Raw genomic sequence first — 44610 nt, forward strand, 5'->3', positions numbered from 1 at the left:
GATCAGGACACCGACCGGACCGCCGCCGACCACGACGACCCGCTCGCCGTCGCGCACCCCGGCCCGCCCCACGTCGTGCACCGCGACCGCCGTGGGCTCGACCAGCGCGGCCCGGTCCAGGGGAACGGAGCCGGGCAGCCGTACCAGCGTCGAGGCGGGCACGGTCCAGCGCTGCTGCATCGCGCCCGGCGAGTCGATACCGATGAAGTCCAGGTGCTGGCAGATGTGCTGATGACCTTTGCGGCAGGCCGGGCACGAGCCGTCCCAGCGCAGCGGCATCACCGTCACCGCGTCGCCCGGCTGCCAGCCCTCCACGCCCGGGCCGACCCGGACGACACGGCCGGACATCTCATGCCCCAGGACGGCGGGCGCGGCCACCCGGGCATCCATGTCGCCGTGGAAGATGTGCAGGTCGGTACCGCAGATACCGACATACGCGGGGGCCAGCTCCACCTCACCGGCTCCCGGCGGCGCGCTGAGCGCGGGGGCGGTGTCCAGGGTGCGGGCGGACAGGTAGCGGGCGGCGAGTGTCATCGTGTGGTCAGGGTCCCTTCAGCGCGGACGCCGATGGTCAGCAGCAGGTTGGCGTAGGTGCGGGTGTCGGCGGTGACGACGGCCAGGGCCAGGTCGGGCGAGCGGGCGGCGTCGTAGAACTCGAAGCGGCCGAGCGTCTCGACGGCGACGGGGAGTCGGGAGCGGTATTCGGCGATGGCGGGCGGCTCCGGTTGGCCCTCGGGCGGCACCATCACGTGGGCCGCCTCGACGGGGATCGAGCTCAGCAGGACGTCCAGGACGCTGGTGACGTCCAGCAGGCCCGGTGCCAGGTTGAGGTGCACGGTCCGCGCGCGCTCGCCGACGGCCGTGCTGGCGGGATAGTGGCCGTCGGCGAGCAGCACCCGGGCGCCGTGTCCGGCACCGGCCAGCGCTGCGAGGATGCCGGGGTGCAGGAGTTCGGTCAGGAGCACGGCGTCCCCTCCTTGAGGTGGTAGAAGTCGGTCGCGGCGCCGGCGAGAACCGCCTCGGTCTCGTCGGCGGAGCAGCCGTCCAGGAGCTCCTCGACGGCGGCCGCCCAGCGGTTCCAGCCGCCGGCGAGGACGCACACGGGCCAGTCCGAGCCGAACATCAGCCGGTCCGGGCCGAAGGCGGTCAGCAGGGCGTCCCACACCGGGCGGAGGTCGGCGACCGTCCATTTCCCGTGGTCGGCCTCCGTGATCAGGCCGGACACCTTGCAGTGCACCTGGGGATGCCCGGCGAGGCGCTTCAACTGCCTTTCCCAGTCATCCAGTTCGCCGTTCCGGACGGGCGGCTTGCCCGCGTGGTCCAGCACCAGTGGCAGCTCCGGGAAGCGTTCGGCCAGCCGTATCGCCTGCGGGAACTGGTGGCTGCGGATGAGGACGTCGTAGGCGAGCCCGCGCTCGGCCACCGCACGCAACCCCCGCTCCACGGACGGCTGTTGCAGCCACTCCGGGTCCGACTCGCCCTGGACCAGGTGCCGTACGGCCCGCAGGTACCGGCCGCCGGTCCCGGACCGCAGTTCGTCGAGTACGTCCCCGGTCCCGGCCGAGGTGAGATCCGCCCAGCCGACCACCGCACCGATCAGCGGGTCCTTCTCGGCCAGGGCCAGGAGCTCGCGTGTCTCGGGTGTGGAGGTCACGCACTGCACGACGACCGTGCTGGTCAGCCGCCGCCCGGCCAGTGGCCGGGTCGCGACTGCGCGCAGGTCGTCCGGGCCGTGGTTGCGGCGGATCGGCTCGTGGCCCGGCTCATCCAGCCAGGGCTGGGGACGGTGGTCGAGATTCCACACATGATGGTGGGAATCCACGAGTCCGAGGCGGTCAGACACGGGCGGACCAGACGGGGCCGTCGGGGTAGGCGTACTCCTTGAGGGACGCCGGGTGCATCTGCGCGCTCAACCCGGGGAGTGCCGGGGCGAGGTAGTGGCCCTCGGCGATGCGGACCGGGTCGACGAAGTGTTCGTGCAGGTGGTCGACGTACTCGATGACCCGGTCCTCGGTGGTGCCGGCGACGGCGATGTAGTCGAACATCGACAGGTGCTGCACCATCTCGCACAGGCCGACGCCGCCGGCGTGCGGGCAGACCGGCACGCCGAACTTGGCGGCGAGCAGCAGGATGGCGATGTTCTCGTTGATGCCGCCGACCCGGGCGGAGTCGATCTGGACGATGTCGACCGCGCCGGCCTGGAGGAGCTGTTTGAAGACGACCCGGTTGGCGATGTGTTCGCCGGTGGCGACCTTGATGGGGCTGACGGCCTTGCGGACGGCCGCGTGGCCGAGGATGTCGTCGGGGGAGGTGGGTTCCTCGATCCAGTACGGGTCGTAGGGGGCCAGGTCCCGCATCCAGTCGATGGCGGGCTGGACGTCCCATCTCTGGTTGGCGTCGACGGCGATGCGGATGTCCGGGCCGACGGTCTCGCGGGCGACGCGCATGCGCCGTATGTCGTCTTCACGGTCCGCGCCGACCTTCAGCTTGATCTGGGTGAAGCCGTCGGCGACGGCCTCGCGGGCCAGGCGGGCCAGCTTCTCGTCGGAGTAGCCGAGCCAGCCGGGGGTCGTGGTGTAGGCGGGGTAGCCCCGGTCGAGCAGGTGGCCGATGCGCTGTGCGCGGCCGGGCTCGGCGCGGCGCAGGATCTCCAGGGCCTCCTCGGGGGTGAGCGCGTCGGAGAGCCAGCGGAAGTCGACTTGCGCGACCAGTTCCTCCGGCGTCATTTCGCCGAGGAAGCGCCAGACGGGCTTGCCGGCCCGCTTGGCGGCCAGGTCCCAGGCGGCGTTGACGACCGCGCCGGTGGCCATGTGGATGGCGCCCTTCTCCGGCCCGAGCCAGCGCAGTTGCGGGTCGTGGACGAGGGAGCGGGAGAAGACGCCGAGGTCGGCGCAGACTTCATCGACCGAGAGGCCGACCACATGGGGGGCGAGGGCCGCGATGGCGGCGGCCTGAACGTCGTTGCCGCGGCCCGTGGTGAAGGCCAGGGCGTGGCCCTCCAGTCCGTCGGAGGCGTCGGTGCGCAGGACCACGTAGGCGGCGGAGTAGTCGGGTTCGGGGTTCATCGCGTCCGACCCGTCCAGGTGCTCGGACGTCGGGAAACGCACGTCCAGTACGTCCAGGGCGGTGATGCGGGCAGAGGCCGGTGAAGCGGACGGGGCGGATGACATGGCGGCAACTCCTGTGAGGGCAGGGGCGATACGGCCCCGTGCGACGAGATGGCGGTGCGGCGGAGGGTGCCGGCGGCCGGGCATGGCCGCCCGGGTCACTCCTGGACCTTGCCGCCCGTGATGCGGGAGATGGCGAGGGCGACCAGGATGATCAGGCCGTTGAGGGCGCCGATCCACTGGGCGGGGACACCGGCCAGCGTGAGCACGTTCTGGATCATGAAGAGCAGCAGGATGCCGCAGAACGCGCCGAACATGGTGCCTTTGCCGCCGTTGAGGCTGATCCCGCCGATGACTGCGGCGGCGAAGACGGTGAAGATGTATCCGTTGCCCTGCGCGGAGGCGACCGAGGCCAGGCGTCCGGAGAGCATCAGCCCGGCGAGGGCGGCGAGCAGGCTGCCGGTGACGATGACGATCCACAGCACCCGGTCGGTGCGGATGCCGGCGGCCTTCGCGGCGTCGACGTTGCCGCCGATCGCGTACAGGGAACGGCCGAAGCTCGTCCAGCCGAGCACCACGATCGCGACGGCGAACAGGGCCAGGCAGATCCAGATCGAGGCGGGCATCCCGAACCATTCGGCGGTGCCGATGTAGAGCATGGAGGGCGGCAGCTGGAAGAACGTCTGGCCGCCGGAGATACCCGTGAGGATGCCGCGCAGGACGATCAGCATGCCGAGCGTGACGATGAAGCCGTTGAGGCCGAAGCGGATGATCAGCAGCGAGTTGATCACGCCGACGAGCGCGCCCACCGCGAGGGTGAGGGGGATCGACCAGGCGCCGGGCAGCAGGCCCAGGCCGTGTCCGGCGCCGGCCGGGACGACCAGCCAGGCAGCGACACCGGGCGCAAGACCCATGGTGGACTCAAGCGACAGGTCCATCTTCTTGACGATCAGGATCATCGCCTGGGCGAGGACCAGCAGCGCCATCTCGGACATGGTCTGCAGGACGTTGATGAGGTTGTCGGCCTGCAGGAAGACCGGGTTGACGATCTGGCCGACGATCGCGATGACCACGATCGCGGGGACGAGCGCCAGGTCGCGCAGCCGGGCCAGCGGGATCCGCCCGCCGAGCAGCGCGGTGCGCTTGGGCTTGTCTTCCACGGCCTTGGCGGCGGCGTCCGCGAGGACGGTTTCAGGCATCGAGGTCCACTCCTTCCATCGCGGCCACGAGGTCGTGGTCGTGCCAGCCGCGGGGTATCTCGGTCGTCACTCGGCCCTGGAACATCACCAGGATCCGGTCGCACATGCGCAGGTCGTCGAGTTCGTCGGAGGCGATGAGCACTCCGGTGCCGGACTCGGCGGTCTCCTCGACCTTGCCGAGGAGGAACTCCTTGGAGCGCACGTCCACGCCCGCGGTCGGGTTGATCAGGACCAGCAGCCTGGGGTCGTCGGCCAGGGCGCGGGCCATGACGACCTTCTGCTGGTTGCCTCCGGACAGCGCGGAGACGGGCAGGTCAGGGCCGGGGGTCTTGATCGCCAGGTTCTCGATCATGCCCTCGGCGAGCCGGTCCCGGCGGGTGCGGCTGAGGAAGCCGTTCGGACCGAGCCGCTTCGGCACGGACAGCGTGGCGTTGTCGGCGATCGACATGTCGGGAACGAAGCCCTGGTGGTGCCGGTCCTGCGGGACGAACCCGGCGCCTGCGGCGAGCGCGGCGGGCACGCTGCCCGGCCGGGGCCGCCTCCCGGCGATCTCCACCTCCCCCGCCGCTGCCGCCCGCAGCCCTACGACCGTTTCGGCGACTTCGGTGCGACCGCTGCCGGCGGCCCCCGCGAGGCCGACGATCTCGCCGGCCCCGATCTGGAAGCTGACGTCGTCGTACCCGTCCCCCTGCAGCGCGCGGATGTTCAGTGCGGCGGTGGCGCCGGGGTCGAGGGCAGCGGCCCGTTCCTCGCGCCGGCCGACCGCTGCCTCGCCGGTCATGGCAGCGACGAGGTCGGCGCGGGGAAGCTCCGCGACCGGGGCGGTGACGATGTGCCGGGCGTCGCGGAACACGGTCACCATGTCGCAGATCTCGTAGACCTCCTGGAGGTGGTGGCTGATGAACAGAAAGGTGACGCCCTGGCGCTGCAGGTCGCGGATGCGGTCGAAGAGCCGGTTGATGGCCGCCCCGTCGAGCTGGGCGGTCGGCTCGTCGAGGATGATGAACCGGGCCCCGAAGGACAGCGCGCGGGCGATCTCCACGAACTGCCGCTGCTCGACGCTCAGTTCCCCGGCCGGGGTCTGCGGGTCGACGTCCACCGACCATGCCGACAGGAGCTCCTGCGCGCGGCGGCGGGTGGCCTGCCAGCTGATGAGACGGCTCGGTCCGCGGTCGTGCCGGTTCAGGAAGAGGTTCTCGGCGACGGTCAGCGTGGGGATGATCGTCGACTTCTGGTAGACGCAGGCCACGCGCCGGCGCCAGGCGTCGCGGTCGCCGAGCTTGGGGGCCGGCTCTCCGCCGAAGGCCACCGTTCCCTCGTCGGGGGCCTGAAGGCCGGTGAGGACGGACACCAGCGTCGATTTGCCGGCTCCGTTGCGGCCGACGAGCGCGTGGGTCTCGCCGGGCCTGATGGTGATCCGGGCGCCGTTCAGGGCCACCGTCGGACCGAATCGTTTGACCATGCCCGTCGCCTCGACGACGGGCGGGGCTGCGGGGGCCCGCCCGTCGTCCGCCGGGGCAGGCGCGGGGGTGACTGCTCGCTCCCCGTCGCTCATCTCAACCGCCTTGCTCTCGTGGGCCGTTGTGTTCCGGAGGAGGGATCAGCCGAGGTTGTTGCCCCACAGCGACTTGTCATCGCTCTTGACGCTGGGCACGCCGCCGTAGGTGGCGCCGTCGGCGGTGACGAGCGGGGCGGAGAGCTGGTCCTCCAGCACGCCCTCGCGGACCTGGATGATGGTGCTGTCGTGGTCGGTCTTGCCGGGCTTGAACGTCTTCCCGTCGATCGCCGCCTTCAGGTAGTACAGGGCGTACTTGGCGTAGAGATCGGCCGGCTGGGAGACGGTGGCGTCGATCTTGCCCTCAGCGATGGACTTGAGCTCCTCGGGGATGCCGTCGTTGGACACGATGAAGACGTGCTTCTTGTCCTTCGGGTCCACCAACAAGCCCTTCTGCTTGAGCACCTGGAGCGTGCCGGACAGGGCGAAGCTGGACTCCATGTAGACACCCTTGATGTCCGGGTTGGCGGTCAGGTCGGTCTGGAGCTTCTGCGCGGCGGTCGCGCCGTCCCAGTTGGTGGCCTCACCGAGCACCTTGATGCCGGGGTAGTTCTTCTTCATGCAGTCGTTGAACGCCTCAGTGCGGTCACGGCCGTTGATGGAGTCCAGGCCGCCCTCGAGCATGACGACCTTGCCCTTGCCGCCGAGCTTGGTGCCGAGGTACTGGCAGGCCTTCTCGCCGTAGGCGCGGTTGTCCGCTCGCACCACCATGAACACCTTGCCCGTGTCGGGGCGGGTGTCGACGGTGACGACGGGGATCTTCTTCGCCTCCAGCTGCGCGAGGGTGGGCGCGATGGCAGCGGTGTCCTGCGGGGCCATCGCGATGCCCTTGACGCCCTGGCTGATGAACGTCTGTGCGTTGGAGGTGAGTTTGGCGACGTCGTTCTGCGAGTTGGTGGTCTTCAGGTCCAGCCCCAGCTCCTTGGCGTACTGGGGCGTGTACTTGATGTACGAGTTCCAGAAGTCGGTGTCGGAGCGCGGGTAGTCGACGCCGACCAGCGGCTTGCCGCCCGACGACGCCGAGGTGGTGGAACCGCTGCTGCACGCACTGAGGAGAGCCAGTGCGGACAGGGCGGAGACGGCTGAACAGAGGGCGGTTCTGAGTCTCATCGATGCTTCCTCGCGCTCGTCCCTGGGCGGGAGATGTTTCGCCTCGACGACACCTGCGTATCGCCGCGCGGTAGAGATGGGATGTTTATAGACGTGCTTTCGCTGCCCTGTCCAGCCCCTCGTTTAACCTTTCGCAAAAGGCCAGGCCGAGGACACCTGAAGGCGGGAAGCGGCTACCCAAGACGGGAAGATCCATCCCATCAATTACTGAGCCTCGATGGCTCGCATGGGTCATGAGACAACGCCAGACATGCCATGTTTAATCGGTCGCAAGTCACACCAAAACTGACGCAACTCGACCATATTCACTACCTGTACGACGCTTTTCATCCCTGCGAACCCGTTGACATCTCGGGGAGACATGGTCGACCTTCATGCGTAACAAGCGCCGCTCCACATTCCCCTGCCCCCTTCTGCACCAGGGATGTTCCATGTCAAGTTCGCTCAGCAGACGCCACTTCCTGGCCGGCGCCACCTGCGTGGCCGCTGCCGCCGTCGCCGGGGGTGTGTTCGGTGCCGGCACAGCCCAGGCGGCGCCCAGCACGTACACACCGGACTGGAACTCGGTCGACCAGCACCCGCCGGCCCCGGAGTGGTTCCAGGACGCGAAGTTCGGGATCTACTTCCACTGGGGCGTCTTCAGCGTCCCCGCGTACGACAGCGAGTGGTACCCGCGCAACATGTACCAGGCGGGCAGCAACGCCAACCAGCACCACGTCGCGACCTACGGTCAGCCCTCGGCATGGCCGTACCACAACTTCATCAACGGAGCGCAGGACGTCGCAGGCAACTTCGTGAAGTTCGCGCCGAAGCTGAAGTCGGCCGGCGGGAACTTCGACCCCAACGAGTGGGCGCAGCTGTTCGTGGACGCGGGTGCCAGGTTCGCCGGCCCCGTCGCCGAGCACCATGACGGCTTCTCGATGTGGGACAGCCAGGTCAACGAGTGGAACTCGGTGAACAAGGGCCCGGGTCTGAACCTGCTGCAGCTCTTCTCCACGGCCATCCGCGCCAAGGGCCTCAAGCTGCTGGTGGCCATGCACCACGCGTACAACTTCAACGGCTACTACGAGTACGCCCCCGCCCAGACGGACCCGAGCCTGAAGAAGCTCTACGGACAGCTGGGTTCGGCCGCGGAGAACCAGCTCTGGTACGACAAGCTCAAAGAGGTCATCGACCGCGCCCAGCCCGACATCCTGTGGCAGGACTTCAAGCTGGACGCCATCGACGAGACCCAGCGCCTGAACTTCCTGTCGTACTACTACAACCAGGCCAACAGCTGGGGCCGTGAGGTCGTCGCGACCTACAAGGACGGCCTGAACAGCAAGGGCGAGGTCTTTGACTACGAGCGCGGCGGCCCCGCCGACATCACCAACCCGTACTGGCTGACCGACGACAGCATCTCAAGCTCCAGCTGGTGCTACACCCAGGGCATCGGCTACTACAGCATCCAGCAGATGCTGCACTCGTTCATCGACCGGGTCAGCAAGAACGGCAACATGCTGCTGAACATCGCGCCGATGGCCGACGGCACCATCCCCCAGGCGCAGAAGGACGTCCTGCTCGGCATCGGCGACCATCTGAAGCGCTTCGGCGAGTCGATCTACTCGACCCGCGCCTGGAGCGTGTACGGCGAGGGCCCGACGAAGATGGGCGGCGGCGCCTTCACCAATCCGACGGCCGGCACGGCGCAGGACATCCGCTTCACCCGCAACAAGAACAACAACGTCCTCTACGCCACGGTCCTGGGCTGGCCGGGCAGCTCGCTGACGATCAAGACGCTCAGCTCGGACCGGATCAACCTGTCCTCGCTGACCTCGGTGAAGCTCCTCGGCTCCACCGCCGGCACCTACATCGACCTGCCGACGCCGACCCAGAACTCCTCCGGCCTCACGGTCACCCTGCCCTCCTCCGCGCCGTACAGTGCGGGCGCCTACGTCCTGAAGCTCTCTTTCTCCGGCACCATCCCGGCCATGAGGCCGCTCGCCGGGGCCGCCGCCTTCGCGGACGTCAACTACACCGGCGACTCCGCCACGTTCGCACTCGGCGACTACACCGCGGCCGACCTGACCGCGGCGGGATTGGGCGCGCGCAGCATCTCCTCCCTGCGCCCGGCCCCCGGCTACCAGGTGATCGGCTACTCGGCAGACAACTTCACCGGAACCGCCTGGACGTTCACCGCCGACAACCCCGACCTCAGGGCCACCGGCAACAACGACCAGATCACCTCGCTGAGGGTCCAGTTCAACCCGTCGACGTACTTCCGGCTCACCAACGCCACCGACGGTCTCGCTCTGGACAGCGGCGGCAACGTCGCCTCCGGATCGAACCTCAAGCAGTGGACCTGGGACGGCAGCCCCAACCTCCAGTGGCAGGCGGTCGATGTGGGCGGCGGCTACTACAAGCTGGTGAACCGTACCAACGGCATGGTCGCCGACGGCTGGGGCGCCACCGCCGACGGCTCCGCTGCCCAGCAGGCGCCGTGGAACGGCGGCCCGAACCAACAGTGGAAGATCACTCCCCGGGGCGGCAACAGCTACTCGATAGCCAACCGCACCACCGGCCTGGTCCTCGACGGCGGCGGCAACGTCGCCTCGGGCTCCGTCACCAAGCAGTGGACGTACGGCAGCAGCACCAACCTGCTGTGGACCTTCACGGCCGTCTGATCCCCGGGACGCGCGAGCGGCCGCGGTGGCGTACTTCTCGTGCGCTGCCGCAGCCGCCGTCCGGCTGGGAAGACCGCAACCGCGAGCGACAGGCCGAGAAGAACGTCGGCAACCTTTCGCAGCCTGCGGCAACTGAGCTGCACCATCGGCTCGATCTTCCGAACGGACACGTGTGAGGACAGCGAGGCAGGCCGCGCGGCCGCGCAAGTACACAGCCGCCGACTCCCGCTGGCACCACCTTGGCACTGACCGCCGCAGGCGTTCTCGCCCACCTGGTCATGGGAGCGTTCCCCGGCGGCAGGACGAACGGGTGCAGCGTCCGCCGCGGGCACGCCCGCCACCACCCAGGTGAGAGCCGGCGCCTCGACCGAGGCGCGCGCCGCGGCCACGTCGGCGTCCCCGACCACGACCGGCACGTCGACGCCGACGGCCGCTGCGACCACACCTTCGGCTCGGCGGTGGCGCCCCAGCCTCGGCGACCATGCCGGTGTCGCCCGCGGTCCCGGCCCCGTCGGCCTGAGCCGTCTGCTGGGTGTCGGCCGCCCTGGAACTATCGGCGCTGGAGTCGGAACCGCCGCCGCACCCGACCAGGGGCGCATCCGCCCGGACCGCGCCTGCCCGGCCTGTGCCCGTGACGCCACCGGCGGTCTACGCACCAAAGAGCGCGCTGACGCCCGTCCGGGTGCCGAGGTAGACATGGTCGCCGGAGAGCACGGGCGAGGCGAAGTTCGGCAGGTCGCCCACCGCCAGGTGCTGCCGGACCCGGCCGGTGTCCGGGTCGAGGGCATACAGCGTGCCTGCCGCGAAGTCGGTGACCCACACCGCGCCGCCGCCGATCACGGGCGAGCCCGCTCTCCGCAGCGCCATCCGCCAGCCCGTGGTCATCGTGCCGTCGGCCCGGACCGTCAGCCGCAGCAGCCCGTCGGAGCACGGCACATAGACGGTACCGCCGGTGAAGGCCGCCGCTCCGTACGCCGGGCAGGCGTCGGTCTGCGCGAGCTGCCCGCCGATGCCGCCGAGGTGGCCGGCGGCCAGCAGGTAGGCGGTGCCGCTCTTGCCGACCATCACGACGAAGTGGCCGATCCGCACCGGGGTGAGCGAGCCCAGGTCGGCGTCGGCCGCGTTGTCCCGCCTCCAGCCGGAGGGGGCGAAGTAGTCGGTGCGGTGCAGACCGGCGGAGAGCGCCAGGACGGAGTCCGTTCCGTCGTAACTCCCGTCGGTGGACTCGCCGTTGCCGACGGACACCAGGAGCCTTCCGCCGTCGACCACTGGTCCGCCCGGCGCCCAGATGCCGCCCATGCGGTGGGTGGGCAGGGTGTACGAGGCGACGGGACCCGAGCCGGTCACCGGTACCGAGACCACCGAGCCCCGGTAGGACCCGCAGTCGCCGTACAGCCCGCCGTACGCGATGTACACGCGGCCTGCCAGCAGGGCCAGCGCAGCACGCTGCTGATGGGCCGATCGGTCGCCGGCCGGGGGCTCCACCTCGCGGTCCACCTTCTCACCGCCCGTGGCCAGGTCCAGCCCCACCAGGCGGTGGCGTCCGCCGGTGGTCTCGGCGACCGCGAAGACCAGTCCGGTGGACGCGTCGTACACGGGCGTGCCCGTGATGCCCAGCGGGTCGATGTTCCCGCAGCCCAGGCCCGATCGCGGTTGCGGTGTGCCCAGGTGGCGGTGCCACAGGACGCGGCCGGTGGCCGGCGCGAGGGCGTAGACGGTGTCGTTCTCGGTGGCGGCGACCACCTTGCCGCGCACCACGAGGGGCTGGCCGTACACGGCGCCGTCGAGCCGCGCCGTCCAGGCCGGCCGGAGCGTACCGAGCGCCGGCGTGCCAGGGGCGTACCCGCTGCGCAGTCCGTCGCGGTGGTACGTCGTCCAGTCCCCGTGCCCGGCCGGTGCCGCCGACCTGCTCCCTGGGACCAGTGAACGCGGGGCCGGTACGGGGTCGTCGTGCCCCGCCGAACACCCGGCGGCCAGCAGCCCGCCGCACAGCACCGCCGCAGCGAGCCGCCGCATCATCACCGTCGCCCTTTCCGCCGCCGACGAGACCGAGACGTGTCTCCCGTCCTCCACTGTGCACGGCGCGCGTTCGTGGTGCCCGCCGGTTCCCCGCGCGCAGGGCCCGGGTCATTCATTCACCCTTTCAGCCCTACAGGATGTAGGGTTCTCTCGCCCCGCAGTGCAAGTGGCGCGGCGGAACGGTAAGCGCGCGGAAAAAATATGGACAAAATACCGACAGAATACGGTGGGACAACGATGACCACCCGTCCATGCCGGGATGCCGAGGGGCAGCGCTCCGAACGCGAACCGGAGAGCGAGCTCCTTGCCACCCAAAGAGCCCCGGACCGGGCGCTCACCCCGGCCGAGATCCAGGCCGAGACCGGCGATCAGCCAGGAAAGACCGTGTTCAGCGCGCTTGACCACCTCAAGGCGCAGGGCCTCGTGGAGCCCGGCTCCCGGTCCTTCGCCCCTGCACGCCAGTGAGGCATCTCGCCGAGGCGACTGCACGTATCATCCGGCAGGGCCTCGGCCATCAGCCGCCCGTGGCGCCCCGATGCACCACGTACGGGGAACCATTCGCGCCCGGGACACCTCTAAGCCTGCGACTGGCGCTCGTTCGCACCACGCGGTAGAAGAGGTCCGGCACGTGACGGTCCTTCCTGTGCCCCGTCCCCACCTGCACCGCTCCCACCGTCCATCCCCCAAGGTGACCTCCAATCATGACCGCCCAGCAGCAGTCGGCCCTGATCCCCCGCCGACGCACCGCCCCCGAACAGGCGACCGCCCCCTCCCGGCTGCGGGCGCGCGCAGCCGCGTTCACCGTCTGGTACCTGCGGCTGATCGCCCTGCTCAACATCGCGGCGGTCGTGTCCGTGCCGTTCCGGCGCGAGGTCGACGAGCACAACACCGGCCGGATCTACGCGTCGCACAGCTCCCACCGGTTCCACGCGCACCACGCGGGCGAGTACTTCACGCCGTACCTGGCCACCGCCGGCCTGGTCTCGGCCGCGCTCGCGATCTTCCTTTCGATGGTGATGCGGCGCGGGAAGCGGGCCGCCTGGATGGTCAACATGGCCCTCGCCGGGCCGCTGTTCGCGCTGTACGCCCTCGCGCTCACCCAGAACCCGTTTCGCGCGCACGTCTTCAACTGGGCGTCGGCCCTGCTCACCGGCCTGTTCGTGGCAGCGCTGCTGATCGGGCGCCGGGAGTTCAACGCGGTCGGGGACCGATCGAACCCGAAGCTGGCGCTCGCCGTCGGCGCGGGCGGCATGCTCATCACCGGTGCGATCGGCACGCTGCTGGTCGGCGCGACCAACAAACTGCACGGCGCCACCCTCTTCGACAAGGTCGCCTACACGCTGTTGCGGGGCATCAGCGTCGGCCCGCTCGCGGACCGCGTGCATGCCGTGCAGGCGCCCCGCTGGGTGGACGTCATCGTCAACATCATGGTCGCGGCGGGCTTCTGCCTCGTCCTCTACGTCTGCTTCCGCTCGCCCCGCGGCCGGGACCTGCTCGGCGCGGAGGACGAGGAGCGGCTGCGCGCGCTGCTCGACCGGCACGGTGAGCGCGACTCCCTCGGTTACTTCGTGCTCCGCCGCGACAAGGCGGTCATCTGGTCGCCGACCGGGAAGGCCGCCGTCGCCTACCGCGTGGTCGGCGGCGTCAGCCTCGCCTCCGGCGATCCGATCGGCGACCCGGAGGCGTGGCCCGGCGCCATCGACGCCTGGCTCGCCGAGGCCCGCCGCCACGCCTGGACACCCGCCGTGATGGGCGCGAGCGAGGAGGCCGGAACGATCTACGCACGGCACGGCCTGGACGCCCTCGAACTCGGCGACGAGGCCATCGTGGACCTCGCCGACTTCACCCTCGACGGCCGCGCCATGCGGGTCGTACGTCAGGCGCACAACCGGGTGCGCCGGGCCGGCTACACCGTACGCATCCGCCGGCACGCCGACATCCCCGACACCGAGATGGCCACGCTGGTCGAACGCGCCGACCACTGGCGCGACGGCGCGACCGAACGCGGCTTCTCCATGGCGCTCGGCCGGCTCGGCGACGCGGGCGACGGATCCTGCGTGATGCTGGAGTGCCTGAACGCCGAAGGCGAGTTGCGGGCGCTGCTGAGCTTCGTGCCCTGGGGCGAGCACGGGCTGTCGCTGGACCTGATGCGCCGCGACCGGGACTGCGAGAACGGCCTGATGGAGTTCATGGTCGTCGAACTGCTGGTGCGCGCCCAGGAGTTGGGGGTACGACGGGTGTCGCTGAACTTCGCCATGTTCCGCGCCGTCTTCGAGCGCGGCGCACGTCTCGGCGCCGGACCGGTGCTGCGGCTGTGGCGCTCGATCCTCACCTTCTTCTCCCGCTGGTGGCAGATCGAGTCCCTCTACCGCGCCAACGCCAAGTACCGGCCGGTCTGGGAGCCCCGCTTCCTGCTGTTCGAGAAGACCGCTGACCTGCCGCGCATCGGCTACGCCAGCGCCTGTGCGGAGGGTTTCCTCACCCCGCCGCGCCTGCCCCAGCGCCGCAGGAGCCAACCCGACGGAGCGGTGAAACCCCAGGCGCCACAAGGCGGTCGCACGACAGCCTGACCTCACCCCAGTCAGCCCCGGCAACGGGAAGGCTCCCGCAGGCACCGGGCCTGCGGGAGCCTTCCTTTGTGCCGCCTGCCGCGTGAGGGTGAGAAGACGATCACGAGCAGGACATCTGTGTCACCGCCGCCGCAACGGCATCACGGGGCCGGCAGCAGGCTGTCGCCGCGCTCCTTGGCGGCGGCGTAACGCCTGGCCACGTCCTGCCAGTTGACGACGGCCCACATGGCGTCGATGAAGTCGACCTTCTGGTTCTTGTACTGCAGGTAGAAGGCGTGCTCGTGGGCGAGGACGTCCCAGCCGGAGCCCTGCGTGGTGGCGGCGGCCTTGGTGAGCTGGGACTTGAAGCCGGCGAAGGAGCCGAAGGACTCGGTGATCGCGGCGCGAGTTCGCCCACGCCGTCGCCTGCCAGGGGATCGCCCCCGCCGTCCTTCGGGCCGGTCATGGTCTGCCAGTGGATCCAGGGAGTCGTTGGCGCCCTTGACGTAGGCCGCGTGGTGCCTGTCGTGGTGCAGCTCGATGATCTCGGGGCTGGTGACCGGAGCGAGCGCCGAGTAGTCGTACGGAAGCTCCGGGAGCGTGTACACCGGCATTTCCGACGCCCTCCGACTTAATTGCGAACCATATGCAGTTGCAGGTTATCAGCAACAACTGCGGTTCAGGCCGCCGGCGCGACGGGTTCCGCGGCTTCCTCCAGCAGGTCCATCAGACTCGCCCGGGCGCGGGCCACGCGGGAGCGGACCGTGCCGATCGGGCAGTCGCCGACCTCGGCGGCCTCCGCGTAGGGGAGACCGACCAGCTGCGTGAGGATGAATGCCTCCCGACGCTCGTCGGGGAGCGCCGCAATGAGGTCCAGCAGGGCGATGCCGTCGTCGAAGCCGGGCAGATCGCACGGCTGGGACAGCTCGATGGCCAGCTGCCAGTCCGGTACGTCGGACAGGCGCGGGCGGGCGGCGGCGTACCGGTAGCTGTCGATGACGGCCCGGCGGGCTATCGACAGCAGCCACGCACGCGCCGAGGAGCGGCCCTCGAAGCGGTGCAGGCTGCCGAGTGCGCGCAGGAACGTGTCCTGCGCGAGATCGTCCACGGCCTGCGGGTCGGCGCAGAGATGGGCGACGTAGCGCTGGACGTCCCGCTGCAGGGCGCGCACGAACTGGTCGACCGCGTGGGCGTCGCCGCCCCGGGCGGCGAGCGCCCAGGCCGTGATCGACTCGTCGAGGGCTCCTGATCTGTCGTCTTTCGCGCTTTGGGCGCGCGAGGTGGGCAGGGCAGAGGTGATCACCTGGTGTCCTTCTCGGGATCCGTGGTCCGGACCGGGGCGCGCGAGGGCGCGGGCGGTCCGGTGAGTGGGGAGACGGCCTGCGGCGCAAGGGCGCTACGGCGCCTGCGCGGCCGTTCGGCCGTGGCCCGAGGCGCGCACGGGCAGCCTCGGGAAGCCGGCTGTCGTCAGACGACAGCCGTCTCCGCGGGAGGCCCCCGATACGTGATCGCGTGGACGAGCAGGAGGAGACGCGGCGCCCGGTCCGAGTGACGACGTCCGATGTGCGGGTGCGGGCGCTCCGGGGTGGCCGGGAGCGCGAGCAGCAACCGCAGCGGCGCCGCCAGCCAACCGGCGAGGGCGCGCAGGATGCGGAAGGCGGCCTTCTCGCCGTACGCCAGCCACAGGCCGCACAGCAGTGCGGCCAGCAGGTGGGCGGCGAGCATGGCAGCCGACGGCGAAGTGCCGGCCGCGGCATGACCCATGTGATCCACGTGACCCATGTCCATGGAGTCCATGTGCATCGAGCCCATGCCGCTCATGCTCATGGATGCCGACGAACCGGTTGGCTCAATTGCCGACTGAGCGAACGAGAACGCCTCGTGCAGCACCGTCTGGGCAGCGACCACGATCGCCACGATCAACGGCAGCCCACGCTCCCGCCCCGCCAGGCACCAGCCCGCCACACCCGTCGCCACCGCTCCGGCGGCCAGCGCCCAGGCGGGCACGTCGCTCCCGGACATCAGGGTGTGACCCAGGGCGGCGAGCAGCACACAGACGGCCGCGAACACCGCGGCCCGTACCGTGCGAGAACACCACCCTGCTGTCATGGCGCCTCATCCTTGCATCCGGGCATCGCTCGTCAGGTGGGGGTACGGAATTCCACAGGCGCCCCTACTCAATTCACAGCGTGTGATCCAGGCCACGGTAATGGGTGGGAACTCAGCGGGACTTCGGCCCGACGTCTCTTCGGGAAGGGGTGTGCGCGGGAGCCGCCGTGCGCGACGTGCGGATGGTCGCGCGCGGCCACAGCGTCAGGGCGAACAGCACCAGCGGAGGGCCGGTACCTGGGTCGGTGGCGTGGCCGGTGAGGAGTCCGCCGAGGTCCTGGCCCAGGAGGCCGGTGGCGACCGCCAGCCCGATGCCGGCCGCCAGCGCCGGACGTCGCATGCGAGGGGCCAGGACACCCACGCCGACGGCGACCTGGAGCAGCCCGAGGACGACGACGAACGCGGCAGCCCACCCGCTGACCAGCCCGCCGGCCGCGTGGTTGACGGCGGCGACCACGGCCGGCTCGCCCTCGCCGGTGTTGGCGAGCTGGGCGGCGGGCACATGGGCGGCGGACTCCAGCTCCAGTGCCGCCGTGCCGACCCATACGACCAGCCACGCCCAGCGGGTCACCGCACCACCCGGCACCCCGCCGTCCGCGATGCTCGGCCCGGCGCGGTCGGGGCGCGGCCACAACGCAAGGGCGACGAGTGCATAGAGCAGGGCAGCGCCCGGAGCGCCGGTCAGCAGGTCGGTGCCGCTCATGAAAAGGCCGCCGAAGCCCTCGCCGACGGTCCACACCCCCAGCGCCCACAGAACGGAGAGGGCCAGGGCCGGGCGGGCGGTGCGCCGCCACAGCAGGCCCACGCCGAGCGCGACCTGGAGCGTGGCGAACAGCGCGTTCCACAGCGCGGGGCGGGCGGCGAGCATGCTCGTCAGGTCGTACTCCACCGTCGCCACCGGTCCGGGCAGGCCCATGTTGGCCATGCCCAGCGTATCCACGAAGAAGCCCCGGGTGAACATGGCCGGCTGGAACTGCAGCGCCCCGTCCACCAGCCACAACGCCCCCAGCCCGATCTCCACTCCGCGCCGCGTCACCACCCGTGGCGTGCTGCCCGGATGCCGAAGGGTGGAGTCCTGGATCTGCCGGTCATCGACGGTCATGAGCCGGCACCTCCGCTCGCTGGTCCCACCCATGTATACGAGCGTGCGGTGCCGGACACTCACTTTTGTGCGGATCGCACGGGCCCGGTGATCAGGAGGCCCCTCGGAAAGAGGGCTCAGGCGAGCACGATGTCAGACGAGCACGATGTCCGGCCGGTACATGTCCAGCCACACCGCCAGGTCCAGCGCGCGTTCCAGACCGCGCCGTTCGGACTGTGTGTTCACGGGTGTGGCGCGGTGGGCGACGCGGTGGAGGCGGTCCCGGTCGACGAGGTCGAAGACGGGGTGGGCGGGCTGGGCCAGGAGCTCCTTGGCCTGGTCCTGGAGCGCGGTGGCGTACTTGGGGTCCTGGGTGGACGGATAGGGGCTCTTGACCCTGTCGTACACCGACTTCGGGAGCAGATCGGCGGTCGCCTCGCGCAGCAGGCTCTTCTCCCTGCCGTCGAAGGACTTCAGCGCCCAGGGCGTGTTGTAGACGTACTCCACCAGCCGGTGGTCGCAGAACGGGACCCGGACCTCGAGGCCGACGGCCATGCTCGCGCGGTCCTTGCGGTCGAGCAGGACGCGGACGAAGCGGCTGAGGTGGAGGTGGCAGATCTGCCGCATCCGGTACTCGAAGTCGCTCTCGCCGTCGAGTCGGCGGATACCGCTGACGGCGGTGCGGTATCCGTCGGCGACGTATCCGTCCAGGTCGAGGGAGGCAAGCAGATCCGGGCGCAGGACCTCGGCGTCCTCGCCGAAGTGGCGGCGGAAGTTCGCCAGCCACGGGAAGGTGCCGCCACGGCGGGCCTCCTCGTCGAAGAACTGCAGATAGCCGCCGAAGACCTCGTCGGCGGACTCGCCGGACAGGGCGACGGTCGACTGGTCCCGGATGGCCCGGAACAGCAGATACAGCGAGGCGTCCATGTCGCCGAGTCCGGCGGGCAGGTCGCGGGCCCGGATCACCTTCGCGCGGATGTCGGGATCGGCGAGTGCCTGTGCGTCGAGCACGATGTCCTGGTGTTCGGTGTGGGCGGTGCGGGCCACGTCGTGGACGAACGGGGTGTCGGGCGTGCCGCGGAGTTCGTCGGCGACGAAGTGGTCGCTCTGGCCGACGAAGTCGACGGCGAAGCTGCGTACCTTCTCGCCGTGTTCACCGAGTTGGCGTGCGGCGATCGCGGTCATCGCGGAGGAGTCGAGGCCGCCGGAGAGCAGGGTGCAGCGGGGCACGTCGGCGACGAGCTGGCGGCGCACGATGTCGTCGAGAAGGGAGCGGACGGTGGCGATGGTGGTGTCGCGGTCGTCCGTGTGGGGCCTGGTTTCCAGCTGCCAGTAGGCGCGGTGTCGCACTCCCGTGCGGTCGACGGTGACGACGGTGCCCGGTTCGACCTCGGCCATCCCGTCCCACACGGCGTGCCCCGGCGTCTTGACCATCGTGAACAGTTCGCGCAGGCCGTCCAGTGCGACGCGGGCGGGGGCCAGGGGGTTGGCGAGGATCGCCTTGGGTTCGGAGCCGAACAGGACGCCGTCGGGTGTCGGGTAGTAGTAGAAGGGCTTGATGCCCATGCGGTCGCGGATCATCACCAGCTTGTCCTGGCGGCCGTCCCACAAGGCGAACGCGTACATGCCGTTGAGCCGTTCCGCGACCTGCTCACCCCATTCGAGGTAGCCGTGCAGGACCACCTCGGTGTCGGAGTCGGTGGTGAAACGGTGGCCCCGGCCGGTGAGTTCGCGGCGCAGTTCGGTGAAGTTGTACGTCTCCCCGGAGTAGACGAGTGCCACGGACCCGTGCGGGGTGTCGACGCTCATCGGCTGCCGGCCCCCGGGCAGATCGATGATCGCGAGCCTGCGGTGCCCGAGGGCCGCGGGACCCTGCACCCAGGTGCCGCGGTCGTCGGGGCCACGGCAGGCCATCGTCTCGGTCATTGCATCCAGTACGGCTGCCTCGGTGCGCAGGTCGCGGTCGAAGGAGATCCAGCCGGTGATGCCGCACATGCGGTGCCTCCTGCTCCAGGTCTGCCCGCGACGCCGTCTTCACCTGCGGTTTCCTGCACGCTACGACGACTCACGGACAGAGAAGATGTAACTGCCACGCATATTCGAGGGTGCGCCGCACCAACCGAGTGGTCAACATGGCCGTAACATCAGCGACCCCTCGATCAGCCCTTTTCAGCCCCACTTTGCATCGGCGAAACCCGCGGAGCCGCGTGCCCCCGGGCCATCTGCACCGGGAATCGGCCACGGGCAAAAACTTCCCCACCACAGAGCCATCGGGGTGCGCCCCCCTGCAGCGGCGGCCTGGAGGGAGGAGCGGCGGGTGGCGTACCTGCCGTCGTCATCGGGGGTGGTGTCGGTGGCCCAGGTGCGTGAAGTACTCCTGGAGCCGCAGCTTCCACCGGCGGGGGCTCAGGAGGCGGTCAGCCGCCCGTCGACTCCCGGATCACCAGGGAGAAGCCGCCGACGACGTCCTGGTGCCGGGTCGGGGGCTCGGTCTGCTCGATGCGCCCGATCAGAAGGTCGACTGCCCGCTCTGCCATACCGTCGTGGTCCGGATCGACGCTGGAGAGCGACGGGATGAGGAACTCGCTCTCCGGCACGTTGTCGAAGCCGATCACCTTCACCTGGTCGGGTACGCGCGCCCCGACGTCGGCCAGGCCCCGCAGCACGCCCATGGCCAGCGAGTCGGTCACGCAGAACACGCCGTCGAAGTCGAGCCCTCCGTTCGCCATCTCCCGCGCCCGCTCGGCACCTTCGCGCATGCCGAGCCGGTCCACCTGCTGTACCAGGGCGCGGTCAGCGGGCAGGCCCGCGTCCTCCAACGCCTTCCGGTAGCCCGCGATGCGCAGGCTGGAGGTGTCCACTTCCTCGACCGTCCCGCACACGATCGCGATACGCCGGCACCCCCGCTCGATCAGATGCCGGGTGGCTGCGCGGGAGGCGTCGAAGTTGGGCATGGCGACATGGCCCACGGGGCCGCCGAAGATCCGGTCGCCGAGGATGACCACCGGGTGGTCCACTCTGAGCCGCTCGGCATCACTCTGCCCCATGCCCGCGGCACTGAGGATGAGCCCGTCGTACAGCCGGTTGCGGGAAAGGGACAGCGCGTCCAGCTCGTTGTCCCGAGAGGCGGTCTGTTCGATGCTCACCCTGAGGCCGCGCCGTTCGGCCGCGGCGATGACGGTGGCGGCCAGCAGCCCGTAGTAGGCGCTGTCCACCTCCGGAACGGCGAGGCCGATGGTTCCGGTACGGCCCTTGCGCAGATTGCGGGCCGCGACGTTGACCCGGTAGTCGAGCCGGGTCATGGCCTCGAGCACCTTCTCACGCGTCGCGGGGCGGACGTTCGGATGGTCGTTGATGACGTTCGAGACGGTCATCGGTGAGACTCCGGCCGCCTTCGCCACGTCCTGGATCGTTGCCACCCGCACCCCCGGTCTGCCGTCTCGTCACCCACTCGCATGCTAAGCCGCACCCCTGATGCGCAGGACCCTGAAGGACTTCGGCCGGATCCCGCGCACCGCTCCCGTCGGACGGCCGGCGGCAGGGGCCGCGGGCACGGCCCCGGCCGACTGCCGACCTCCGGGAGAGGGTCCCAGTCGCCCCCGCAAGGCGCGCACCCGCCGTCCCGCTCCAGCACTTCCCAGGCGGCGAGGGCGCGGCCGGCGTCGGCGAACGCGGTCGGGTCGTGTCAGGCGAGCGGAGCGCTGACCGTGACGAACGAGTGCGGCGGCAGCGTGAGAGTGAGCCCCTGGTCGGTGGGCTTGAGGCCGTCGAACGGGCGCGGGGCCACCGTCTCCGGTGTGCCGGGCGCGTTGTGGTCCTGGAGCCGGCCGGCCGTCAGGATGCGGGCGCTCGGCTCGCCGACGGAGCGGCCACGCAGGTCGAGCGTCACCTCGGCCGCCTCCTCGGCGTCCAGGTTGGACAGCGAGATCAGCACCGCCCCGTCCTTGACGCTGGCCGAGGCGGACAGGATCTCCAGCTCCGTGTCGCCGACCGTGCGCCGCAGGGCGTCGCCGCGCAGATGGACGGCGAGTGAAGTGGCGTCCTGGTGGGCCTTGTTCATCTCGAAGACGTGGTAGGTGGGGGTGAGCACCAGGCTGTCGCCGTCGGTGAGGAGCATGGCCTGCAGGACGTTGACGGTCTGCGCGATGTTGGCCATGTGCAGGCGGGCCGCGTGCCGGTGGAAGATGTCGAAGTGGGTGGAGGCCACCAGCGCGTCGCGCAGGGTGTTCTGCTGGAACAGGAAGCCCGGGTTGGTGCCCGGCTCGACGTCCCACCAGGTGCCCCACTCGTCCAGGACCAGCCCGACCGTGCGGCCCGGGTCGTAGACGTCCATGACGGTGGAGTGACCGGTCAGGATGCGGTCGAGGCGGCGGGCCGCGGCCACGGTGCGGTAGTAGTCGTCGGTGTCGAAGACGGTCGCGCTGCCCTTCGCCTCCCAGGGGCCGGCCAGTGTGTAGTAGTGCACCGACAGGCCCTGGAAGAAGTTCTTCGGGGTGGCCTCACAGCCGAAGCAGCTGATCTGCTGCATCAGCGTCTCGGTCCACTTGTAGTCGGCGTCCGAGGCGCCCGACGCGATGCGGTAGAGCTTGTTGTCGCCGTGGTCGCGGCAGTAGGTGGCGTACTGGCGGGCCAGGTCGGCGGAGTACTCGGCGCGCATGTTGCCGCCGCAGCCCCAGGTCTCGTTGCCGATGCCCCAGAACTTCACCCGCCAGGGCTCCTCGCGGCCGTTGGCCCGGCGCAGCCGCACCATCGGACTGTCGCCGTCACGGGTGAGGTACTCCACCCACTCGCTCATCTCCCGCACGGTGCCGGAGCCGACGTTTCCGCTGATGTACGGCTCGGCGCCGAGGAGCTCGCACAGCGCCATGAACTCGTGGGTGCCGAAGTGGTTGTTCTCCTCGACGTCGCCCCAGTGCGTGTTCACCATGCTCGGCCGCTGCTCGCGCGGTCCGATGCCGTCACGCCAGTGGTACTCGTCGGCGAAACAGCCGCCGGGCCAGCGCAGGTTGGGGATGTCCAGGGCGCGCAGGGCCTCGACGACGTCGAGGCGGATACCGCCCTCGTTGGGTATCGGCGAGTCCTCCCCGACCCAGAAGCCGCCGTAGATACAGCGGCCGAGATGCTCGGCGAAGTGACCGTAGAGATGACGGTTGATCCTCGGGCCCTCGATGTCGAGGTTGATGACCGCGGTGGCGTTGGGCACGACTTACTCCTGTGTCGGGTCGAGGACATGGGTGAGGGGCGGGCGCTGCACGGCAATCGCTTTCTTGTAGCGATACAAACGTACTCGCTGCAGCCTTGCGTTCGCCACGTCCGCAGCGATCAGGACCGCGTGACATTCCGGCCGTGGTCGACTGCGTACGCGGTGAAGACCTCCGTCGTTGTTCCGCCCGTGTGCAGAAAGCGCTGGTCGAGGATGGTGGCGAGGTCGTCCAGCGCGCCGACGAGCAGGTCCCCGGTCAGCCGTACGTCCGGCCGTCGAGCCACCTGCCCCTGCCGGCCAAGGGCGACGGCGTAGCCGAGGATGGCTGCCAGGGAGGAGTGGTCCTCGCCGTCGTGGAAGTAGTAGGCCTCGGCGTACTGGGTGAAGTCGATGCGGACTCGTACGACCTCGGTGGCGAGGCCGTCCAGCAGAGCGGCTCCGGCGACGGTGTCGATGTGCTCGGTCGCCGGAGCCGAGCGGTGCAGCAGCGCCAACCGGATGGCCAGGACCCGTCGGCGAGTCAGCGCGGGATAGATCTCCAGCACCCAGGACACCGTGGCCGTGAGGAGGGCGAAGCCGACGAGGGCCTCCAACGGCGAGACCAGGCGAAGCCACCCTTCGCCGGGCGTGATGTCCCCCAGGCCGAGGGTGGCGACGGTGACCAGGGACAGGTAGACCGAGTCGAGCAGTGCGGGCTCCTGTGCCGCCCTGGAACCGGGGGTGAGCGTGAACGCGCCCGGCATGTGGGGCCAGTAGATGATCGCCCAGCCGAGGATGATGCTGACGGCCCAGAGTCCCACCACCGTCACCATGGCCAGCGGCCCGACGAGGCCGACCACCCGCCGACGCACCCGGGAGTGCCGGGCCAGTCTCCACATCGTCGTCATGACGAGCCGGCTCACACTTCCATGGCGGGTGGGGTGCCAGAGCGTGTGGAACAGATCCCGCAGGACAGCCAGGACCAGTCCGACGCCGACCAGCGAGACCAACCACTCCATCCACGTCTCCTACGGGCCGCTCCGTGAAGCGCCTGGACGGCCCCGGACAGCGTGGCGCCTCGCACCTCCTGCCCGATTTTGCCCTGGTTTCATTTGCTGTGCCAAGGGTGGCGGCGGCCAGTGCATCCGCCTCGGTGCATGTCGGTGTGCCGGGCGTGCTCATGGCATGGGCCGTCGCGGCCGGGGTCCGCGCCCCCGGCTTCACCGCCGTACGGACGAAGTGCACGCAGACCGGCGTCTCACCGGAGCCGGATATCACGATGAGCCCGCCACCCGCCCTGCCCTTTGCCGTGTCCGCCGCTGCGGACCTTCCGGCCTGACCTCGGCTCCACCTCGTAGTTCGCCAGGCCGTTGGAGCAGTGATGACGGCACCCTTCCGCGGGGGTCGAGGACGCGTCGACCGACGTTGCCGGCGTGACGGCGACGCTCCGGGTCGCGACCGTCATGAACAGACTGGTGTGGCGGACCGAGCGGAGCTTGTAGCAGCCGTCGGTCGGTGGAACGAGGGTCCACCGCTTGACTGCTGCTCCGGGGTCGACCCACTGAGCGAGCTTCTGCCCGGCGGTCGTGCCGCCGGTCCAGATCGCGGCCGAGCGTCCACCCGACTTGTCGGGAAGGATCACGTGCCCGCCACTGGTCCGGCGACACACTCACCAGGCGGCTGGGGGTGCGCAGGACGTCCGAAAGCCATTCGGCGGCCGTGTCGCCCTGGTCGATGCCCTGGTAGGCGGTCCCGAACAGGTCCACCGGTCGGCGGGCGTCCGACGTGTCCACCGGGAGGTCCAGCCGGTCGGCGTGCGGCGCGCGCAGGCCGAGTCGTTGGCCGTCGTCGCTGATGGCGGGCCGGATCAGGGCCAGTCGGGTCCCTGCGCTGGGTGCGGTGCACGCCCGCCTCGCTGACGACCCTGAGCCTCCGGTCGTGCGCGAGACCGGCGGGCGTCAGCAGCGCCTCGCGGGCCGGCACCGCGGCACAGCCCTTGACGGTAGTACGACAACTCGACCACGCGGGCTATGCGGTTGCCCCCCGTCCTGCTAGGCGGTGACAAGGGCGAGGCAGAAGCCGTCGTAGCCCTTGGCGCCGACGGTCTGGAGGGTGGTGGCGGTGAGCCGGGGGTGCTCCGCGATCAGCTCGGTGAAGCGACGGACGCCCTGGACGCGCGGGTCGGTGTCGGCCGGGTCGGTGACCGCGCCTTCACGGACGACGTTGTCGCCGACGATGACGCTGCCTGGCCGGGTGAGCCTGAGCGCCCACTCCAGGTAGGCGGGGTTGGAGGGCTTGTCGGCGTCGATGAAGACCAGGTCGAACGGGCCTGCCCCCTCGTCCGCCAGCAGGGGCAGTGCGTCCAGGGCCGTCCCGACGCGCAGGTCGACGATGTCGTCGAGTCCGGCGCGGGAGACGTTGGCGGCGGCTACGGCGGCGTGGTGCTCGTCGGCCTCCAGCGTGACCAGGCGGCCGTCCGCCGGCAGGGCACGGGCGAGCCAGATCGTGCTGTAGCCGCCGAGGGTGCCGATCTCCAGGATCGAGCGGGCACCCTGGATCGTCGCCAGCAGGTTCAGCAGCTTGCCCTGGTTGGGGGCGACCTGGTGCGGCGGCAGCCCCGCCCTCTCACTGCCCGTGGCGGCCGCGAGCAGGGCTTCGTCCTCCTCGACCAGCAGGCCGTTGAAGTAGTCGTCGACGGCGGTCCAGGTCTGCTGGGACACGGCGGGTTCCTCCTCGACAGCACTAAGTTCCTGAAGGGAACCTACTAGGGGCTCCGATGGTCTGCCAAAGGTTTTCAGCTTGTGAGGACGACGAGTTGCTGCGTCGCCCGGGTCATGGCGACATACCGGTCGACCGCTCCTTCGACGCCCGTGCCGAACCCCTCCGGGTCGACGAGGACGACCAGGTCGAACTCGAGCCCCTTCGACAGCTCCGGGGTCAGCGATCGGACCCGGGACGTCGCCGGGAACGCGGGATCGCCGATGACACAGGCGATCCCCTCGGCATGCGCGGCGAGCCAGGTGTCGAGGATCGAGTCCAGCTCCGCGACGGATCCGTGGACGACGGGAAGGCCGCTGCTGCGGATGGAGGTCGGCACGTTGGCGTCCGGGAGAACGGCCCGGATGACCGGCGCGGCATCCGTCATGACCTCTTGCGGCGTGCGGTAGTTGATGCTCAGGGAGGCCACGCCGACCCGGTCCAGTCCGATCCGTTCGAGCCGTTCCTGCCACGTCTCCGTGAACCCGTGCCTGGCCTGCGCGCGGTCACCGACGATGGTGAAGCTCCGCGACGGGCAGCGCAGCAGCAGCATCTGCCACTCCGCGTCGGTGAGTTCCTGGGCCTCGTCCACGACGATGTGCGCGAACGGGCCGGCGAGCAGATCCGGTTCGGCGACGGTCAGTTCGGCCTCGTCGACCAGGCTGACCTTGGCGTCCTGGCCGCGCAACATCCTCACCAGGCCTTCGCCGTCGTCACCGTCGGCGCCGGAGTCGGCCACCGCGTCGATGAGGTTGTCCACGACCTGCGCCATGCGCTCGCGCTGGGCGGCGATGTCGGCCGCGTGCCGGCGCTTGCGCAGGGCCGTCGCCGGGTCGCCGAGCCGCTGCCGGGCGGCGTCCAGGAGCGGCAGATCGGACACCGTCCAGGCCTGGGCATCCGCCCGCTGCAGCTTGCTGACGTCGTCGCGAGTCAGCCAGGGCGCGCACATCCGCAGATAGGCCGGCACCGACCACAGGTCCCCGACCAGGTCGGCCGCTTCGAGCATCGGCCATGCCCGGTTGAGGGCCCCGACCAGTTCCCGGTCCTGCCGCAGCGCCCTGCGGAACTGCTTCGGCGGCAGGTCGTCGCCGTCGTATCGGTCCCCCAGGATCGTGACCAGCTTCTCCCAGATCTGCTCACGCGCCTCGTTGTGCGGGGTGCCGGGTTCCGGCGCTTCGAACGCCTCGGCCCAGTCGTCGGCACTCAGCCGGATGTCGGTCCAGGCGACGGTGACCGTCATGCCCTCGGTGGGCGGTTCCTCGTAGAAGCGGACGGCCTTCTCGATCGCCTTCACCATCTCCGCCGACGACTTCAGACGGGCCACGTCGGGGTCGGTCTCGACGCTCGCGTCGGCTCCTTCGCCGACGAGGTCCCGCAGGATGCAGGTCTGCACACCCTCCTCGCCGAGGCTCGGCAGGACGTCGGCGACGTAGTCCAGGTAGGGGCGGTGCGGACCGACGAACAGTACGCCGCCACGACGGTGACCGAGGCGGGGGTCGGCGTAGAGCAGGTGGGCGGAGCGGTGCAGCGCGACGACGGTCTTGCCGGTGCCCGGACCGCCGTCGACGACGAGAGCGCCCCGGGACCCGGCCCGGATGATGGCGTCCTGGTCGGCCTGGATGGTGGCGAGCACGTCCCGCATCCGGGCCGAACGGTTGCTGCCCAGGCTGGCGATGAACGCGGACTGGTCGTCGAGCGCGGCGCGCCCTTCGAGCCCGTCGGCGGTGAACACCTCGTCCCAGTAGTCGCTGATACGGCCTCGGGTCCAGCGGTACCTACGGCGGCTCGCCAGGCCCATCGGATGGGCGTGGGTCGCCGCGAAGAACGGCTCGGCGGCGGGTGAGCGCCAGTCGAGCAGCAGGCGCCGGCCCGTGCTGTCCGTCAGGCCGAGGCGTCCGATGTAGACGGGCTCGGGGTCGTCCGCGCCGACGATGTGTCCGAGACACAGGTCCAGGCCGAAACGGCGCAGTGCGCGCAGCCGGCCGGTCAGCCGGTGGACCTCGATGTCCCGGTCCATCGCCTGCCGGCCGATGCCGCCGGGACTCTTGAGCTCGGTGTCCAGCTGGGCGGACAGTTCGGCGATCGTCTGCGCGAGGCTCTCCGCGATGGCCGCGAAGTGCTGCTCGTCGCCGGCGATCAGCGCCGGGTCGGCCTTGGGGGCGAGTCGGTCGGGAAGGTCGAACGCACTGGTGGTCCGGGGGGTCATGTCACCAGACAGAACATGCACTTCGTGAGTCTCCCATTTCCGCAGCTTGTGGCCTCGACGTGCGATTGTGCGGCACGACCGGGTCCTTGCCGCAAGCCCCCCACTGCGCTATAAGTTGAAAGTGGCAAGGAGTGCGTGACCTCCTTGCCTTGGTTTTTTCTGCCGTCGGAGAATGGCGGCCATGGGACTGTCCACGGCGTTCACGGAACTGTTCGGTGTGCAGCATCCGATCGCTCTCGCCCCGATGGGCGGGTCCGCCGGGGGCGCCCTGACGGCGGCGGTCTCGCGCGGCGGCGGGCTCGGGCTGCTGGGCAGTGGGAACGGGGATCAGGAGTGGCTGGCCCGTGAACTGCCTCTGGCGGCCGACGGAGTGGCCGGGAAGCCCTGGGGTATCGGCTTTCAGGCGTGGGCGATCGACGTCGATGTGGTCGTGCGGGCACTGGAACACCGTCCGGCGGCGGTGATGTTGTCCTTCGGCGACCCGGGCCCCTTCGCGGAACGCATCCGCGAAGCGGGCACCACGCTGATCATTCAGGTCACCGACCTGGAGGAGGCCCGCAGGGCTTTGGACCTGGGCGCCGATGTGATCGTGGCACAAGGCACCGAAGCGGGCGGGCACGGCGCCCGGCACGGTCGGTCCACGCTGCCGTTCGTGCCGGTCGTGGTGGACCTGGCGGCGCCGGTTCCGGTGCTGGCGGCCGGCGGGATCGCCGACGGCCGCGGCGTGGCGGCCGCCCTGGCCCTGGGGGTCGACGGGGCGCTGATCGGCACCCGCTTCCAGGCCACCGCCGAGGCCCTGGTCGCCCCCGCGACCGCCAGGGCGATCGTCGAGGGGCGGGGGGAGGACACCGAGCGCAACCGGGTGCTGGACATCGCCCGCGCCTCGCGATGGCCGGCGAGGTACTCCGCGCGTACCCTCGGCCACCCCTTCCTCGACAGCTGGCGGGGCCGGGAGGACGAACTCGCTGCCACGCCCGAGGCACGGCAGGAGTATCAGGACGCCCTGGCACGCGGCACGATCCCCGCATTGCCGCACTGGGCCGGCGAGGCCGTCGACCTCATCCACGACCTGCCGTCCGCGGCCGACCTGGTCGGCGCCCTGACCGCCCAGGCCGAGGACGCACTGGCCCGAGCCGGCAGGCGCTGACCTGGTGACACGGGAAGAGCGAGGCGCTCAGGCCGGTTCGCCGCGCAGGATGCTGTAGCGCACGCCGTCACGCCACTGCCCGTCGCGGAAGGCGACGCTGCGCAGGACGCCCTCTCGGGTGAACCCGACCTTTTCCAGCGCGCGTTGTTCGGGGAAGTTGTCCGCTTCGGTGTCCGCCTCGATGCGTACGGCCGTGGTGTTCGCGAACAGGTAGTGGACCAACTGCCGTTGCGCCTCGGTCCCGACGCCCCGTCCGCGGGCCTCCGGCAGCAGATTGATGCCCATGTTCCAGTAGGTGGTGGTCCGGGTGGGCCTGACCTGCCGCCAGGCGACGAACCCCAGCCGCTCCGCGCCGCGCACCACCATCAGATGCCCTCCGTCGTCCCCGAGCAGTGCGTTCTCCGCCCACTGGCGCCGCCAGCGCCCGGTGTCCGACCAGCCCCACCACTGGAAGGGCACGACGGTCTCCGGGTCGATGAGGAACCGTTCCATGACAGGCAGGTCGGCCTCGGCCACCGGACGCAGCGCGACATCGTCGATGCTCATGTGCGCCACCCTACGGCGCGGCCCGGCGATTGCCAGTGGCCCCTGGACAGGATCAACTCCCTTGCCGTGCCCAGCCGGTGGCGGCCACCACCTCGCGCGCGATGTCCCCGACGGTGCGGCCGTCCGTCACGACACGGACCGCCTCCGCCGGAGCCCGCCGGTCCAGGATCCGGGCCTTGCGGGCGCTGCCCTCCAGCTCCTTCTCCAGCTCCGAGCCGAGTTCCCGGCGTACCAGCCGCTCTCGGGCGGTGGCGTCGGAGGCGGTGAGCAGGACCCGTACGGCCCGTACGTCGACCCCCATGGCGCGCTCGAACATGCCGGCCGCCTCAGGGAGCACACTCACCGTGTTCGTGTAGATCAGGCGGCGGTAACCGAGCCGGGCGAAGTTCGCCCATACCGCGGTCAGGTTGCTCTCGGTGATCGCCGTACGCCGCGGGTCGCCTTCCGGGGCCGGGTGCACCTGGCCCATGAAGTCACCGTCGATGATCGCGTGAGCGACCGCGGCGGCCCGCAGCAGCGCCGACACCTCCCACCCGACCGTCGTCTTTCCGACTCCGGCCCGTCCTCCGATGAGCAGCAACTCCGCGCGGTCCATGGGGCGCAGCGTGCCAGTTCGCAGCCGTCCGACGCGATCCGATATCGGTCGGTCCTCTGACTCGGTGTTCGCTCGGCACTCACTCGGTCAGATCCAGCCCCGTCATGAGTTCGGCGAAGGCGTGGGCCGCGGCGGGTGAGGTGAGGAGGCGATCGAGGCGGGCGCGGGCGAGGTTGCGGTGGAAGGGGCCGGATTCGGCGGCGTCGCCGGCGTCGTGGAGCGTGCGGGTGAGCCAGTGGGAGAACTCCTGGTCGTTCCAGACGCGGCGCAGGCAGCGCTGCGAGTAGCTGCGCAGGGCGGTGTCGTCGTCGTCGCGGACGGCGTCCCGGACGGCTCGGGCGAAGACGTCGGCGTCGTGGAGGGCGAGGTTCATGCCCTTGCCGCCCATGGGCGAGACGATGTGAGCGGCGTCGCCGACGAGATGGAGGCGGCCGTACTGCATGGGGTCGTGGACGAGGCTGCGGAGCCGGAAGGTCTCGCGGTCGGTGATCGGGCCGACCGGGAGGGCGGGGTCGGCGAGCCGGGTGCGCAGGGCGTCCCAGATGCGGGCGTCGGGCCAGGCGTCCGGGTGGTCGTCGGGCGGGCACTGGAGGTAGTAGCGGCTGGCCTGCGGGCCGCGGGGGAAGTGGGCGGCGAAGCCGTGCGGGCTGACGGCGAGGAGCGGGTGGGCCGGGGGCGGGGCGTCGGCGAGGACGGTGAGCCAGCCGATGCCGTGGTCCTGGGCGTACGCGGTGAGCGCGCCGTCGGGGACGGCGGTGCGGCTGATGCCGTGGTCACCGTCGCAGCCGGCCACGAAGGCGCAGCTGACGGTGCGGAGGGCGCCGTCGGCGGTGCGGTAGCGGACGGTCGGGCGGTCGCCGGTCAGGTCGTGCAGGGAGACGTCGGCGGCCTCGAAGCGCAGATCGCCGCCGTCGGCGAGGTATACGGCGGTCAGCTTCTGGACCAGTACCTGCTGGGGGCAGAGGCGGGCCCGGGGGCCTTCGGAGCCGTCGTTGTCGGACACCAGGTGGCTCTCGCCGTCCACCCGGAGCTCCAGGATGCCGTCGTACGGGATCCCGCCCAGGACGCGGTCGGCCAGCCCCCAGGAGTCGAACATCCGCACGGCGCGGGTTTCGACGATGCCGGCCCGCTGGCGCTGCGCCACGTACTCACGGCTGCGGCGCTCCAGGACGACGCAGTCGATACCGCTGCGTCGCAGCAGGTTGGCGACGGTCAGACCCGCCGGGCCCGCGCCGATCACGACGACGGTCGTGGATTCCGGTGAATCCGTCAACTCCCCTGTTTTTTCTGCCACTTGACCACCTCCGCTGCCAGACTAGCCCAGCCCCTGCGCCGCGCGGGCAAGCGGCGGGCGGCCGGCTGCCCGCCCCGGGCGCGAGCAACAAGTGAGGCGAACGGGCGGCGGGGCCGGCTCACGCACGGCCCCGTCCGCGGACGGGTCACCGGCCGCGCAGCGCCGTCAGCGCGGCGGCGAGGTCGGCCGGGCGGGGGCGGTTGTGCGGGAGCCTGCCGAGCAGGGCCGCCATGCCGCAGGTGTCGGTGAGGGCGGAGAAGACCAGGCCGCCCGCGATGGCCGCCGAGACGAGCTGGAAGGCCGGGTGCACGAGGAGGCCGAGTGCTAGGCCCACGAGCACCATCGTGCCCGCGGTGAACCGCACCTGGCGCTCCATGCCCCAGGCAGTCCGCGGCTTGTGGGCCGCCGGCCGGTGCAGGTCGTGTCCCGCGGCGGCCCAGGCACCGGTGCCGCCGGCCAGCGTCGCGGCCGGGACGCCCTGGTCGGCCAGGAGCTTGCAGGCGTTCTCCGAGCGGGCCCCGGAGGCACACACGACGAGGATCTCGCCGCGTTCGGCGGCGTGCCGGATGTCCGGCAGGGCGCGACGGACCTGATCGAGGGGGATGTTGAGCGCACCGGGCAGATGGCCGGAGGCGTACTCGCCGGGCGTGCGCACGTCGATGACGGTCAGCCGGTGGAGCAGGCCATGGACCTGGTCGGTGGCGAGGGCGGAGGGAACGGGGGAAGCAGTCACGGCAGTTGTGATCCTTGTTCGTGTGTGTTCGACACCGTCCCGAACCGGGACGTACAGTACCCCTAGGGGTATACGTTGACGGAGGAGTCGTCGTGGACATGGAGCTCGCGGGTGCGGAACTGAAGGCAGTGCTCAACCGGCTGCGTCGCGCTCAGGGCCAGATCGCCGGGGTGATCCGGATGATCGAGGAGGGGCGTGACTGCGAGGACGTCATCACTCAGCTCGCCGCCGCCTCCCGGGCCCTGGACCGGGCGGGTTTCGCCATCATCGCCACCGGTCTGCAGCAGTGCCTGACCGACGTCGGGTCCGGCCGCAGGAACGGCGAGGACGTCGAGCAGATGCGCGCCCGGCTGGAGAAGCTGTTCCTGTCACTGGCGTGACACGGCCCGCACGCGCCGGCGGCCGTCACACCGCCGGGCCGAACAGCATGAGCCCGGCCACACCCAGCAGTACCAGGGCGAAGATCCGCTGAAGCGCCTGCCCCGACACCTTCGTGGCGAGGCGCTTGCCGTCCCAGGCTCCGAGGACCGCGGCCCCGGCGAACGGTCCGATCACGGCCCAGTCCAGCCCGTCGGCCGTACCCGCGCGCAGCGCCAGGGCGGCGACCGAGTTGAGGGTGATGACCAGCAGGCTCGTCCCCACCGCCGCCCGCATGCGCAGCCCGAGGACACCCACCAGGGCCGGTACGGCGAGGAAACCGCCGCCCACCCCGAGGACTCCGGTGACCGCCCCGAGCCCGGCCCCCGCCGCGGCCGCGCGGCCGGGGCGGACCGCACGGACGGCGGCATCGGGCGAGCCGGGCCGCGGGCGCAGCATGCGCACCGCGGCGACCAGCGCCACCAGGGCGAAGGCCGCGGTGAGTACGGCCGCCGGCAGCCGTGCCGCGACGAGGCCGCCGAGCATGGCGGGTCCGATGCCCGCGGCCGCGAACAGCAGTCCGGTGCGCCAGCGGACATGGCCGTCCCGGGCGTGCGCGGGCAGTGCGGCGGCCGTGGTGACGGCCACGATGACCAGGCTGGCGGTGGTGGCCGCGACCGGGGTGAAACCGAGCAGGTAGATCAGGGCGGGGACGGCCAGGACGCTGCCGCCTCCCCCGAGCGCGCCCAGCGCCACACCGATGACGGCACCGGACAGCAGCGCGAGGAGGAGAACGCTCACGTCACCGTTCCGCTCTCGCCGTGCCCGTCCACCACGGGCAGCCCCAGCCGGGCCCAGTCGCGCATCCCGCCGATCACGTCCACCGCCTCGGCGCCCCGTGCGGCCAGGAGTTCGGCCGCCTGCCGGGAACGGTTGCCCGAGCGGCAGATGACCACCAGGGGCCGGCCCGCCAGCTGCTCGGGCAGTGCCGCGCCCGCCATCAGCGCGGACAGGGAGACCTGAACCGCGCCGGGTGCGTGCCCCGCCTGCCACTCGTACGACTCACGGACGTCCAGCAGTACGGCGTCCCGCTCCGCCGGGACACCGTCCACGTGCCCGGTGCACTCCGCGGCCAGCCGCGCACCGACCCGGCCGGGTCCGCGCCGGAACAGGTTCAACGACATGATCCGCCCCTCACGGTCAGTCCGGCCTTCTGAGCGGCGTCGAAGGCGTCGTCGACGGCCACGACGTCCCGGCCGGCGGCGTGCAGCACGGACGCCGCGATGGCGGCGCGCATACCGCCGGCGCAGTGCACCCACACCTGGCCCTCGGGGACCTCGCCGAGCCGCCGGTGCAGCGCATGGACGGGGATGTGGACGGCCCCCTCCACGGAGCCGCCCGCGCGCTCGCTCTGCCGGCGGACGTCGAGCACCACCACGTTCCCGCGCCCCTGCCCGTCGCGCCGGCGGTCCGCCAGGTCGGCGAACGAGGCGCGCGGGAAGGAAACCGGAGCCTCGCCGGCACGCACCCAGTCCGACGGATCGCCCGTGGCCGCGGCGGCCGGGCGGTCGATGCCCACCCGGGTCAACTCGCGCTGGGCGGCGTGGAGTTGTCCGGCCGACTCGGCGAGCAGCGTCAGCGGCTTGCCCCACGGGATCAGCCAGGCCAGATAGGTGGCGAGCTGTCCCTCGGCCTCGAAGTTGACGGAGCCGGCGACATGTCCTTCGGCGAAGGCCACACGGTTGCGCAGGTCCACCACCCACTCCCCCGCGGCGAGCCGGGAAGCGATCTCGTCGGCGTCGGCGACGACGGGCGGGGTGAGGTCGACGGGCGCGGGGCCCGCGGCGTTGGCGGCGCCCATGTGCACGTAGTAGGCGGGGATGTCGTCCAGACCGGCCAGGAGGTCGGCGACGAAGGTGTCCACTTCGCGGGTGAGCGCGTCGTTGGACGCCTTCTCCTTGCCGATGGTCGTGGCCCCGCCCTCCGCCTGGGCGGAGGAGCAGAAGCTGCCGAAGCCGTGGGTGGGCAGGACCGGCGTGTCGTCGGGCAGTTCGGCCGCCAGACGGTGCGCGGAGGCGTGCTGGGCGCGGGCGAGGCGCTCGGTCAGGCGCGGTTCGACCAGGTCGGGGCGTCCGACCGTGCCGATGAGCAGCGACCCGCCGGTGAACACCGCGACCGCCGTGCCGTCCTCCTCCAGGACGTAGGAGGTGTGGTGCGGGGTGTGGCCGGGTGTCGCCGACGCGCGCAGCACCAACCCGCCGTCGGCGTCGACCTCGGCACGGCGCCCGTCGCCGACCGGCACCCGCTCGAAGCCGACCGTGGCGCCGGCGGGGACGAGATAGGCGGCGCCCGTGACGCGGGCCAGCTCCAGGCCGCCGCTGACGTAGTCGTTGTGCACGTGGGTCTCGACCACGTGCGATATCCGCACCCCCCGCCGGGCCGCCGCCCCGATCACCTGGTCGATGTCGCGCGGCGGATCCACCACGACGGCCGTCAGCCTGCCGCCCGCCAGGTAGCTCCGGTTGCCGAGGCCGGCCACTTCGATCGTGTCGACGAAGAACACGAGGCGCTCCCTTCCGCTGGAGTGACTTCAAATACCCCGTGGGGTATGTCTCCGACACTAGCACGGGTACCCCCAGGGGTATTTCTGAGCAACGGGGCGACTCAGCGCAGCTGTATGACACCCGTTATAGAACTGCTGCAAGATCGCCCTATAACGATCGCCATAGGAGACAGGCAGTGACCGTCATCACCGTGAACAGCCCGAAGGGCCGCCTGGGCCTCGAACAGCGCCGCACGCTGGCCGAGACACTGACGGACGCGGTACTCGTGCCCGAGGTCGGCCAGTTCGCGCCGGCCGCCCGGACCGGATTCCAGGTGCACTTCGTGGAGCGCGAGCCGGACATGATGGCCATAGGGGGCCGACTGCCGGCGGACGCCGGTCAGGGACTCGACGTGATGGTGATCGACGTGGCGGTCATGGACGGAGACTGGCGCCGGGAGGTCAGGGCCGAGGTCATCGAACGCGTCCTCGCCGCACTGGCGGAAGCCTGCGGACTGCCGGAGCCGTCGCCCGCCTGGTGGGTCAACTTCCGGGTCGTCGACGAGGGCAGCTGGGGTTCCGGCGGCAGAGTCCTCTCCATCCTCTCCCTCCTGGAGAGCGGGTGTTCACCGAGGAGAAGGCAAAGGCGATCCGCACGGCGATGGGCGCCTGAGTCCGACCGAACTCATCGACCGAGCCGATCCCCCGGCCAGACCCTAACCGTCGAGCACCCCTGCGATCAGCGTCTCGAGCTGCCGTGCCACCCGGTCCAGCGGCTGCATGCTGCGCTTGGCCCGGCACATGGCGATGGCGCCCTCGACGGACGCCACGATCAGGGCCGCGAGGCCGCGGGCCTGATCGCCGTCGACGCCGTGCTTGCGCAGTGCCTCGGCGAGCAGTTGCTCCCAGTCCTCGAACGCCTCGGCCGCGGCGGTGAGGGCCGGCGGCATCTCGCCGGCCGGCGGCTCCTCTACGGAGACGGCCAGCACCGGGCAGCCCGCCCGGAAGTCGCTCTCGATCACGATGCCGCGCCACAGGGACAGGAAGGCGCGCAGGCCGGCGACCGGGCCCGCGTCCAGTTCCCTGCGCAGGATGCGGGCCACCGCTCCGCCGGCGTACCGCACCGCCTCGGTGGCCAACTGCCCCTTGCCCTCGGGGAAGTAGTGGTACGTCGAGCCGAGCGGCGCCTTGGCGTGTTTGGCCAGCTCGCGAATGCTGGTGGCGTTCAGGCCGCGCCTGCTGATCAGATCGGCCGCACCGGCCACGATGCGCTCGCGCGACGGTGCGCTGGATTTGGCCACGGCCGTGCTCCCTCTTCGAACCCCACTGGCTATAACGCCCGTCATAGTCTAGCCTCACCCTCGTTTATAACGACCGTCATAGACCTTGCCGACCTTCAGACTGAACACCAGAGAGGACCTCGTCATGCCGATGATCCGGCTCACCGTCCCGTCCGGTTCGCTGACCGAGGAGGGCCGCAAGACCGTCCAGCGCGATCTGGCCGCCGTACTGCTGCGCTGGGAGGGAGCGCCCGACACCGCGTTCTTCCGCGCCCAGGCCTGGAGCTACCTCGTCGAGCTGCCCGAAGGTGCGCAGACCACCGCCGAGGACGACGCGCCCCGCTTCCTCGTCGACGTGACGGTTCCCCAGGGTGCGGTGTCCGAGCGCCGCAAGGCGGGCCTGGTCCAGGACGCCACCAAGACGGTGCTCGCGGCCGCCGGGCTGGCCGAGGCCGGCGCCCCGCGGGTGTGGGTGCTGGTGCACGAGCAGCCCGACGGCACCTGGGGGGCGGGCGGCTCCGTCATCCGCTACGCCGACCTGGTCGCCCTCGCGCAGGGGCAGAAGGGGCAGCAGGCCGATGCGTGAACTGACCTACGTCGCCCGGCACTCGGTCGAGTGGCGCGAGGCCCCCGACCCCGCGCTCCGGTCCGGCCGGGAGGCGATCGTCGCCCCGGTGGCCGCGACCTCCTGCGACGTCGACTCGGCGATCCTGGCCGGACATGGGTTCCTGGATCCTCCCTTCGCCCTCGGCCACGAGTGCGTGGCCCGGGTCGTCGACACCGGGGACGCCGTCACCACCGTGGCAACCGGTGACCTGGTCGTCGTCCCCTGGTCCATCAACTGCGGCAGCTGCGGCCACTGCCGCGCCGGACTGACGGCGCACTGCACGGCCGTACCGCACACGGCCATGTACGGGGCGCCGATCGGCGGCGGCTGGGGCGGCCTCTTCTCCGACCTGGTCCGGGTGCCGTACGCGGACGCCATGCTCGTCCCCCTGCCGGACGGCCTCGATCCGGTCGCCATGGCCTCTGCCGGCGACAACTGGTCCTTGTCGTGGCGGCTGGTGGCCCCGCACCTCAAGAGCCGGCCCGGCGCACGCGTCCTGGTCGTCGCACGCGGCAGCATCGGCCTGTACGTGTGCGACATCGCCCGCGCGCTCGGCGCCTCCGACATCTTGTACGTCGACCCCGACCCCGGACACCGCAAGCTCGCCGAGAGCTTCGGCGCCCGTACCGCCGAGACGCTCGAACCCGTGCGGCACGGCTTCGACCTCGCGGTGGAGGCCACCGGCCGCGTCGACCAGCTCGCCCAGACCGTCAAGTGCCTTGCTCCGGAAGGGATTTGCGAGTCCGCGGGCAACCACTTCCGGGCCGGCGAGCTGCCGCTGCTGGACATGTACCTCACCGGCGTCACGCTGCGCGTCGCCCGCGACAACGTCCGCGCCCACATCCCCGACGCCCTCGCGCTCGCCGCCTCCGGCACCGTCGACCCCGCCCGGGTCGTCTCCCACGTCCTGGACTGGGAGCAGCTCCCCGACGCCCTGCCCGAGAAGCATCTCAAGCCCGTGTTCGTCCGCGACAGCACCTGACCGAGAAGACCGATGACTGCCCCACCCACCGAAACCCCGTTCCCCGAAACCGAAGAACCGGACGACCAGCGCACCGCTATCGCCGCGCTCGGCCACGAACTGCGCACCCTGGTGGACGCCACCGTCACCACCGCCGCCCCGACCGAGATCCTGCACCGCATGGCGGACGAAGTGCGCGGGCTGACAGGGCAGTTGACCGGCCGGCGGCGGAGGCGGGCCGAGATCCCCGCCGTGGACGAGTTCCCCGGCGGAGTGCGGATGTACAGCCCCGTCACCGGACTCGGCAGCCCTCTCGCCCCGCCCCTGCGGGTGGCTCCCGACGGCGACGGCGTCGTCGGCCACTGCACGCTCGGCATCGCGCACGAGGGGCCGCCCGGATATGTGCACGGCGGCATGAGCGCCATGCTGCTGGACGAACTCATGGGCTGGGCCTGCTATGCGGCCAAAAGCCCGGCCATGACCGTCTCGCTCGGGATGCGCTACCGGCGGCCCGTGCCGGTGGAGACACCGCTGCGGGTCCACGCCCGTGTCACGGGCACCGAGGACCGCAAGGCCTTCGTGACCGGCTCGATCAGCACCGAGGAGACCCCGTCGGTGCCCTTGGTCACCGCGGACGCCGTCTTCGTCTCTCCCGGCCCCGGCCGCGCCCGGGCCCTGTTTCCGAGCACATAGGGTTCACCAGCCCATGGGGCTCACCGCTGCTGTTCGGTGAACCCGTCCCTGACGTTGTCGAAGACCGGGCGGTAGGTGCTCCACTTGGCCTCCGGGGCCGACAGGTAGATGTCGTACTCCCGGCCGCCCGCGGTGCCGTAGCCGAGGTCGATGGCGCGGAAGACGCGGGCCCGGCCCTGGAAGGTGAACTCCCACACCGCCGCAGGCTTGCCGCGGAAGGTGGTCTCCTGCATGCGCAGCCTGCGGTAGACGGAGTAGTTGGCCTTGGTGTTCGCCTCGATGTCCTTGAAGTGCCCGACGGGGTTCGAGCCCGCGGGGTCCACCATGCCGATGGTGATGCCGGCCAGGCCGGTCGGGTCGGTGTAGGTGACCTCGTCGCCGCCCGGCTTCTTCTTCGGCTGCCAGCCGTCCGGCACGGGGAAGGAGACGCCGAGCCGGTCGGCCCGGACCAGGCGGTAGCCGTCGGGGACGGGCGAGGGTGACGCGGACGGGGTGGGCGTGCGGACTGCGCCGGCTCCGTCCCGGCCCGCCCGGTGCGACGACACGTACAGCGTGAGGGCGACGGCGGCCGCGGCCACGACGGCCAGGGCCGGCACGAGGACACGGCGCCTCCGGCCGCGACGGCGGCGGCGTTCGCTCCTGCCCGTCGGCACCGGTGGGGCCGGCGGCGCCGCGGTGGTGTGGTGCGTGGTCGAGTCGTCGTCCCGCGGGCCGGGCGGCACCGCGGCCGGCACGGCCGAGGACCGCTCGGTCGGCGGGCCGGTGGACCAGGTGGCGCGCAGCGCCCGTTCCGTCTGCTCCGCCGTGGGCCGGTCCTCGGGGTCCTTCGACAGCAGGGCGTCGATGAGCGGTTCCAGCGAACCGGCCTTCCGCATCGGCTCCAGCGGGTCGACTGCGATGGCGTACGCGGTCTCCATGGGGGTGTCGCGGCGGTACGGCGGCCGCCCCTCCACCGCCTGGTAGAGCGTCGCGCCGAGCGACCAGAGGTCCGAGGCCGGGCCGGGCTTGTGGCCGCGGATCCGCTCGGGGGCCATGAAGTCGATGGAGCCGATCATCTCCCCGGTCTGGGTGAGCGTCGAGGTCCCGGCGGTCTGCGCGATACCGAAGTCGGTCAGGACGACCCGGCCGCCGGGACCGAGCAGGACGTTGCCGGGCTTGATGTCGCGGTGCAGCACGCCGGCCGCGTGCGCGGCCCGCACCGCGGAGATCACACCGAGGCCGATGCGTGCCGCCTCCTCGGGCGGCAGGGTCCGACCGCCGTCGAGGACGTCGGCGAGGGTGCCGGCGGGCACGTACTCCATGACGATGCACGGCAGCCCGTCGTCGTCGACCACGTCATGGACGACGACCACGTTGGGGTGCACGACCCGAGCGGCACTGCGGGCCTCGCGGCGGACCCGCTCGTACAGCGTGGTGATCTCGGCGTCGGACAGGTGCGGCGGTGTGTGGAGCCGCTTGAGTGCGACGTGGCGGGTGAGTTCCTCGTCCTCGGCGCGCCACACGGTGCCCATACCGCCGCGGCCGATGCTCTCGACCAGCCGGTAGCGCCCGGCGACGAGCCGCCCTTCCTCCGACACAGCTTCGCCCTCCGCCCGCTCTGCCCCCTTTGCGTCACTTAGACATGCACAGTAACCGACGTTTTCGCACAACAGGGATGCGGCCCGTGTCGATCGCGTCATACGGAGTCCCCGGGGTCGTTCGACCCGATCACATGGGCGCACCCCGCGGAGCGCCCGGTCGCACACCTTTCGATACGCCGTCTCCGGCACGTACGTCCGCCACCGCTCCGGCGTCGGGCCGCCGCAGGGGGACGTGGGCGCCGTTCGCGTACGGCGTGCGGCTGTCACCGGTGAAGGCCGGGGAGCCGATCGCCGTGCCGCGAGGGTGTGGCCGCAAGGGCTGAGCGCGAGGGCGCTGGTCGTCTCCGGGCTGTCGGGCGCGGAGGCGCGGACGACGTCGGGCAGGGTGCCCGCGCCCTGTGGCGCAGGTCGCCGTCTGGGAGGACGACGCGGCTGGTGCGGTGCCCGCGGCGAGCTGGGAGCCGTCGACTCGGAAGGCGAGGGCTCCGGGCCCGTCCTACGCCAGGCCGAGGGCCGTGGGACGGCCGGGGGGAAGACCGCCGGCGCGTTTCTCGCCGGCGAGGAGCCCGCCGTCGGGGCGGACCGTGAGGAGAGTGCTCGCCAGACCCGCCACCGTGCGCGAGCGGCGGTGGCCGGTGACGTCCCACGCCTCGTCCGCCACGCCGCCGTCGATGGTCGGACGGGCCGTGTACAGGGCGCGACGGCCGGGGCCAAGGGCGAGGGACTGCGCGCCCTCGTGCGTCGCCGCTCGGCCGGGCGCCCTCTCAGGCGACGGGCCGGCACTCGCGCATCGCCGCCGTGTACACCTCCGCCGTCGCCGCCGCGGCCGTGTCCCAGCCGAAGGAGCGGGCGTGGCGGGCCGCCGCCTCACCCATGCGGACGGAGAGCGCCGGGTCGTCGGCGAAGCGGCGCAGTGCCCGCGCGTAGTCGACCGGGTCGTGGCCCGGTACGAGTACGCCGCTCACCCCGTCCCGTACCGCCACCGGAAGACCGCCGACCTCGGCGGCGATCACCGGGGTGCCGCAGGCCTGTGCCTCGACTGCGACCAGGCCGAAGGACTCGCTGTGGGAGGGCATGACCAGGGCGGATGCCGCCCGGTACCAGTCGGCGAGCTGGTCCTGGCCGACCGGCGGGCGGAACAGTACGACGTCGGAGACACCGAGGCGGGCCGCCAGTTTCTGCAGGCCCTCCGGTCTGGCCAGGCCGCTGCCGCTCGGCCCGCCCACGACCGGCACCACGATCCGCTCCCGCAGCCGCGGCCGCTCCTGGAGCAGCCGGGCCACCGCCCGCAGCAGGACGTCCGGCGCCTTCAGCGGCTGGATGCGGCCCGCGAACAGGGGGATGAAGGCGTGCGTCGGAAGTCCGAGTCGGGTTCGGGCGGCTGCCCGGCCGGCCTCGACTCCGGACGCGTCGGGCTGGAAGCGTTCCAGGTTGACGCCGGGGTGGACGACCGACACCCGGTCGAGGTCGGCGTCGTAGTGGTGGAGGAGTTCCTGCGCCTCTTTGCCGGTGTTCGCTATCAACCGGTCTGCGGCGCGGGCGACTTGGGTCTCGCCGAGTACGCGGTGCGCGGGTTCGGGGATGTCGCCCTCAGCGAGGGAGGCGTTCTTGACCTTGGCCATGGTGTGCATGGCGTGGACGAGCGGGACCCCCCAGCGCTCGGCGGTGAGCCGGCCGACCTGGCCGGAGAGCCAGTAGTGGGAGTGGACCAGGTCGTAGTGGCCGGGGCGGTGACCGGCCCAGGCCTGCGTCACGCCATGGGTGAAGGCGCACAGCTGGGCGGGCAGGTCCTCCTTGGCCAGGCCCTCGTAGGGTCCGGCGGCCACGTGCCGGACCAGGACGCCGGGCGCGAGTTCGACGCTCGGCGGGAGGACGGCGGAGGTGGCCCGGGTGAAGATCTCCACCTCGATGCCGATGGCGGCGAGGCGCTTGGCGAGCTCGACTATGTAGACGTTCATGCCGCCCGCGTCGCCGGTACCGGGCTGGTGCAGCGGTGAGGTGTGCACGCTGAGCATCGCGACACGGCGTGGGCGGCTGCGGGCTGCGGGTGGTCGCGGGCGGGGCGGGACGAGGAGGGTGCCGCCGTGCACCGGTGCGCGCCGGGTCATGCCACGGCCTCGGCGGTGAGGTCGAGGCGCTGCTCGCCCGCGTACACGTTCATGGAGGCGCCGCGCAGGAACCCGACCAGCGTGAGCCCGCTCTCCGCCGCCAGGTCCACCGCGAGGGAGGACGGTGCCGAGACCGCCGCCAGCAGCGGGATGCCTGCCATGACCGCCTTCTGCGCCAGCTCGAAGGAGGCCCGTCCGGACACCAGCAGAATGCTCTGGGACAGCGGGAGTTGGCCGGATTGGAGTGCGCGGCCGACCAACTTGTCGACGGCGTTGTGCCGGCCGACGTCCTCGCGCAGGTCCAGCATTTCACCCTCGGTCGAGAACAGTGCGGCGGCGTGCAGGCCGCCTGTCCGGTCGAACACCCGTTGAGCAGCGCGTAGTTGGTCGGGCAGGGCGGACAGCAGGGCGGGGGTGACGCGGACGGGGGGTGTGCCGGCGATCGGCCATCGCGCGGTGGTCCGTACGGCGTCCAGGCTCGCCTTGCCGCACAGCCCGCAGGAGGAGGTGGTGTAGACGTTCCGTTCGAGCGTGATGTCGGGTACGGGCACACCGGGGGCGAGCTGCACGTCGACGACGTTGTACGTGTTCGAGCCGTCGGCGGTGGCGCCCGCGCAGTAGACGATGTCGGCGACCTCCTCGGCCCGGCCCAGGACTCCCTCGCTCACCAGGAACCCCGCGGCCAGGGCGAAGTCGTCGCCGGGTGTGCGCATGGTGATCGCCAGAGGTCTGCCGTTGAGGCGGATCTCCAGCGGTTCCTCCGCCACCAGGGTGTCGGGGCGGGTGCTTGGCGCTCCGCTGCGGATGCGGAGTACGCGTCGGCGTTCGGTGACACGTCCCATGGCCTCACTCCTGGTTCCGTACGGGGCGCTCCGCGGGGGCCGCGATGTGCCGTTCTTCGTGTGCGGCTGCGTCGCGGCTGAGCGCGCCCACGCGGCGGGGCCGCATATCGATACAGGCCCGCGCCCCTGTCGGGGCATGGCTCAGCCGCCCGCTCAGCACTCGATGACGTTGACGGCGAGGCCGCCCCGCGCGGTCTCCTTGTACTTGACCTTCATGTCGGCGCCGGTGTCCTTCATGGTCTTGATGACCTTGTCGAGGGAGACGTGGTGGCGGCCGTCGCCGCGCATCGCCATCCGGGCGGCCGTGACCGCCTTGACCGCGGCCATGCCGTTGCGCTCGATGCAGGGGATCTGGACGAGGCCGCCGACCGGGTCGCAGGTGAGGCCGAGGTTGTGCTCCATGCCGATCTCGGCAGCGTTCTCCACCTGTTCGGGAGAGCCGCCGAGCACCTCGGCCAGCGCGCCCGCGGCCATCGAGCAGGCGGAGCCGACCTCGCCCTGGCAGCCGACCTCGGCACCGGAGATGGAGGCGTTCTCCTTGAAGAGCATGCCGATGGCGCCGGCGGCGAGCAGGAAGCGGACGATGCCGTCCTCGTCGGCGCCCGGCACGAAGTCGAGGTAGTAGTGCAGGACGGCGGGGATGATGCCCGCGGCGCCGTTCGTCGGGGCGGTGACGACCCGTCCGCCGGCCGCGTTCTCCTCGTTGACGGCCATCGCGTACAGCGTGACCCACTCCATCGCACGGCCCAACGGGTCGCCCTCGGTGCGCAGTTGGCGGGCCGCGGCCGCGGCCCGGCGCCGTACCTTCAGACCGCCCGGGAGGATGCCCTCCACGGCCAGGCCGCGCGCCACGCAGCCCTCCATGACCCGCCAGATGTCCAGCAGGCCCGTGCGGATCTCCTCCTCCGTGCGCCATGCCTTCTCGTTCTCCAGCATCAGCGCGGAGATCGACAGGCCGGTCTCCCGGGCGAGTCGCAGCAGTTCGTCACCCGTGCCGAACGGGTGGGCGAGCACCGTGTCGTCGAGCCTGATCCGGTCCGCTCCGACCGCGTCCTCGTCGACGACGAAGCCGCCGCCGACCGAGTAGTACGTCTTCTCCAGCAGCGGCACACCGTCGGCGTCGTACGCGAAGAGGATCATGCCGTTGGCGTGGTACGGCAGCGAGCGCCTGCGGTGCAGGACCAGCTGGGTCGAGACGTCGAAGCCGATCTCGTGGGCCGGACCGATCTGCGCTCCGAGGAGGCGGATGCGCCCGGTGCCGCGGATGCGCTCCACGTCCAGGTCGGCCTGGGCGACGTCGACCGTGTGCGGCTCGTTGCCCTCCAGACCTAGCAGCACCGCCTTGGGGGTGCCGTGGCCGTGGCCGGTCGCGCCCAGGGAGCCGAACAGCTCCGCCCGTACCGCGGTGGTCTGGGCGAGCAGGCCGTCCTGCTTCAGGCGGGCGGCGAACGTCGCGGCGGCGCGCATCGGGCCGACGGTGTGCGAACTGGACGGGCCGATGCCGATGGAGAACAGGTCGAAGACGCTGATTGCCACGCCATACTCCGGGGGATTGGCGAGGCGTGCCCGGTACGTCAGCGGCACGCCCCTGCGGGAGGGTTGTCGGTTACAGACCTGCGTAGAGGGGGTGCTTGTCGGCGAGGGTTTTGACCCGGGCCTTCAGCGCCTCGGCGTCGTAGGAGGGCTTGAGGGCCTGTGCGATGACGTCGGCGACCTCGGCGAAGTCCTCGGCCGTGAAGCCGCGGGTGGCCAGGGCCGGGGTGCCGATGCGCAGGCCGGAGGTGACCA

Annotated in this window: 42 protein-coding genes and 2 pseudogenes; 9 read left to right on the plus strand and 35 right to left on the minus strand. The window is 71.2% G+C overall.

All coding sequences use genetic code 11. The features are described from left to right. From LJ657_RS45830 to LJ657_RS45860, 7 genes are all read right to left on the minus strand, one after another. A partial coding sequence (locus LJ657_RS45830) for a zinc-dependent alcohol dehydrogenase (protein WP_232655663.1) occupies positions 1 to 534 on the minus strand: 534 nt, incomplete at its 3' end. Continuing rightward, positions 531 to 965 carry an RbsD/FucU domain-containing protein gene (locus LJ657_RS45835; protein WP_232655664.1) on the minus strand — a complete coding sequence of 145 codons (435 nt, stop codon included), beginning with the start codon at positions 963 to 965 and terminating at the stop codon, positions 531 to 533. The genes LJ657_RS45835 and LJ657_RS45830, both read right to left, overlap by 4 nt. Beyond that, the gene (locus LJ657_RS45840; RefSeq protein WP_232655665.1) at positions 956 to 1843 is read right to left on the minus strand and encodes an amidohydrolase family protein; all 888 of its coding nucleotides are present in this window, start codon (positions 1841 to 1843) and stop codon (positions 956 to 958) included. The genes LJ657_RS45835 and LJ657_RS45840 overlap by 10 nt, the downstream gene beginning before the upstream one ends. Beyond that, positions 1836 to 3170, minus strand: a complete 1335-nt coding sequence (locus tag LJ657_RS45845) for an L-fuconate dehydratase (protein WP_232655666.1) — start codon at positions 3168 to 3170, stop codon at positions 1836 to 1838. The genes LJ657_RS45840 and LJ657_RS45845 overlap by 8 nt, the downstream gene beginning before the upstream one ends. A gap of 95 nt (positions 3171 to 3265) precedes the next feature. Then, a complete protein-coding gene (locus LJ657_RS45850) occupies positions 3266 to 4306 on the minus strand; it encodes an ABC transporter permease (RefSeq protein WP_232655667.1) in 1041 nt (346 codons plus the stop codon). Continuing rightward, positions 4299 to 5861, minus strand: a complete 1563-nt coding sequence (locus LJ657_RS45855) for a sugar ABC transporter ATP-binding protein (protein ID WP_232655668.1) — start codon at positions 5859 to 5861, stop codon at positions 4299 to 4301. Before LJ657_RS45855 ends, LJ657_RS45850 begins: the two co-directional genes overlap by 8 nt. 45 nt (positions 5862 to 5906) lie before the next feature. Then, positions 5907 to 6971, minus strand: a complete 1065-nt coding sequence (locus LJ657_RS45860; RefSeq protein ID WP_232655669.1) for a sugar ABC transporter substrate-binding protein — start codon at positions 6969 to 6971, stop codon at positions 5907 to 5909. A 431-nt stretch (positions 6972 to 7402) separates the two neighbouring features. Between LJ657_RS45860 and LJ657_RS45865 the strand changes: the two genes are divergently transcribed. Beyond that, entirely contained in the window at positions 7403 to 9634 is a 2232-nt protein-coding gene (locus LJ657_RS45865) for an alpha-L-fucosidase (protein ID WP_232655670.1), read from the plus strand. Positions 9635 to 10282: 648 nt separating this feature from the next. Here LJ657_RS45865 and LJ657_RS45870 read toward each other — a convergent pair. Next, a complete protein-coding gene (locus LJ657_RS45870; protein WP_232655671.1) occupies positions 10283 to 11650 on the minus strand; it encodes an outer membrane protein assembly factor BamB family protein in 1368 nt (455 codons plus the stop codon). A gap of 240 nt (positions 11651 to 11890) precedes the next feature. Here LJ657_RS45870 and LJ657_RS45875 point away from each other — a divergent pair, with 240 nt between their 5' ends. Together LJ657_RS45875 and LJ657_RS45880 are read left to right on the plus strand one after the other, a co-directional pair. Next, a complete protein-coding gene (locus LJ657_RS45875; RefSeq protein WP_232655672.1) occupies positions 11891 to 12118 on the plus strand; it encodes a hypothetical protein in 228 nt (75 codons plus the stop codon). Between the two features lie 236 nt (positions 12119 to 12354). Continuing rightward, positions 12355 to 14223, plus strand: coding sequence for a phosphatidylglycerol lysyltransferase domain-containing protein (locus tag LJ657_RS45880; RefSeq protein WP_232655673.1), 1869 nt, complete (start codon positions 12355 to 12357; stop codon positions 14221 to 14223). Positions 14224 to 14363: 140 nt separating this feature from the next. Here the strand turns inward: LJ657_RS45880 and LJ657_RS45885 are convergent, their stop codons facing one another. The 8 genes from LJ657_RS45885 to LJ657_RS45920 form a co-directional block, all read right to left on the minus strand. Next, the gene (locus LJ657_RS45885) at positions 14364 to 14816 is read right to left on the minus strand and encodes a superoxide dismutase (protein ID WP_269787697.1); all 453 of its coding nucleotides are present in this window, start codon (positions 14814 to 14816) and stop codon (positions 14364 to 14366) included. A gap of 65 nt (positions 14817 to 14881) precedes the next feature. Next, the gene (locus LJ657_RS45890; protein WP_232655674.1) at positions 14882 to 15505 is read right to left on the minus strand and encodes a sigma-70 family RNA polymerase sigma factor; all 624 of its coding nucleotides are present in this window, start codon (positions 15503 to 15505) and stop codon (positions 14882 to 14884) included. A gap of 164 nt (positions 15506 to 15669) precedes the next feature. Further along, positions 15670 to 16311 (minus strand): hypothetical protein, encoded by a 642-nt coding sequence (locus LJ657_RS45895; protein ID WP_232655675.1) that lies wholly within the window; start codon positions 16309 to 16311, stop codon positions 15670 to 15672. Positions 16312 to 16423: 112 nt separating this feature from the next. Next, the gene (locus LJ657_RS45900) at positions 16424 to 17413 is read right to left on the minus strand and encodes a hypothetical protein (RefSeq protein ID WP_232655676.1); all 990 of its coding nucleotides are present in this window, start codon (positions 17411 to 17413) and stop codon (positions 16424 to 16426) included. 132 nt (positions 17414 to 17545) lie between these two features. Then, positions 17546 to 19387, minus strand: a complete 1842-nt coding sequence (asnB, locus tag LJ657_RS45905; RefSeq protein WP_232655677.1) for an asparagine synthase (glutamine-hydrolyzing) — start codon at positions 19385 to 19387, stop codon at positions 17546 to 17548. Between the two features lie 422 nt (positions 19388 to 19809). Further along, positions 19810 to 20811 carry a LacI family DNA-binding transcriptional regulator gene (locus LJ657_RS45910; RefSeq protein WP_232655678.1) on the minus strand — a complete coding sequence of 334 codons (1002 nt, stop codon included), beginning with the start codon at positions 20809 to 20811 and terminating at the stop codon, positions 19810 to 19812. 266 nt (positions 20812 to 21077) lie between these two features. Next, positions 21078 to 22595, minus strand: a complete 1518-nt coding sequence (locus LJ657_RS48835) for an alpha-N-arabinofuranosidase (RefSeq protein WP_232655679.1) — start codon at positions 22593 to 22595, stop codon at positions 21078 to 21080. Between the two features lie 119 nt (positions 22596 to 22714). Beyond that, positions 22715 to 23593, minus strand: coding sequence for a potassium channel family protein (locus LJ657_RS45920; protein WP_232655680.1), 879 nt, complete (start codon positions 23591 to 23593; stop codon positions 22715 to 22717). Positions 23594 to 23616: 23 nt separating this feature from the next. Here LJ657_RS45920 and LJ657_RS45925 point away from each other — a divergent pair, with 23 nt between their 5' ends. Further along, the gene (locus LJ657_RS45925) at positions 23617 to 23913 is read left to right on the plus strand and encodes a hypothetical protein (RefSeq protein ID WP_232655703.1); all 297 of its coding nucleotides are present in this window, start codon (positions 23617 to 23619) and stop codon (positions 23911 to 23913) included. Here LJ657_RS45925 and LJ657_RS45930 read toward each other — a convergent pair. The 4 genes and pseudogenes from LJ657_RS45930 to helR all read right to left on the minus strand — a co-directional run bounded on the left by LJ657_RS45930 (position 23833) and on the right by helR (position 27537). After that, the gene (locus LJ657_RS45930) at positions 23833 to 24243 is read right to left on the minus strand and encodes an RICIN domain-containing protein (RefSeq protein WP_308117149.1); all 411 of its coding nucleotides are present in this window, start codon (positions 24241 to 24243) and stop codon (positions 23833 to 23835) included. The genes LJ657_RS45925 and LJ657_RS45930 overlap by 81 nt on opposite strands. Next, a pseudogene (locus LJ657_RS45935) lies at positions 24212 to 24606 on the minus strand (MOSC domain-containing protein); the annotation flags it as partial. The gene LJ657_RS45930 and the pseudogene LJ657_RS45935, both read right to left, overlap by 32 nt. Before the next feature lie 19 nt (positions 24607 to 24625). Further along, positions 24626 to 25294: an O-methyltransferase gene (locus LJ657_RS45940; protein WP_232655682.1), complete on the minus strand. Its 669-nt coding sequence runs from the start codon at positions 25292 to 25294 to the stop codon at positions 24626 to 24628. Positions 25295 to 25368: 74 nt separating this feature from the next. Next, positions 25369 to 27537, minus strand: a complete 2169-nt coding sequence (gene helR, locus LJ657_RS45945) for an RNA polymerase recycling motor ATPase HelR (RefSeq protein ID WP_232655683.1) — start codon at positions 27535 to 27537, stop codon at positions 25369 to 25371. Positions 27538 to 27718: 181 nt separating this feature from the next. Here helR and LJ657_RS45950 point away from each other — a divergent pair, with 181 nt between their 5' ends. Continuing rightward, complete coding sequence (locus LJ657_RS45950; protein ID WP_232655684.1) at positions 27719 to 28684, plus strand: NAD(P)H-dependent flavin oxidoreductase; 966 nt, start codon at positions 27719 to 27721, stop codon at positions 28682 to 28684. A gap of 27 nt (positions 28685 to 28711) precedes the next feature. Here the strand turns inward: LJ657_RS45950 and LJ657_RS45955 are convergent, their stop codons facing one another. The 4 genes from LJ657_RS45955 to LJ657_RS45970 form a co-directional block, all read right to left on the minus strand. After that, on the minus strand, positions 28712 to 29230 hold the full coding sequence (locus LJ657_RS45955; RefSeq protein WP_232655685.1) for a GNAT family N-acetyltransferase: 519 nt from the start codon (positions 29228 to 29230) through the stop codon (positions 28712 to 28714). Between the two features lie 52 nt (positions 29231 to 29282). Then, positions 29283 to 29825, minus strand: a complete 543-nt coding sequence (locus LJ657_RS45960; RefSeq protein ID WP_232655686.1) for a P-loop nucleotide/nucleoside kinase family protein — start codon at positions 29823 to 29825, stop codon at positions 29283 to 29285. A gap of 79 nt (positions 29826 to 29904) precedes the next feature. Beyond that, on the minus strand, positions 29905 to 31119 hold the full coding sequence (locus LJ657_RS45965) for a 4-hydroxybenzoate 3-monooxygenase (protein WP_232655687.1): 1215 nt from the start codon (positions 31117 to 31119) through the stop codon (positions 29905 to 29907). A gap of 145 nt (positions 31120 to 31264) precedes the next feature. Further along, the gene (locus LJ657_RS45970) at positions 31265 to 31852 is read right to left on the minus strand and encodes a rhodanese-like domain-containing protein (protein WP_232655688.1); all 588 of its coding nucleotides are present in this window, start codon (positions 31850 to 31852) and stop codon (positions 31265 to 31267) included. A 92-nt stretch (positions 31853 to 31944) separates the two neighbouring features. Here LJ657_RS45970 and LJ657_RS45975 point away from each other — a divergent pair, with 92 nt between their 5' ends. Further along, positions 31945 to 32232 (plus strand): metal-sensitive transcriptional regulator, encoded by a 288-nt coding sequence (locus tag LJ657_RS45975; RefSeq protein WP_232655689.1) that lies wholly within the window; start codon positions 31945 to 31947, stop codon positions 32230 to 32232. Positions 32233 to 32257: 25 nt separating this feature from the next. Here LJ657_RS45975 and LJ657_RS45980 read toward each other — a convergent pair whose 3' ends face one another. The 5 genes from LJ657_RS45980 to LJ657_RS46000 all read right to left on the minus strand — a co-directional run bounded on the left by LJ657_RS45980 (position 32258) and on the right by LJ657_RS46000 (position 36052). Continuing rightward, positions 32258 to 33010 carry a sulfite exporter TauE/SafE family protein gene (locus tag LJ657_RS45980; protein WP_232655690.1) on the minus strand — a complete coding sequence of 251 codons (753 nt, stop codon included), beginning with the start codon at positions 33008 to 33010 and terminating at the stop codon, positions 32258 to 32260. Further along, complete coding sequence (locus LJ657_RS45985) at positions 33007 to 33393, minus strand: rhodanese-like domain-containing protein (protein ID WP_232655691.1); 387 nt, start codon at positions 33391 to 33393, stop codon at positions 33007 to 33009. The genes LJ657_RS45980 and LJ657_RS45985 overlap by 4 nt, the downstream gene beginning before the upstream one ends. After that, positions 33384 to 34772 carry an MBL fold metallo-hydrolase gene (locus tag LJ657_RS45990; RefSeq protein ID WP_232655692.1) on the minus strand — a complete coding sequence of 463 codons (1389 nt, stop codon included), beginning with the start codon at positions 34770 to 34772 and terminating at the stop codon, positions 33384 to 33386. The genes LJ657_RS45985 and LJ657_RS45990 overlap by 10 nt, the downstream gene beginning before the upstream one ends. Positions 34773 to 35151: 379 nt before the next feature. Then, positions 35152 to 35352, minus strand: coding sequence for a hypothetical protein (locus LJ657_RS45995; RefSeq protein ID WP_232655693.1), 201 nt, complete (start codon positions 35350 to 35352; stop codon positions 35152 to 35154). A 115-nt stretch (positions 35353 to 35467) separates the two neighbouring features. Next, positions 35468 to 36052 carry a TetR/AcrR family transcriptional regulator gene (locus tag LJ657_RS46000; protein ID WP_232655694.1) on the minus strand — a complete coding sequence of 195 codons (585 nt, stop codon included), beginning with the start codon at positions 36050 to 36052 and terminating at the stop codon, positions 35468 to 35470. 124 nt (positions 36053 to 36176) lie between these two features. Between LJ657_RS46000 and LJ657_RS46005 the strand changes: the two genes are divergently transcribed. From LJ657_RS46005 to LJ657_RS46015, 3 genes are read left to right on the plus strand one after another with little or no spacing between them, the layout of a single operon-like run. Further along, the gene (locus LJ657_RS46005; RefSeq protein WP_232655695.1) at positions 36177 to 36617 is read left to right on the plus strand and encodes a tautomerase family protein; all 441 of its coding nucleotides are present in this window, start codon (positions 36177 to 36179) and stop codon (positions 36615 to 36617) included. Next, positions 36610 to 37620 (plus strand): zinc-dependent alcohol dehydrogenase, encoded by a 1011-nt coding sequence (locus tag LJ657_RS46010; protein WP_232655696.1) that lies wholly within the window; start codon positions 36610 to 36612, stop codon positions 37618 to 37620. The genes LJ657_RS46005 and LJ657_RS46010 overlap by 8 nt, the downstream gene beginning before the upstream one ends. Positions 37621 to 37632: 12 nt before the next feature. Continuing rightward, a complete protein-coding gene (locus LJ657_RS46015; RefSeq protein WP_232655697.1) occupies positions 37633 to 38292 on the plus strand; it encodes a PaaI family thioesterase in 660 nt (219 codons plus the stop codon). Between the two features lie 20 nt (positions 38293 to 38312). Here LJ657_RS46015 and LJ657_RS46020 read toward each other — a convergent pair whose 3' ends face one another. The 6 genes and pseudogenes from LJ657_RS46020 to LJ657_RS46045 all read right to left on the minus strand — a co-directional run. Next, entirely contained in the window at positions 38313 to 39869 is a 1557-nt protein-coding gene (locus tag LJ657_RS46020) for a serine/threonine-protein kinase (protein WP_232655698.1), read from the minus strand. A gap of 499 nt (positions 39870 to 40368) precedes the next feature. After that, complete coding sequence (locus tag LJ657_RS46025) at positions 40369 to 40533, minus strand: hypothetical protein (RefSeq protein WP_232655699.1); 165 nt, start codon at positions 40531 to 40533, stop codon at positions 40369 to 40371. 103 nt (positions 40534 to 40636) lie between these two features. Then, the gene (mshA, locus tag LJ657_RS46030) at positions 40637 to 41980 is read right to left on the minus strand and encodes a D-inositol-3-phosphate glycosyltransferase (RefSeq protein ID WP_232655700.1); all 1344 of its coding nucleotides are present in this window, start codon (positions 41978 to 41980) and stop codon (positions 40637 to 40639) included. Beyond that, entirely contained in the window at positions 41977 to 42822 is an 846-nt protein-coding gene (gene fdhD / locus LJ657_RS46035; protein WP_232655701.1) for a formate dehydrogenase accessory sulfurtransferase FdhD, read from the minus strand. Before fdhD ends, mshA begins: the two co-directional genes overlap by 4 nt. A 153-nt stretch (positions 42823 to 42975) precedes the next feature. After that, the gene (locus LJ657_RS46040) at positions 42976 to 44358 is read right to left on the minus strand and encodes an L-serine ammonia-lyase (RefSeq protein WP_232655702.1); all 1383 of its coding nucleotides are present in this window, start codon (positions 44356 to 44358) and stop codon (positions 42976 to 42978) included. Between the two features lie 70 nt (positions 44359 to 44428). Then, a pseudogene (locus tag LJ657_RS46045) lies at positions 44429 to 44610 on the minus strand (serine hydroxymethyltransferase); the annotation flags it as partial.

Origin of the sequence: Streptomyces guryensis (assembly GCF_021261325.1) — a bacterium.
In the GTDB taxonomy this organism is placed as follows: domain Bacteria; phylum Actinomycetota; class Actinomycetes; order Streptomycetales; family Streptomycetaceae; genus Streptomyces; species Streptomyces guryensis.

Bases quoted from the DNA above. Each gene is read 5' to 3' on its own strand.
- LJ657_RS46010 (WP_232655696.1), top strand. From the start codon at position 36,610: ATGCGTGAACTGACCTACGTCGCCCGGCACTCGGTCGAGTGGCGCGAG.
- LJ657_RS45860 (WP_232655669.1), bottom strand. From the start codon at position 6,971: ATGAGACTCAGAACCGCCCTCTGTTCAGCCGTCTCCGCCCTGTCCGCA.
- LJ657_RS45995 (WP_232655693.1), bottom strand. From the start codon at position 35,352: ATGGAGAGGACTCTGCCGCCGGAACCCCAGCTGCCCTCGTCGACGACC.
- LJ657_RS45880 (WP_232655673.1), top strand. From the start codon at position 12,355: ATGACCGCCCAGCAGCAGTCGGCCCTGATCCCCCGCCGACGCACCGCC.
- LJ657_RS45885 (WP_269787697.1), bottom strand. From the start codon at position 14,816: ATGCCGGTGTACACGCTCCCGGAGCTTCCGTACGACTACTCGGCGCTC.
- LJ657_RS45895 (WP_232655675.1), bottom strand. From the start codon at position 16,311: ATGACAGCAGGGTGGTGTTCTCGCACGGTACGGGCCGCGGTGTTCGCG.
- LJ657_RS45955 (WP_232655685.1), bottom strand. From the start codon at position 29,230: ATGAGCATCGACGATGTCGCGCTGCGTCCGGTGGCCGAGGCCGACCTG.
- LJ657_RS46005 (WP_232655695.1), top strand. From the start codon at position 36,177: ATGCCGATGATCCGGCTCACCGTCCCGTCCGGTTCGCTGACCGAGGAG.
- LJ657_RS46015 (WP_232655697.1), top strand. From the start codon at position 37,633: ATGACTGCCCCACCCACCGAAACCCCGTTCCCCGAAACCGAAGAACCG.
- LJ657_RS45985 (WP_232655691.1), bottom strand. From the start codon at position 33,393: ATGTCGTTGAACCTGTTCCGGCGCGGACCCGGCCGGGTCGGTGCGCGG.
- LJ657_RS45855 (WP_232655668.1), bottom strand. From the start codon at position 5,861: ATGAGCGACGGGGAGCGAGCAGTCACCCCCGCGCCTGCCCCGGCGGAC.
- LJ657_RS45845 (WP_232655666.1), bottom strand. From the start codon at position 3,170: ATGTCATCCGCCCCGTCCGCTTCACCGGCCTCTGCCCGCATCACCGCC.
- LJ657_RS45950 (WP_232655684.1), top strand. From the start codon at position 27,719: ATGGGACTGTCCACGGCGTTCACGGAACTGTTCGGTGTGCAGCATCCG.
- fdhD (WP_232655701.1), bottom strand. From the start codon at position 42,822: ATGGGACGTGTCACCGAACGCCGACGCGTACTCCGCATCCGCAGCGGA.
- asnB (WP_232655677.1), bottom strand. From the start codon at position 19,387: ATGTGCGGCATCACCGGCTGGATCTCCTTCGACCGCGACCTGCGCACC.
- LJ657_RS45850 (WP_232655667.1), bottom strand. From the start codon at position 4,306: ATGCCTGAAACCGTCCTCGCGGACGCCGCCGCCAAGGCCGTGGAAGAC.
- LJ657_RS45900 (WP_232655676.1), bottom strand. From the start codon at position 17,413: ATGACCGTCGATGACCGGCAGATCCAGGACTCCACCCTTCGGCATCCG.
- LJ657_RS45875 (WP_232655672.1), top strand. From the start codon at position 11,891: ATGACCACCCGTCCATGCCGGGATGCCGAGGGGCAGCGCTCCGAACGC.
- LJ657_RS45870 (WP_232655671.1), bottom strand. From the start codon at position 11,650: ATGCGGCGGCTCGCTGCGGCGGTGCTGTGCGGCGGGCTGCTGGCCGCC.
- LJ657_RS45960 (WP_232655686.1), bottom strand. From the start codon at position 29,825: ATGGACCGCGCGGAGTTGCTGCTCATCGGAGGACGGGCCGGAGTCGGA.
- helR (WP_232655683.1), bottom strand. From the start codon at position 27,537: ATGACCCCCCGGACCACCAGTGCGTTCGACCTTCCCGACCGACTCGCC.
- LJ657_RS45865 (WP_232655670.1), top strand. From the start codon at position 7,403: ATGTCAAGTTCGCTCAGCAGACGCCACTTCCTGGCCGGCGCCACCTGC.
- LJ657_RS45920 (WP_232655680.1), bottom strand. From the start codon at position 23,593: ATGGAGTGGTTGGTCTCGCTGGTCGGCGTCGGACTGGTCCTGGCTGTC.
- mshA (WP_232655700.1), bottom strand. From the start codon at position 41,980: ATGACCCGGCGCGCACCGGTGCACGGCGGCACCCTCCTCGTCCCGCCC.